The organism is Streptomyces atratus (genome assembly GCF_014648655.1).
GTDB classification, from domain to species: domain Bacteria; phylum Actinomycetota; class Actinomycetes; order Streptomycetales; family Streptomycetaceae; genus Streptomyces; species Streptomyces atratus.
The window spans coordinates 172,071-228,643 of the sequence record NZ_BMRN01000011.1 but is presented as its reverse complement, the minus strand read 5'-3'; the positions used below and the strand labels follow the sequence as shown (position 1 = coordinate 228,643).

The window sequence follows — 56,573 nt, the reverse complement described above, 5'->3', positions numbered from 1 at the left end:
AGCGTCGCCCGGCTCGTCGGCGCCCCGCCCGGCTACGTCGGTTACGAGGAGGGCGGCCAGCTCACGGAGGCGGTCCGCCGCCGCCCGTACAGCGTCGTCCTGCTGGACGAGGTCGAGAAGGCCCACCCCGAGGTCTTCGACATCCTGCTCCAGGTCCTCGACGACGGCCGGCTCACCGACGGACAGGGCCGGACGGTGGACTTCCGCAACACCATCCTGATCCTGACCTCCAACCTCGGCAGCCAGTTCCTGATGGACCCGCTGACCGAGCCCGAGGTGAAGAAGGAACAGGTCCTGGAGGTCGTACGGGCCTCGTTCAAGCCGGAGTTCCTCAACCGGCTCGACGACCTGGTGGTCTTCTCCGCCCTGTCCGGCGACGAGCTCTCGCACATCGCGAAGCTTCAGATCGACCGGCTCGCGGGGCGTCTGGCCGAGCGCAGGCTCACCCTGGACGTCACACCGCAGGCCCTGGCCTGGCTGGCCGAGGAGGGCAACGACCCGGCCTACGGAGCCCGGCCGCTGCGCCGCCTCATCCAGACGGCGATCGGCGACCGGCTGGCGAAGGAGATCCTCGCGGGCGAGGTCAAGGACGGGGACACGGTCCGGGTGGACCGGGTCGGGGACGACCTGCTCGTCGGTCCCGCGTCGTGATCACCCGGCCCGTGTCGTGATCGCCCGGCCCGTGTCGTGATCACCCCGTACGGGGCCCCGGCGGGCCCGGTCCGTACCGGCTGCGTGTCAGCTTGTGGCGGATCGGGCCCGGCGGGGCTTGCCATCCCCCGCCCGGCATGGGAGAGGATGGCGGTAACCGCACGAAGGGAAAAAACACGGTGAGCATCGATCCGTCCTCGATTCCGAATTTCGGGGGCCAGCCCGAACCGCAGGCCGCAGGACCGGAGGGCCCCGTCGTCCCTGACCAGGACCTCGTCAAGCAGCTCCTCGAACAGATGGAGCTGAAGTACGTCGTCGACGACGAGGGTGACCTCGCGGCGCCGTGGGAGGACTTCCGCACGTACTTCATGTTCCGCGGCGAGGACGAGCAGCAGGTCTTCTCGGTCCGTACGTTCTACGACCGCCCGCACGCCGCGGACCAGCGTCCGGTCCTCCTCGACGCGATCGACGACTGGAACCGCCGCACCCTGTGGCCCAAGGTCTACACGCACACCCACGAGCCCGAGGAGGGCTCCGAGGAGACCGAGGTCTCTGTCCGTCTGATCGGTGAGGCGCAGATGCTCATCGGCACGGGCGTCAGCCTGGAGCACTTCGTCTCGTCGACGGTCAGCTGGGTGCGTGCCTCGATCGAGTTCGACAAGTGGCTGCAGGAGCGTCTCGGCCTGACGCCGGCCGAGGAGAAGACGGACGGCACGGAGCAGGCGTCTCCGGACGCCTGAGTCCCGCACGGCAGTGACGGCCCGGCCCCGGGCGGCGGTCTCCACGACCGCCGCCCCGGGCCGGGTTTTTCATGGCGGGACGGCCTGTGGGCTACAGCCGCTTGAGCCGGGACACCGCATCGGCCAGCACGTCGGCACGCTTGCAGAAGGCGAACCGTACGAACGGCGCACCCTGCTCCCGGTGGTCGTAGAAGACCGCGTTCGGGATGGCGACGACCCCGCACCGCTCGGGCAGCGCCCGGCAGAAGGCGAAACCGTCGCTCTCGCCGAGGGGACGGATGTCGGTGGTGACGAAGTACGTTCCGGACGGGCGGTAGACCTCGAAACCGGCCTCGGAGAGCCCGCCGCTCAGCAGGTCCCGCTTGGCCCGCAGATCGGCGCGCAGCCCCTCGTAGTAGCTGTCGGGCAGGCGCAGGGCCTCGGCGACCGCGTACTGGAACGGGCCGGCGGACACATACGTCAGGAACTGCTTCGCCGAGCGCACCGCGGTCACCAGCTCGGGGCTCGCGGTGACCCAGCCGACCTTCCAGCCGGTGAAGGAGTACGTCTTGCCGGCCGATCCGATGGTGACGGTGCGCTCGCGCATGCCGGGGAAGCCGGCGAGCGGGAGGTGCTCGCCCTCGAAGACCAGGTGCTCGTAGACCTCGTCGGTGACGACGAGGAGGTCGCGTTCGCAGGCCAGTGCGGCGATCGCGCCGAGTTCCTCGCGGGTGAGGACGGTGCCGGTGGGGTTGTGCGGGGTGTTGAGCAGGATCAGCCGGGTGCGGGGGGTGACGGCGGCGCGCAGTTCGTCGAGGTCGAGGCGGTAGGTGCCGGTGGCAGCGTCGGGGTGGAGGGTGACGGGGACGCGGCTGCCGCCCGCCATGGCGATGCAGGCGGCGTACGAGTCGTAGTACGGCTCCAGGGCGATGACCTCGTCGCCGGGCTCCAGCAGCGCCAGCAGGGCCGCGGCGATGGCCTCGGTGGCGCCGGCGGTGACCAGGACCTCGGTGTCGGGGTCGAGGGCGAGCCCGTAGCGCCGTTGCTGGTGGTCGGCGATCGCGGTGCGCAGTTCGGGGACGCCGGGGCCCGGCGGGTACTGGTTGCCGTGCCCGGCGCGCAGTGCCCGGACCGCGGCCTCTCTGATCTCTTCGGGGCCGTCGGTGTCGGGGAAGCCCTGGCCGAGGTTGATGGAGCCGGTCCGTACGGCAAGCGCCGACATCTCCGCGAAGATCGTCGTTCCGAACTCGGCGAGGCGGCGGTTGAGCGGCGGTCGTCCCTGTGTCATGGGCGCCATCCTGCGCGGAAGCTCTGGAGTTGCTCAAGTCTGCTTTGGCCGTGAGGGGCCGGGGGCATCCCCCACTCACGCAGGAAGCGGACGGAAGCGGGGGACCTCGCTTCGGGGGAACAGAAGGACGTGAGGTCGGTGGGAACCTTTGTCGCAGTGGTGATCGCGATTGCCGTGATCGGGCTGGTCATCTCGCTGGTGGGGGCCGGCAGCCGGAAGAAGAACCGCGGGCGGGGTGTGCGCCGGGGGGCGAGCGGCGGCAGCGCCGCGGGTGGCAGCTGGTGGGCGGGAGGTGACGGTGGCGGTGGCTCGTCCTGCGGAAGCAGCAGCGGTCACTCCGGCGGTCACTCCGGCGGTCATTCCGGGGGTCATTCGTGCGGCGGCGGTCACTCCTCGTGCGGTGGCGGCTCCTCGTGCGGTGGCGGGGGCGGATGCGGCGGAGGCAGCTGACACGGGGCAGCTGATCCGTGACCGGGCAGGGCCACACGCCCGGTGCCGGGCCCGTGCGGTTCCGGTGCCCCACAGGTGCCCGGCGGATGAACTCCCGCCGGGCACCTTTTTGTTGGGGCTTTTCGCGAGATACCGGTGAACAGATGAACCGAGAGGCCCCCGAGGGGATGGAAACCGCGTCAAGTTGGGCAAAAACGCTGTGGATGCGGCTTACTTCGTGATTCCCTCGGTTGAGAGAACATCCAGCCCTCGGACCCGAGTTGGACCTGATCGGGCGCTTCCCACCTCCCACGTGCATCACGTCGGAGGCGTCCCCTGTCCATGTGTCCACGCTTGTTTGCGGAGCCGACCCATGCTCACGACCCTCCAGACGGCCTATTCCGACACCCGTGCTGCCGACCTGGCCTGGGCACTGGGGCGCGAACCGCTCCCCGCCCTGGCCGTGCTCGACCTCGATCTCGCCGGTGCCCGACTCCAACTGCGCCTGCTCGGCGCCTCCCACCAGGTGCTCCTGGAGGAGAACCGGGGCACCTGTTCCGAAACCGTCGCGTGCATCCCGGGCGGCAGCACACCGCTGCCGCTCGGTGTCTCCAAGCGGCTCGGGGAGTGGGAGTACGAATTCGCGGCGCGCGTCGAGACACTCTCGGCGGGCTCGTTCGCGGGGCGTGCGCAGGAGCTCCTCGCGCTCGTGACCGACCACCCCCACGGTCTCGCCGGGACGTTCCCCGGCAGCCCGCACGCCTTCACCGCCATGCTCGCCCAGCGGACCGAGGGCCAGGTGCGGTGGCGCACCTGGCATGCGTACCCGCAGGAGGGGCAGCTGGTGGTGACGCGCACCCGAGTGGGAGTGCGGATGCCGGCGGCAGCGCTCTGACGCGGCCCAACTCCGTTGCGGGTGCGCCACTTGCACCCTTGCGGGTGACAGGCGGCCACCTCATCGTGACGTAGCGTTCGCATCATGATCGATCAGCAGGTGTCGCTGCGAGGGGGCGCGGCGCGTCTTCCCGTGCGGCCGAGGACCGGCCGGTGTCTCGTGCTGGCCGCTGTCTTCATCTGTGCTGCCTGCGGCCTGGTCTACGAGCTCGAACTGGTGGCGCTCGCCTCCTACTTGATCGGTGATTCCGTCACCCAGGCGTCCGTCGTGCTCTCCGTGATGGTGTTCGCGATGGGCATCGGCTCGCTCCTCGCGAAACGTTTACGCAGCCGTGCAGCAGTCGGCTTCGGGCTGATCGAGGCAGCGCTCGCACTCGTCGGTGGCTCCTCGGCGGTCGTGCTGTACGCGTCGTTCGCCTGGATCGGGGAGTCGCGGTACGCCCTGGTCGGGTTCTCGCTCACGATCGGCGTCCTGATCGGGGCGGAGATCCCGCTGCTGATGACGCTGATCCAGCGCGTCGACCGACAGGACGCGGGCGGGACCGTCGCGGATCTGTTCGCCGCCGACTACGTGGGTGCGCTGGTCGGCGGGCTCGCGTTCCCCTTTCTGCTGCTGCCGGTGCTGGGACAGCTCACCGGGGCGCTGTTCACCGGCGCGGTCAACGCGGCGGCGGGCGGGGCGCTGGTGCTGTGGGTGTTCCGACGGGACCTCACCCCGCGCTCCCGGTGGCTGCTGATTCTCGTCAACGTGGCCGTGATCGCCGCACTCGCCACCGTCACCGCGCTGGTCGGTGACTTCGAGCGGGCGGCGCGGCGTGCGGTGTACGGGGACGGGGTGCGGGTCGCGGTGCAGACCGGGGTCCAGGAGGTGGTGCTGACGGGGGCGGGCCGCAGCTCCCTGGACCTGTATCTGGACGGGCGGCTGCGGGTCAGCGCACGCGATGAGTACCGCTACCACGAGGCGCTGGTGCACCCGGCGATGAACGGGCCACGCACCCGGGTCCTGATTCTGGGCGGTGGTGACGGTCTCGCCGCCCGGGAGGTGCTGCGCTACCCGGACGTACGCAGCGTCACCCTCGTCGAGCTCGATCCCGGCGTCACCCGGTTGGCCCGTACCGACCGTGCGCTCTCGGCGCTGAACGCCCACGCGTACCGCGATCCGCGGCTGACGGCTGTCAACGCCGATGCCTTCAACTGGCTGCGGGCGGCGCACGGCAGCTACGACGTGGTGATCTCCGATCTGCCCGATCCCGGGATCTCCGTCGGCACGAAGCTCTACTCGGCGGAGTTCTACGGCCTGGTCGCCGAGGCCCTCGCCCCGGGCGGCCGGCTGGTGGTGCACGGGGGCCCGCCGGTGACCCGGCCACGTACGTACTGGACGGTGGAGGCGTCGATGAGGGCGGCGGGCCTGCACACCCGCCCGTACCGGATCAGCGGCAGGCTCTCCGATTTCGCGGCGGGCCCTGACAGGGCCACGCACCGGGCGCAGGCCGGGCAGGGCTGGGGCTTCGTCCTCGCCCGGCCGGTCAGGGCGCCGGTGCTCCGCCTCGCCCCGGGGGCGCCGAGGCTGCGGTCGCTGACGCAGGCCTCGCTGATGCGTGCGGGGCGGGAGGCGGAGAGCGGACGGCTGCGCGGGCTGCCGCCGTCGACGCTGGTGCATCCGCGGTACTGGGAGGACCGGTGAGCCGGACGTCGTACGCCGTACGCCCGGCGGCTTTGCGACGCGGAACCGCTGACGTGATGGCCGGGGCTGAGTAGGCTCGGTTTCCATGGAGCATGAGGTGTTCGTTCCGGTTCCGGTCCCGTCCCTTCGGCGGACGCTGGGAGATCCCGCCCGCGTCGCGCGCTGCGTACCGGGGCTCCAGCAGGACGCCGACGCGTCCGCGGGCCCGCTGTCCGGCCGGCTCAAGGTCCGGGTCGACGGCCACACGATCACGTACCGCGGTGCGTTGCGGCTCACCGTTTCCCCGCAGGACGGCGCGGACGGGATCCTGGTGGCGGGCGAGGGCGTCGAGGCCCGGGGGACCGGTTCGGCGAAGCTGGCTCTGACGATCAGCCTGACGCAGAAGGACGGCGGTACGGCGATCGGGTTCGCGGGTACGGCGAGCGGCGACGGCCGCCTCCTGGAGCTGGACCCGGCGGCGGCGCTCGCGACGGCCCACCGACTGCTGGACCGCTTTGTGCAGCAGTTGGTGACGGAGACGCTGGCGGGCGAGGACCTCGGCGAGGCCGAGCGGTCCGTCGGGGAAGCCGTGGAACAGGCCATCGAGGAGGCGGCCGAGGAGGCCGACGCGACCGGCGCGGCCACCACTCGGAGTACTGCTCCGGAAGCCGCCGACGACACCGACGACACCGACGACGGCGCCACCGCGGACGAGGCATCCTCCACCGAGAACCCCCCGGGCACGGGCTCCGTCTTCGACGCCCCTGTGCCCCCGCCATCGCTCGACCCCGTGGCGGAGGTGGAGTTCACCGTCCCCGACGGCCCCCCGGCCGAGGCCGCGCACGCCAGGCGCACCATGATCGGCCGCAGCGCCGAGGAGGTCGACCACGCGCCGCCGCGCGGCAGGTACGCCCCCGTACCGTCACCCGATTCGACCACCGCGGGCGCCACACTCCGCTGGGTCGCTCCCGCCGCCGCACTCGCGCTCGCCTCCGCCGTCGTGGTGAGCAGGGCGCTGAGGCGGCGGAGGTAGCAGCAGCGCCAGTAATGTCGGTCGGGTGAGTAGCAGCGAGAAGGACGTCCGGCTGTCCGTCGGCGATGCAGAGTTGACCGTGAACCCCGCCAACGGCTGTCGCATCAGCAGTCTGCGGATCGGCGGCACCGAGGTGCTGCGGCAGGGGGAGCGGTACGGCTGCTTCCCGATGGTGCCGTGGTGCGGGCGCACCGAGAACGGGCTCTTCCGCAACGGCGACGTCCCGCACCGGTTGCCGCTGAACTCCCCGCCGCACGCCATCCACGGCACCGGCAGGGACACCGCCTGGCGCACCGCCCGGGTGGGCGAGCAGGAGGCCGCCTTCTACTACGACCTTGCCGACCCCTGGCCGTATCCGGGCCGGGTGACCCAGACCTTCGAGTTGTCCGAGGACTCGCTCACGCTTGCGTTCGGCATCGAGACGTACGGGGATTCGTTCCCGGCGCAGGCCGGCTGGCACCCCTGGTTCCTGCGGGATCTCGGCGGCGGCAAGAACGTGGAGATCGCCTTCGACGCGGCCTGGCAGGAGGAACGTGGCGAGAACCATCTGCCGACCGGCCGCCGCATCCCGCCGCTGCCCGGCCCGTGGGACGACTGCTTCGGGATGCCGGACGGCGTCGATGTGACGCTCACCTGGCCGGAGCGGCTGCAACTGACCGTGAAGAGCCGGGCCGAGTGGGTCGTGATCTACGACGAGCAGGCCGAGGCGGTCTGTGTGGAGCCGCAGTCCGGCCCGCCGAACGGGCTGAACACCGCGCCCCGGTATGTCACCCCGATCGAGCCGCTGGAGATCGCCACGACCTGGAGCTGGCGCAGGCTCTGACCGCGTGGGCGCGGGCCGTGAGACGGGCGCCTTAAGCTCGTAGCCATGACTGACGTACGTGCTGAGCTGCTCCAGCAGATCAAGGACAAGGCCGTGGTACACGGCAAGGTGACCCTCTCCTCGGGTCTTGAGGCCGACTGGTACATCGACCTGCGCCGCATCACGCTGGACGGCAAGGCCGCTCCGATGGTCGGGCAGGTCATGCTCGATGCCACTGCCGAGCTGGACTACGACTGCGTGGGCGGGCTGACGCTGGGCGCCGACCCGGTCGCCACCTCGATGCTGCACGCCTCCGCCGCGCGCGGGCAGGAGCTGGACGCGTTCGTCGTCCGCAAGGCGCAGAAGGCGCACGGGATGCAACGCCGCATCGAGGGCACGGACGTGAAGGGCCGCCGCTGCCTGGTCGTCGAGGACACCTCGACGACCGGCGGTTCGCCGCTGACGGCCGTCGAGGCGGTGCGCGAGGCCGGTGGCGAGGTCGTCGCCGTCGCCACGATCGTTGAGCGGGGTGCGGCTGGGGCCATTGCCGAGGCCGGTCTCCCGTACGTCCACGCCTACACGGTGGCGGACCTCGACCTGGCCTGATTGCCTGGCCTGATTGCTTGGTCCGACCTGCGACTTTCTTCGAGGGCGGACGGTTTCACGTGAAACCGTCCGCCCTCGGCGCATGCCGTCCGCCACCCGGTCCGAACGTTGAGGGACCAGGCCGGGTGGAGCCGGAGCGAGAGTCTGGGAAGATGGGGGCGACGATGACGTCGCCCCCAGGTCAGGGAACCAGCAACGCACACCCGCACATCCCAAGGAGCGGACAGATGCCCATCGCAACCCCCGAGGTCTACGCCGAGATGCTCGACCGGGCGAAGGCAGGCAAGTTCGCCTACCCGGCCATCAACGTGACGTCGACCCAGACCCTGCACGCTGCACTGCGCGGCTTCGCGGAGGCGGAGAGCGACGGCATTGTCCAGATCTCCACCGGTGGGGCGGAGTTCCTGGGCGGCCAGCACAACAAGGACATGGTCACGGGCGCGGTCGCCCTCGCCGAGTTCGCGCACATCGTCGCCGCCAAGTACGACGTCACGGTCGCGCTGCACACCGACCACTGCCCCAAGGACAAGCTGGACGGTTACGTACGTCCGCTGCTCGACATCTCCGCCGAGCGTGTCGCCAAGGGCCAGAACCCGCTGTTCCAGTCCCACATGTGGGACGGCTCGGCCGAGACCCTCGCCGACAACCTGGCCATCGGCCAGGAGCTGCTCGCCAAGGCCGCCGCCGCCAAGATCATTCTTGAGGTCGAGATCACCCCGACCGGTGGCGAGGAGGACGGCGTCACGCACGAGATCAACGACGAGCTGTACACGACCGTCGACGACGCGCTGCGTACCGCCGAGGCGCTCGGCCTGGGCGAGAAGGGCCGCTACCTGCTGGCCGCCTCCTTCGGCAACGTCCACGGCGTCTACAAGCCGGGCAACGTCGTGCTCCGTCCCGAGCTGCTGAAGGACCTCCAGGCCGGCGTCGCCGCCAAGTACGGCAAGACAGCTGGTAGCCAGCCCTTCGACTTCGTCTTCCACGGCGGCTCCGGCTCCACCGAGCAGGAGATCGCCACCGCGCTGGAGAACGGCGTCGTGAAGATGAACCTCGACACCGACACCCAGTACGCCTTCACCCGCCCGATCGTGGACCACGTGTTCCGCAACTACGACGGTGTGCTGAAGGTCGACGGCGAGGTCGGCAACAAGAAGGTCTACGACCCGCGCAGCTGGGGCAAGTCCGCCGAGGCGGGCATGGCCAAGCGCGTCACGGAGGCCTGCGCCAACCTGCGTTCCACCGGCACCAAGCTGAAGTAGCAGCCGGTACGAAGTGTGGCCGTGGGCCCGGTACCCCTGGGGTGCCGGGCCCACGGCATGTCCGAGAGAAGACGGGCCCACGGCATGTCCGAGAGAAGAAGTGAGGGATCCCTGTGAGTTCCAGCACCCGCTATGACTTCGACACCGTCGTCGACCGCCGGGGCACCTGGTGCGTCCAGTGGGACGGGGTCGCGGACCGGTTCGGGGTGGACGGACTGCTGCCGTTCACCATCTCCGACATGGACTTCGAGACCGCACCGGAGGTGCTGAGCGCGCTGCGGGCCCGCCTCGACCACGGGGTGTTCGGCTACACGACCTGGCAGCAGGACGACTTCCGCTCGGCGATAGCCCACTGGTACGCGACCCGGTACGGGACACGGATCGACACCGGGCAGTTGGTGTACGGGCCGTCCGTGCTCAGCCAGCTCTCGCAGCTGCTGCAGATGTGGACGGCCGAGGGCGAGGGCGTGGTCGTCCACGCCCCGACGTACGACGGTTTCCGCAAGGCGATCACCGGGCTCGGGCGCGAGCTGCGGGGTGTGCCGGTGGGAGACACGGCCGCGCTGGAACGCGAGCTCGCCCGCCCCGACAGCAAGGTCCTTCTCGTGTGCTCGCCGCACAACCCGACGGGCCGGGTATGGACGGAGGCCGAACTGAGCGAGATGTCGGCGCTCGCCGTGCGGTACGGGGTCGCGGTGATCAGCGACGAGATCCATGCGGACTTCGTGCACGAGGGGCATGCGCATGTGCCGTGGACGCGGGTCGGGGGCGACGGGCGCTGGGCGGTGATCTCCTCCGCGTCGAAGGCGTTCAACTTCCCGGCGCTGACCGGCTCGTACGGGCTGATCGGCGATCCGGCCGACCGGGCGGAGTTCCTGCGCCGGATGGAGACGGCAGAGGGGCTCGCCTCTCCGGCGGTGCTGTCACTGACCGCGCACATCGCCGCGTACCGGGAGGCCGGGGCGTGGCTGGACGAGGCCCGCGCGTATGTCGCCGGGAATCTGGCACTGGTCGCGAAACGGCTGAACGAGGCGTTCCCGGAACTGGGATGGCAGCCGCCACAGGCCGGCTATCTGGCGTGGATCGATCTGCGCCCGGCGGGCGTCGGCGACGACGAGGCGTTGCAGCGGGTGCTGATCGAGCGCGAGAAGGTCGCGGTGATGCCGGGGGCGGTGTACGGGGCGGAGGGCTTCGTGCGGCTGAACGTCGGGTGTCCGCGGTCCAAGGCGGAGGCGGGCGTGGAGGCACTGATCCGGGCGGTGCGGGCGGTAGCGCCCTGATCAGCGGATGCTCCGGTTGGACGACATGCCACTCCCTCTGCCGGGCCGACGAATCGCACGGAGCATAGTGGGCTGATCACCTGCGGGCGACCACCTTGCGGATCTTCGCGGCGGAGCAGCGAGGGACGGCTGTCCCGCGCCGAGGATCCGGACTGGCCTCGCGGGCGCGGAGCGGGGATGCTGCTCGCATGGGCGAGACACCCGCCGGTGAAATTCGTACCGCCTCCGCACTCGGGCGCTGGGTCATCCTCACCACCGTCCTCGGCTCCAGCATGGCCCTGCTCGACTCCACCGTCATCAACGTCGCCCTGCCCCGCATCGGCAAGGACCTCGGCACCGATCTGGCCGCCCTCCAGTGGACCGTCAACGCCTACATGCTGACCCTCGCCGGGCTGATCCTCCTCGGTGGTGCCCTCGGCGACCGGTACGGCCGGCGGCGGGTCTTCGTCGTCGGAGTCGTCTGGTTCGCCGCCGCGTCCGTGATCTGCGGCATCGCGCCGAACGCCGCCGTCCTGATCGCCGCCCGCGCCCTCCAGGGCATCGGTGGCGCGCTCCTCACACCCGGTTCGCTGGCACTGATCCAGGCGAGCTTCCATCCGGACGACCGGGCCCGCGCGGTCGGACTGTGGTCGGGGCTCGGCGGGGTCGGCGCCGCCATCGGGCCGTTCGTAGGCGGCTGGCTCGTCGACGGGCCCGGCTGGCGATGGGTCTTCCTGCTCAACGTGCCGGTCGCCGCGGTCTGCCTGCCGGTGGCGCTGCGCCACGTACCGGAATCGCGTGACCCCGACGCACACGGGCGCTTCGACGTGCTGGGCGCCGTGCTCGGCGCGCTCGCCCTCGCCCTGGTGACCTACGCGCTGATCGAGGCGCCGGGGCAGGGGGCCTCCGCGGTGGTGATCGGGGCGGCCGTCGGCGGGATCGTCCTCGGGGCGGTGTTCGTGCAGGTGGAGCGGCGGCGGGCGGACCCGATGCTGCCGCCTTCGGTGTTCGCGTCCCGGCAGTTCACCGTCGTCAACATCATCACCCTCTGTGTGTACGCGGCGCTCGGCGGCTACTTCTTCCTCTCCGCGATCCAGCTCCAGGTCGTGGCCGGGTACTCGGCCCTCGGTGCCGGCACGGCCCTGCTGCCCACGACCGTGCTGATGCTGCTCTTCTCGGCCTCCTCCGGCGAACTGGGGCAGCGCATCGGGCCCCGCATTCCGCTCACCGTCGGCCCACTGGTCGCCGCCACCGGAATGCTCCTGATGCTGCGGGTCGGGCCGGGGTCGAACTCCATCTCCGCCTACTTCGCCGATGTGCTCCCCGCGGTCGGTGTGCTCGGCGTCGGACTCGTCACCCTGGTGGCACCGCTCACCGCGACCGTCCTGGCCTCCGTGGACACCGCACGGGCCGGCCTCGCCAGCGGGATCAACAACGCGGCCGCCCGCGCCGCCGGGCTGATCGCGGTGGCCGCGCTGCCGCTGCTCGCCGGGATGGGCCCGGAGGCATACCGGAACGCCGACGAGTTCGCCGCGACGTTCCGGCGGGCCATGCCGATGTGTGCCGGGCTGCTCGTGCTGGGCTCGCTGATCGCCTGGACGACCGTACGCAAGCCCTCCGTCACGGCTGACGAGAAGGAGAAAGCGCGCCCCGAGTGCACGGTGCACTGCGGCGTCGTCGCCCCGCCCCTGGAACCCACGCACGAGGAGGCGGGGAAGCCGGGAGCGGACCGGCCCTCCCCGGGGCGCCCGGGTACTCCCGGCGCGAACTGACCCACCGCACGGCGCCCGAGTACCCCCGGCGCGCATCTGCCAGGCACACTTGAACCCATGTCGATCCACGAGAACCTGCTCGGGGGGCCTCCCCCGACCCACCTGCCCGACGACCCGGAGCCGCGCGAGCTGCTCGCGAACGGCACGGCCCCCGCCGATGTCGCCGCGAAGTACCCGACCTCGTCCCTGGCCTGGGCACAGCTCGCCGACGAGGCGTTCGAGGGCGGCCGCGTCATCGAGTCGTACGCCTACGCCCGCACCGGCTACCACCGCGGCCTCGACGCGCTGCGCAGGGCCGGCTGGAAGGGCCACGGCCCCGTACCGTTCGAGCACGAGCCGAACCGCGGCTTCCTGCGCGCCCTGCACGCCCTGGCGCGGGCCGCCCAGGCGATCGGCGAACAGGCGGAGTACGAGCGCTGCTCGACGTTCCTGCGCGACTCCTCGCCGACCGCCGCCGAGACCCTCGGCTAGAGGCGACCGAGCCCCTCGGCCAGACGTACACGACACCTTGTGACGTTTTGGACCCCGCAGCTGCATCGGTATCTGCGGGGTCTGCGCGCCCCTGCGGGCTCCGTTTAGGATGCGGGCAGGGGACCGGAGCTCCACCACCTCACGGAAGGGGCGGACCGCTACCCGGAAGCTCGTGTCGAGGAGACAGCAATGTCGACGATCCACCCCGACCCCGAAGCCACCGGTGCGCAGACCCCGCACCTCGACTTCGCGGGAACGACTCCGTACGAGGACTATGTCCAGGCGGATGTCCTGACCCATCTCCAGCACCTTCGCTCCGACGATCCGGGCGAAATGGTCTTCCTGGTCACCACCCAGGTCATGGAACTGTGGTTCACCGTCATCGTCCACGAGTGGGAGACCGCCGCGCACGCCCTGCGCGAGGACCGGCTGTCCGTCGCACGCGACGCGCTCAAGCGGTCGGTGCGGGAACTGGAGGCGCTCAACGCCTCCTGGACGCCGCTCGCCCAGCTCACCCCCGCCCAGTTCAACTCCTACCGCGCCGCCCTCGGTGAGGGATCCGGCTTCCAGTCGGCGATGTACCGGCGGATGGAGTTCCTGCTCGGCGACAAGTCCGCTTCCATGCTCGTGCCGCACCGGGGCGCGCCCCGCGTCCACGCCGAGCTGGAGAAGGCGCTCGCCGAACCGAGTCTGTACGACGAGACGCTCGCCCTGCTCGCCCGGCGCGGCCACGCCGTACCGCAGGCCGTGCTCGGCCGGGACCTGACGCAGAAGTACGAGCCGTCCCCCGAGGTCGAGGCCGTCTGGGCGGAGATCTACGCCAACCCCGACCAGCACGACGAGCTGGTCCGGCTCGGCGAGGCGCTCACCGACGTCGGTGAACTGGTGTGGCGCTGGCGCAACGACCATCTCGTCGCCACCCGTCGCGCGATGGGCTCGAAGACCGGGACCGGCGGTTCCGCCGGGGTCGCGTGGCTGGAGAAACGGGCCACGAAGAACGTCTTCCCCGAGCTGTGGACGGCGCGCAGCCATGTCTGAGACCTTCGCCGCGCGGGCCGCGGCACTCGACGCCGCCGACCAGCTCGCCGATCTGCGCAAGCTGTTCACCCTCGACGACACCGTCTACCTCGACGGCAACTCGCTCGGTGCGCTGCCCGCTCACGTACCCGCCCGGGTGCAGGAGGTCCTCACCCGCGAGTGGGGCGAGCTGCGCATCCGGTCCTGGGACGAGAGCGGCTGGTGGACCGCGCCCGAGCGGATCGGCGACCGCATCGCCCCGCTCGTCGGGGCCGCCGCCGGGCAGATCGTCGTCGGCGACTCGACCAGTGTGAACGTCTTCAAGGCCGTCGTCGCCGCGAGCCGGCTGGCGCCGGAGGGCCGCGACGAGATCCTCGTCGACGCGACGACATTTCCCACGGACGGATACATCGCCGCATCCGCGGCCCGGATGACCGGCCACCGGCTCGTCCCGGTCGCCCCCGCCAAGGTGCCGGACGCCCTCGGACCTCGTACCGCGGCCGTCCTGCTCAACCATGTCGACTACCGCACCGGCAGGCTCCACGATCTGCCCGGACTCACCGCCGCCGTGCACGCGGCGGGCGGCCTCGCCGTCTGGGACCTGTGCCACAGCGCGGGCGCCCTGCCCGTCGGCCTCGACGCGCACGGCGTGGACCTCGCGGTCGGCTGCACGTACAAGTACCTGAACGGCGGCCCCGGTTCGCCCGCCTACCTGTACGTCGCCGAGCGCCACCAGGCAGCCTTCGACTCGCCCCTGCCGGGGTGGACGTCGCACGCCGACCCGTTCGGCATGACACCCGGGTACGCCCCGGCGGACGGTGCCGTACGGGGCCGGGTCGGCACCCCCGACATCCTCTCCATGCTTGCGCTCGAAGCTTCGTTGGACGTGTGGAACGGGGTGTCGATCGAGGCGGTACGGGCCAAGTCCCTGGCGCTGACGGACTTCTTCCTGGAGTGCGTCGCCGAGCATGTGCCCGAGGGCCGGGTCACCTCCGTCACCCCGGCCGCGCACGCGGAGCGCGGCAGCCAGGTCGCGCTGCGGTGCGAGGACGCGGAACCGGTGATGAGCGCGCTCATCGCGCGGGGTGTCGTCGGGGATCTGCGGCGGCCGGACGTGCTGCGGTTCGGGTTCACGCCGCTGTACGTGGGGTTCGCGGACGTGGAACGGGCGGCGCGCGTACTGGGTGAGGTGCTGAAGCCATAGCAGCGGGGGCCCAGGGGCCCCCGCATGATCTGTCGGCGGGGACGGGAACGTTCCGTACTGGTACCGTCCCCGCAGGTCAGGCCAGTTGGGCTGTTGGGTTGTTGAGCTGTTGGGCTCAGATACAGGACGGTTGGAGCAGCATGTCGGATTCTGCCGCGCGTGATCGTGACGCAGCCGAGACCGAGTCGGCACTCTCGCATCCACCGGTCGCCCCCGATGCATCGGCCGCCTACGGCAACCACCCCGACCAGGTGATCGACTTCTACGCCCCGCGCGACGGCCGGGCCGGTGCGCCCGTCGTGGTCGTCATGCACGGCGGGGCGTGGCGGGCGCCGTACGACCGGCAGCACATGTCGCCGTTCGCGGACTTCCTGGCCCGGCGCGGTTTCGCCGTCGCCAGCGTCGAGTACCGGCGCGGCAGCGAGATCCCGCAGCAGCGGGGTTCCGGTCCGGTCGCGGGCCGTTGGCCGGAGACCTTCGACGACGTCGCCGCGGCGATGGACGCACTGCCGGCGCTGCTGGCCCGGGAACTCCCGCAGGCCGACGCCCGGCGGATCGTCGTCACCGGGCACTCCGCCGGCGGGCAGCTCGCCCTGTGGGCCGCCGCCCGGCACGTACTGCCCGAGGGCTCGCCGTGGCGGCTGCCCGCGCCGCCGCCGCTGCGGGGCGTCGTCGCCCTCGCGCCGATCGCCGACTTCACCACGGCCGTCGAGCTGAATGTGTGCTCGGGGGCGGTCGGTCAGTTCCTCGGTCGCGAGGAGGACTTCGAGGCGCGGGCCCCGCACGCCGACCCGGCCGTGCTGCTGCCCACCGGGATCGCGACCACGGTGGTGCAGGGCACCACCGACGTCGATGTGCCGCAGGCCGTCTCGGAGGCGTTCGTCGATGCGGCGGCGAAGGCGGGGGAGACGGTGGGCCTGACCCTGCTGCCCGACGCCGGTCACTACCCGCTGATCGACCCGGCCAGCGACGCGTGCGCGGTGGTGGCGGAGGAGCTCACCCAGCTCGCCTGGTGAGCGGGCGGTCCGGCGCCGGTGGGGCCCCGTAGTACTTGCGACGGACGACGCAGGATCCGTATCGCTGCTGACGACCCCGGCCGATCCGGCCCCTACCGTGGAAACGTGACCGAGACCAAGAGCAGAAGCCCCGAGTTCCGACTGGCCGCAGGGGCGTTGGGCGGCCTGCGGCAGGACCTTTTCCGCAACGCCTTCGAGTACCGTCCGCTGGAGCGGATGCGGACCGACGGGCCACTGCTGCGACAGCTGCCGGAGCGGATGCGTGAGCGTGCCGCCTGGACACCCCACGCGCTGGTCGGGGTTGCCGCACTGCTCACGTCCTTCATGGGCCTCGTCTCGGCGGACTCCTACGGTCTGCGTTCCGTGGTCGACCTCGTCCTGATCGTGCTGCTCCCTGTGGGCTCCGTACTGATGACGCTGGTCAGGCCGGTCGGCGCGTTCTGGATCTCGCTGGCGCTCACCCCGTTCGTGGCGGTCGCCAGCGGTAGTTCCTGGCCATGGGCGCCGAGCACCTTCGTCTCGCATCTGACGGTGCTGGTCGTGGTCGCGGCCCGGACCCGGCCCCGTACCGCCGCCTGGATGTGGGGTCTCACCGTGGTGTTCGGCGCCGTGCTGGAGAACTTCGGCGGCTGGCGCCCCACCTCGACCACCGCCGTCTTTGCCATGGCCTCCGCGTTCGCGCTGCTGGTGGTGGCCGTGGTGCAGATCCGTCGCGACGCGGAGCGCGAGGTCACCGTGCAGCGCACCGTGACCGCTGTCGAACGCGACCGGCGCACACTGCTGGAGGAGCGCACCACCATCGCCCGTGAGCTGCACGACGTGGTCGCCCACCACATGTCGGTCGTCGCGATCCAGGCCGAGGCCGCCCCGTACCGGGTGGAGAATCCGCCGCCCGAGCTGGAGCAGGCCTTCGTCACGATCCGGGAGAACGCGGTCGCCGCCCTCACCGAACTGCGCCGGGTGCTCGGCGTCGTGCGGGCCGAGGACTACCAGGCGCCGGACGCCCCGCAGCCCACCCTCGCCCAGCTCGACGGGCTCCTGGCCAATGTGCGCGAGGCCGGCCTGGAGACGGAGAAGACGGTCACCGGCGCGATATGTGAACTGCCGCAGGGTGTCGAGCTGTCGGCGTACCGGATCATTCAGGAGGCCCTCAGCAACACACTGCGGCACGCACCGGGCGCCACCGCCAAGGTGGAGATCGGCTATGTGCTGGGCGGACTCGGTCTGCGCGTCGTCAACGGGCCGCCGACCGGTCCGGTCAAGCCCTCGCCGGGGGCCGGTCACGGGATCACGGGGATGCGGGAGCGGGTCGCGATGCTGAACGGCGACATGACGGCCGCGGCGACGGAGGAGGGCGGTTACGAGATCACCGCGTTCATCCCCGTCCAACCCACCTGCGACACGGACGAGCCGAACGGGACGCACAAGTCGAACGAGTCGCACAAGGCGCAGGCGGAACTGGGGGAGAAGGCATGACCATCCCCACCGCCCCGGCCATCCGGGTGCTGATCGTCGACGACCAGATGATGGTCCGCGAGGGCTTCTCGGTGCTGCTCAACGCCATGCCGGGGATCGAGGTCGTCGGCGAGGCCGTCGACGGCCGGCAGGCCATCGCGCAGGTCGCGGCACTACGCCCCGACGTGGTGCTGATGGACATCCGGATGCCGGAACTCAACGGCATCGAGGCCACCCGCGAGATCATCGCCGCCGATGCGGACGCCAAGGTACTGGTACTGACCACCTTCGACCTCGACGAGTACGTGTACCAGGCGCTGCGCGCCGGGGCGTCCGGCTTCCTCCTCAAGGACGCCTCCGCCCGCCAACTCGCCGACGGAGTAAGGGTGGTGGCCGCCGGCGAGGCGTTGCTCGCCCCGACCGTCACCAAGCGGCTGATCAATGAGTTCTCGAAGCTCGCCGAGACCCCGCGCCTGCCCGCCTTCGCCCGGATCGGCGACCTCACGGAGCGCGAGACGGAGGTGCTCGTCCTCATCGCGCAGGGCCGGTCCAACGCCGAGATCGCCTCGCATCTGGTGGTGGCCGAGTCCACCATCAAGACGCATGTGAGCCGCATCCTGGTGAAGCTGGGGCTGCGCGACCGCACGCAGGCGGCGGTCTTCGCGTACGAGGCCCGGCTGGTCACGCCGTCCTGAGGAGTCCGGGGAGTCCGGGTAGTCCGGGCACTGGTCGGCGACGGGGCCCGGGGTGGGGGTCGTCGGGACCCAGGGGTGGGTGGCCGTCGGGACCCAGGGGTGGGCGGCTGTCGGGACCCAGGGGCGGCTGGTCGGCGGCCGTCGGGTCCGGTTAGCGTCCGTATATGCACCCGATGTCCTCACGTTCCGCGGCCGACGCCCCCTTCGCCCTCTTCGACCCCTGGTCCCCGGCGTTCGTCGCCGACCCGTACCCGGCCTACGCCGCGCTGCGTGCAGCCGGCCGGGTGCACTACTTCGAGCCGACCGACCAGTGGCTCGTCCCGCACCACTTTGATGTGTCCGCGCTGCTGCGCGACCGCCGCCTGGGCCGTACGTATCTGCACCGCTTCACCCACGAGGAGTTCGGCCGCACGCCGCCGCCCGCGGAGCACGAGCCCTTCCACACCCTCAACGGCCAGGGGCTCCTCGACCTGGAGGCCCCCGACCACACCCGGATCCGGCGCCTGGTCTCCAAGGCGTTCACTCCGCGTACGGTCGAGCAGCTCGTCCCGACCGTGCGGCGGCTGGCTGCCGGGCTGGTCGACTCGTTCGTCGAGGCGGGCGGCGGCGATCTGCTGACGGCCGTCGCCGAACCGCTGCCCGTGGCCGTCATCGCCGAGATGCTCGGCATCCCGGAGTCCGACCGTGCCCCGCTGCGGCCCTGGTCGGCGGCGATCTGCGGAATGTTTGAACTGAACCCGTCCGACGACACCGCCCGTGCCGCCGTCCGCGCCTCGCTCGACTTCTCCGCGTATCTGCGCGAGCTGATCAAGGAGCGGCGCAAGAACCCCGGTACGGATCTGATCTCCGCGCTCATCGCCGCCCACGACGAGGGGGAGCGGCTGAGCGAGCAGGAGATGATCTCCACCTGTGTGCTGCTGCTCAACGCGGGCCACGAGGCGACCGTCAACACCACGGTGAACGGCTGGTGGACGCTGCTGCGCCACCCCGAGCAGCTGGCCGCCCTGCGCACCGACCACGGGCTGCTGCCGACGGCGATCGAGGAACTGATGCGGTACGACACTCCGCTGCAGATGTTCGAGCGCTGGGTCCTCGACGACATCGAGATCGACGGCACAGTCATTCCGCGCGGCTCCGAGGTGGCCCTGCTCTTCGGCTCCGCCAACCGCGACCCGGCCCGCTTCCCGGCCCCGGACACCCTGGACCTGGCCCGCCGGGAGAACCCCCACATCACCTTCGGCGCCGGCATCCACTTCTGCCTGGGCGCCCCGCTGGCCCGGGTCGAACTGGCCGCTTCCTTCGGTGAGTTGCTGCGTCGCGCCCCGAACCTGCGACTGGTGGCCGAGCCGGAGTGGAACCCGGGCTATGTGATCAGGGGCCTGAAGGAACTGCGCGTCGAGCTGTGACGGGGTGAGCAGGGGGCGGGCCGGGCAAGGTGCGGGCCGGAATTCAGCACCCCGGTCCGCAGCTCAGTGGCGGTCCTTCCAGTACGTCGAACGCCACCCCGAAGCCGGCAATGGCCGCCAGGAGCGCTGCCGCCCCGAGTGCCTGCCGCCACTTCCCCTGCACGAGAGCGAAGAGCGCGAGCCCGGCCGTTATGCCGCCGAGAGTCATGACCGGGAGGCCGAGCAGGAGCACGTTCCACTCCGACTCGCCTTCGAAGCCGCCGAAGATCCCGTGCCGGCCGTAGGGGGCCCAGGCGAGCATCCCGGCGGCCCCGCCGGCGGCGGCGACCATGCATCCGGCGACCCCGCGGATGGCTTCGCGTCGGTTGTCCATGAGGGGAGTGACGACGGTGCGCCACGGGGAGGTTGCACCAAGGGTGTCCCCGCCCTCGCGTCACGTCAGGACATCGCGTCGCCGCAACGCCGCCAGCCCGGCTCCCACCAGCACCACCGCGGTCGCGGTGAGCGCCAGCACCGGGCCCCATTCCATCCCCGTACCCCCCGGCAGCTTCGGCAGATGCGTGAACGGTGATACGTCCATCACCGGCTGCGGCAGATCGATGGCGGGCCCGATCCACCCCAGCGCCAGGCAGATCCCGGCCACGCCCCAGGACGCCACCGCCGCCTTCGGGAGCGCCCCGTACAGCAGGACCGCCACTGCGCCCAGCAGCCAGATCGCCGGCAACTGCGCCAGCGATGCACCCAGTACGGCCGGGAGTTCGTGGCCGTAGCCGACGGCCAGGCCGAGGCCGCCGACCGCCATGATCAGAGCGGCGCCGCCGAAGGCGATGGCCAGATGACCGGCCGCCCACCCGATCCGGCTCACCCCGCCCGCCAGCACCGGTTCGGCGCGCCCGGCGGTCTCCTCGCCGTGCAGCCGCAGCACCGTCGCGACGATGTACAGCGCAGCGACCATCCCGAGCATCGAGACCATCGCCGCGAGGAACGCGTCGGTCAGCCCGGACTGTCCGCCCATCCGCTCGAAGATCTCCTGCGTCTTCGCGTTGTCGCCGACGAGATCCGCCGCCCCACCGGTCAGCCCGCCGAAGACGACACCGACCACGGCGAAGGACAGCGTCCACCCGATCAGTGAACCGCGCTGGAGCCGCAGCGCAAGACCGAACGCCGTGGAGATCCGCCCCTGCGCGGGCCCGGGCCGGGTCGCCAGGAAGCTCATGCCGACATCGCGCCGCCCCGCCAGGGTGTACGCGAGGGCGGCCTGGATCGCGACGGCCGCCGCGATGACGAGCAGCACCCACCAGCGCTCGTCCGCGTACGCGCGCACGTTCTCCGCCCAGCCGATGGGGGAGAGCCAGGTCAGTACGGACGAGCCGTCGTCCGTCGCCGAGTCGCCCGCCGCCTTCAGTACGAACGCGGCACCGATCACCGCCGCCGTGAGTCCCTTCGCGAGCCGTGCGCTCTCGGTGAACTGTGCGGCGATCGCGGCGGTGCAGGCGAACAGCATGCCGATCCCGGCGATCGCCAGCGCGAGCGCCACCGCTCCGGCGCCGCCCCCGCCGGACCCGGCCATACCGGCCGTGATCACCAGCGCCAGCGCGGCGTTGGCGATCATCGCGGCGAGCAGTGCGGCGGTCAGCGGGGCACGGCGGCCCACCATGGCGGAGGAGAGCATCTCCTGACGGCCGGTCTCCTCTTCCTCCCGGGTGTGCCGGATGACGACGATCAGGCTCATCACGGCCGCCAGCGCTCCGCCGAAGCCGACCATCCGCCAGCTGACGAGCCCGCCGACGGAGTCGTTGAAGACCGGTCCGTACAGCGCCCGGAGCGAGCTGTTGGCGTTCATCGACGTGGCGAGCTCGGCGCGCCGGGCGGCCGTGTCGTACAACGAGGCGAAGGACTTCCCGACGGAGGAGAAGGAAGCGCCGAGCACGATCACCCAGATCGGCATCATGATCCGGTCGCGCCGCAGCGCGAGCCTCAGCAGGGGCCGGGTGCCGGCGAGCTGCCCGGTGGCGGACCCGGTCCGGCGTCCCGCGCCGGCCGGTGCGGTCATGGTCACGGCAGTCATCGCGCCGCCACCCCCACACCCTCGCCGCTGTCCGTCGTGCCGGCCGTGCCTGCTGCGTCGGTCGCGTAGTGACGCAGGAAGAGCTCCTCCAGCGTGGGCGGGGTGCTGGTCAGCGTCCGTACCCCCGATGCGGAGAGCGACTTGAGGACCGCGTCCAGCTTGTCCGTGTCGACCTGGAGCGTGACCCGCAGGCCCTGGACGTCGAGATCATGGACGCCGGGCAGATGCGCGAGCCCGTTGGGGGCACCGGCCAGCTCGGCGCTGATGTTCGTACGGGTCAGATGGCGCATGTCCGCCAGCGAACCCGTCTCCACCGTCTGCCCCTGGCGGATGATGCTGACCCGGTCGCAGAGCGATTCGACCTCGCTGAGGATGTGACTGGACAGCAGGATCGTCCGCCCGCGCGCACGTTCCTCGGCGACGCAGTCCTGGAAGACCTCCTCCATCAGCGGATCGAGACCGCTCGTCGGCTCGTCCAGGATCAGCAGATCCACATCGGAGGCGAACGCGGCGACGAGGGCGACCTTCTGCCGGTTCCCCTTGGAGTACGTACGGCCCTTCTTCGTCGGGTCGAGCTCGAACCGTTCGACGAGGTCGGCGCGCCGGGTCCGGTCGAGGCCGCCGCGCAGCCGCCCGTACAGATCGATCACCTCGCCGCCGGAGAGGTTGCGCCACAGCGTGACGTCACCCGGGACGTACGCCACCCGCCGGTGGAGCTCGACCGCGTCGTTCCACGGGTCGCGGCCGAGCAGCTGGGCGGCGCCGGAGTCGGCCCGCAGCAGCCCCAGCAGCACCCGGATGGTGGTGGACTTCCCGGACCCGTTGGGCCCCAGGAAGCCGTGGACCTCACCGGTCTCGACCGTGAGGTCGAGGCCGTCCAGTGCGTGCGTCCGGCCGAACGACTTGTGCAGCCCGGCCACCGTGATTGCCTTCGTCATGTTTTTTGAAGGTACGCTACTTTCATAAATTTGTGAAGTTAAGGAAGCGTATAAAGTTGGGGGCGCGGCGGGGGCCGGGGAATCAGGGGAGACGATCGGGTCATGACCAGCGAAGGCGAACAGAACATGCGCGACGAGCGTGACGCGGAGGCCGTGTCGCGGTTCGTGGAGCGGTTCGCGTCCGACATGACCGAGGCGGGGATGCAGCGGATGGCGTCCCGTGTCTTCGCCGCGCTCCTCGCGGACGACGACGGGTCGATGACGTCCGCCGAGCTCGCCGTGGCGCTGCAGATCAGCCCGGCGGCCGTGTCCGGTGCGGTCAATTACCTCACGCAGGTCAGCATGATCGGCCGCGAGCGCGACCCCGGCTCGCGCCGGGACCGCTATCGCCTGCACAACGAGGTCTGGTACACCACGTTCACCCAGCGTGACCGGGTGATCACCCGCTGGGAGAACACCCTCAAGGACGGCGCCCGCACCCTGGGCGAGCACACCCCGGCCGGCGCCCGGCTCGCCGAGACCGCGGCGTTCTTCGAGTTCGTGCAGTCGGAGCTGAGCGGCATGATGGACCGCTGGCGCGAGCACCGCAAGACGCTCGACCTACCGACGGCCGACGGCCGCAGCGACGCCTGACGGCCCCGCACGGCGGACAGTCCGGGTGATGCGCACAGACCTGGGGCGGACGCGGGGGCGGTTCGGGCGACCCCGGCCGCGCTGGACCTGCCGGGGACGGCGGGGGCGCTGGAGCGGCAGCGGGCATCGGGCCTGGCGCTGGTTCGGTGGCGGCGCCGTGGGGCTGTGCTCGGCGGTGTTCTCCGCAGTGTTTGTCATGGAGGTCCGTGTTCGACATCTCCAGTCCCACCCTTCCGCCCGGCCCGCCCGGCCCGCCCGGAGGCTATCCCTCGCCCACCGGCAGCATCAGCCCCCAGGCCCCCGCCCGTACCGTCCAGGTCCTCGTCCGGACCGGGCCGCCGACCTGTATGTCCGCGTGGTAGCGGAAGTCGGCGCCCGAGACCGTGACGGCCTTCGCCTCCGCCGTGACCGGTTCGGACACCGGAGTGCGGATCACCACCTCCGCGAGGCCCCCGTCGCCGCCCTGCGAGGTCACCGTCACCGACTCGACCGGGCGGTCCAGATCGTTCAGCAGGACGCCGTCCGCCTCGACGCGCAGCCGGTGCGTTCGCGGCGGGGCGGGGGGCGTCGACGGGGTGGGGCGCACCAGGGTGCGGACCAGCGTGCGGCAGGTGTCCCAGACCGCCGTGACCCCCGTATGGGCGGCCACCGCGCCCGGCAGTGCGCTCAGGGCCGGGATGTGCAGGGTGCCCAGGACGACGCCGTCGCTGTCGTCGACCAGCAGGTCGAGCCTGCGCACGGCACCGTCCAGCGCGGTGCGCGCCGCCGCCACCGCGCCCGGAGGCACGCCGAGCGAATGGGCGAGTTCCAGCGCGGCCGCGGCGCCGACCGGGATCAGCGAGAGCGCGGCCTGGGCCGGCTCCCGCTCCCGGTGCAGCTGGGACACGGCCCGCCGCAGCGCCCGGTCGTCGCCGACCACCACCGGCCGCCGACTGCCCCGGCGGGACAAGGCCCGCGCGAACTCCTCGGGCCCGTCGGGCAGACAGATCTTGGCGTGCGAACCGGCGCTGAGCACGTCCTTCGCGATACGGACGGACTCGCCGTCGGTCCGGCGGGCTACCGGGTCGATGACCACCAGCAGCTGGTGCGCACCGTCGCCGGGTGGCTGGGCAGCCGACACCTCGGTCCTTCCTCGGGTAGCATCTTGGTGCAAGAGCCCCTTGCGCTATTGCGCCAGGGGCTTCGTCTATTCCGGGGCACCCGGTTCGACGGTTCAGGCCTTGTCGTACATCGTCGTACGGCATGTACGACGTTTACGTACGCCCCCTGACCTTGGACATGCCCCGCCCGGAAGGGGTGTACGCCTGTGCCCGCACTTGTGCTGCTCGGTGCTCAGTGGGGTGACGAGGGCAAGGGAAAGGCCACCGACCTCCTCGGTGGATCCGTGGACTATGTGGTGCGTTACCAAGGCGGCAACAATGCCGGCCACACGGTGGTCGTCGGTGACCAGAAGTACGCACTTCATCTCCTCCCCTCCGGAATCCTTTCGCCGGGGTGTACCCCGGTCATCGGAAACGGTGTCGTCGTCGACCCGGCCGTCCTGCTCTCCGAGCTGAGTGGGCTGAACGATCGCGGCGTGGACACGTCCAAGCTGCTGATCAGCGGTAATGCCCATTTGATCACCCCGTACAACGTCACGGTCGACAAGGTGACGGAACGGTTCCTCGGCAAGCGCAAGATCGGCACGACCGGCCGGGGTATCGGCCCGACGTACGCCGACAAGATCAACCGTGTGGGCATCCGCGTCCAGGACCTCTACGACGAGTCGATCCTGGAGCAGAAGGTCGAGGCGGCCCTGGAGCAGAAGAACCAGCTCCTCGCCAAGGTCTTCAACCGCCGCGCCATCGAGTCCGGCAAGATCGTCGAGGAGATGCTCCAGTACGCGGAGCAGATCAAGCCGTATGTCGCCGACACGACGCTGGTCCTGAACAACGCCATCGACGCGGGCAAGGTCGTCCTCTTCGAGGGCGGTCAGGGCACGCTGCTCGACGTCGACCACGGCACGTACCCCTTCGTCACCTCGTCGAACCCGACCGCGGGCGGCGCCTGCACCGGTGCCGGCGTGGGCCCGACGAAGATCAGCCGGGTGATCGGCATCCTCAAGGCGTACACCACCCGCGTCGGGGCCGGCCCGTTCCCGACGGAGCTGTTCGACGAGGACGGCGAGGCGCTGCGCCGGATCGGTGGCGAGCGCGGTGTCACCACCGGCCGCGACCGTCGTTGCGGCTGGTTCGACGCGGTCATCGCGCGGTACGCGACCCGGGTCAACGGTCTCACCGACTTCTTCCTCACCAAGCTGGACGTGCTGACCGGCTGGGAGCAGATCCCGGTGTGCGTCGCGTACGAGATCGACGGCCAGCGCGTCGAGGAGCTCCCGTACAGCCAGACCGACTTCCACCACGCGAAGCCGGTCTACGAGATGCTGCCGGGCTGGTCCGAGGACATCACGAAGGCCAAGACCTTCGCTGATCTGCCGAAGAACGCGCAGGCGTACGTGAAGGCGCTGGAGGACATGTCCGGCGCCCCGATCTCCGCGATCGGTGTCGGCCCCGGCCGCACCGAGACCATCGAGATCAACTCCTTCCTGTAGGAGTTTCCGCAGGAGCGGCGAACGCGCCGAGAGGGCCGGGACGGTGAGTCCCGGCCCTCTCGGTGTCCGGTCAGTCCTCGCCGCAGATCCGCGGCCCCTTCGGTGTCGCGCACGGCAGATGTCCGTGGGTACGGATCACGTCCTGGCCGTTACCCCGGCTCAGATGGCCCAGGCAGCTGGAGGCCGGGGAGTCGGCGGGCGGCCGGCCGTAGGCGTACTCGATCTCCCGGTACGGGTACATGCCGGAGCCGATCGTGTCGACGGACGGGACGGTGGAGTCGATGGCGAGCTGGTGCGCTCCCGACAGTTTGGTCCCGGCGCGCAGTTCGCTGTAACCGATCGCGCTGTCGAGCCGGCCGACGGTGGCCATGACCTGTTCACCGTCGAGCCGGCCGACGGTGGCCAGGACCTGTTCGGTGGAGTCGAGTTCGCAGCGCAGGACCCGGGCCTGTGGAGCAGCCCGCGGCGCCGTGGCGTCCGGCCGTCAGCAGTACAGCCGGGAGCCCGGCGCCGTGCCGAGGATGCCGGTGATCCGCTCGTACGTGGCGGATGCGGTCCGGAGTGCTCAGCGGAAGGCCGCGGCATTGCGTTCGGCCCACACGGCGAACGTGCCCGCCGCCCGGCCCAGGACGCGCTCGGCGTCGGGGCTCACCCGCTGCTCCTCCTCGGTGGGTCCGCCCAGGATGGCCAGCGTGCCCTCGACCACGGGAAGCGGCATGAACCGCGCCATCAGCGTGTGGGCCTCTTCTCGGGTCTGCTCGGTGAACCGCACCGGTTCGCCCAGCGCGGCCGCGATCGCCGTCGCCCGCTCGCGCGGGGTGGTCGGCGCGGGACCGGTCAGGGTGTATGTGGCGCCCGCGTGAGCGTCCTCGCGCAGGACGGCGGCGGCGACCGCGGCCACGTCGGCCGGGTCGATGAAGGGCAGACCGACGTCACCGAACGGCGCTGCGGCCTCCCGCCGAGTACGGATCGACTCGGCCCACGCGAGGGCGTTGGTGTCCATCCCGCCCGACCGCAGGACCGTCCAGTCGAGCCCGGACTCCCGCACGGCCGCCTCGAACAGAAGCGGATGCCGGTACGCCTTCGGACGGGTTCCGGCACCCTGCGAGGACAGCAGCACCACCTTGCGCACCCCGGCGGTTTTCGCCACCTCGAGAATGCCGTGCGGGTCGTCGCCCGCCACCAGCAGGAACAGCGCCTCCGCCCCGTCGAACGCGACCCGCAGACCGGCCGGCTCGGCCAGGTCGGCAGCCGTCGCCCGAACCCCCGGCGGCATATCGGCGTCGGTGATGTGCCGGGCCACTGCCGTCACCGGCACCCCGGCATCGGTAAGCATCCGCACCAGCGCCCGCCCGACGTTCCCGGTCGCACCTGTCACCACGATCATGCCGGTCTCCCTCGTTGACAATGAGTCGGTGAGTTAGTTAGTCGACTCACTTAGTTCGTTGACGGGGACGCTAGCACAGCCGGACCGGTCGCTGTCTATAGTTAGTCGGGTGACTGACTCAATGGATTCCCGGCGCCCTCGGGCGAAGGCCGCCGACAAGCGGCAGCGGCTGATGGCGGCCGCCGCCCGGGTCCTGTACGAGCAGGGCGTGGAACGTACGACCATCGCGGACATCGCCCAGGCCGCCGACGTCCCGGCGGGCAACGTGTACTACTACTTCAAGACCAAGGGTGAGCTGGTCGAGGCCGCCCTCTCCGAACACACCAGGCGCCTGGAAGCCCTCACCGGCCGCCTCGATCAACTCACCGATCCGCGCGAACGCCTGAAGGGCCTCGTGGATGCGTGGGTCGGGCAGCGCGACACCGCGGCCCGTTACGGCTGCCCGACCGGCACCCTCGCGGTCGAGCTGGACAAGCGCGCCGAGGGCGGTCTCGACCTGTCGGTCGGTCAGGTCATCCGCCGTCTGCTGGACTGGGTGGAGCAGCAGTTCCGTGAGATTGGGGTGGCCGACCCCGAGGGTCTCTCGCTGACGTTCGTCGGTGCCTACCAGGGCATGTCGCTGCTCTCCAGCGCTCTGCGCGATCCGGAGATCATGACCCGCGAGGGTGCCCGCCTCGTCCACTGGCTCGACACGCTGACCTGACGCGGATGGATGGGCCCAAGTGCCGCCGGTCGCCGACCGGCCGGCCGGTCCGGCGTTCCGCATGCTGGACGGGCCCGAAGGTTTTTTCTTCGGGTCCGTCCGCGTTGCGGCATGTGATCCGGATGAACTCCTTCCGGAATTCCTCCTGTTGAGGGCGGGTCCGGCGGCACAAATGTGCTGTGGGCCTGCCTGTGAACGCTCTTTCGGGAAGGTTTCCCGGTCATGGTCTAGACCTTGACAGGTTCAGACCAGCGGCGCTTGAGTGACCGTCACCCCCCCCATGGCGGCGCACCGTCCAGCTCGGTGCGCCGCACCGAAGGAGTGATCACGTGATCAGACGCATCATGGGCCTGCTGGCCGCGCTGGGCGCGGTCGCCGCGATGGTCGTCGTTCTCCCTGCCACCACCGCGGCGGCGGCCGACTGCGCGGCGCCCTGGAATTCCTCGTCCGTCTACACCGGCGGCGGATCGGCCTCCTACAACGGGCACAACTGGACCGCCAAGTGGTGGACCCAGAACGAGACCCCCGGCAGCTTCGACGTCTGGGCGGACCAGGGCAGTTGCGGCGGTGGAGGCGGAACGGACCCGGGCACCCCGTCCGGCTTCGTCGTCAGCGAGGCGCAGTTCAACCAGATGTTCCCGAACCGGAATCCGTTCTACACGTACAGCGGACTGACCGCGGCCCTGAGCGCCTACCCGGGCTTCGCGAACAGCGGCAGCGACACCGTCAAGCGCCAGGAGGCGGCAGCGTTCCTCGCCAACGTCAGCCACGAGACGGGCGGTCTGGTGTACGTGGTCGAGCAGAACACGGCCAACTACCCGCACTACTGCGACAGCAGTCAGCCCTATGGCTGCCCGGCCGGCCAGTCCGCGTACTACGGCCGCGGCCCGATCCAGCTCAGCTGGAACTTCAACTACAAGGCCGCCGGTGACGCTCTCGGTATCGATCTGCTGGGCAACCCGTACCTGGTCGAGCAGAACGCCTCGGTCGCCTGGAAGACCGGTCTCTGGTACTGGAACACCCAGAACGGCCCCGGCACCATGACCGCCCACAACGCCATGGTGAACGGTGCCGGATTCGGCGAGACCATCCGCTCCATCAACGGTTCCCTGGAGTGCAACGGCGGCAACCCCGCCCAGGTCCAGAGCCGTATCGACCGCTACCGGGCATTCGTATCGATCCTCGGCACCACCCCTGGCTCCAACCTGAGCTGCTGACCCGCAGTCCGTAGATCCGCAGTCCGTACGCAGTCCATGGATACACAGTCCGTAGATCCGCGGTATGCGGATCCGTAGCTGTGGGTCCCCCACCCGACGGGGGCGTGCCCGGCCCCGGCCGGACGCGCCCCCGTTTCGGTTCACCGGGCGGCGTCCGCTCCCGCGACGTCCAGGGCCCGGAAGGCCAGCCACAGGTCGTGACGAGCACTCGGCGTCTGCAGCAACGCGCGCTGAAGAATCGACTCGAGCCGCGCGAGGCGTTTACGGGCCCCCGGCACCGAGATGCCCAACGCGGCGGCCGTCGGGCCCAGTTGGGCCTCGCACTCCAGCCAGGTGCGGAGCGTTGTCCGCGGGTCGGCGGTGGCCCGGGAAGAGCGGGACGCGGTGAGCGGGTGCAGCTGATGGGCCGCCCATTCCTGGACGGCCGGGCCGCGCAGGATGTCGTCCAGCCGGTGGGGCGGCGCAGGCTTTGCCCCGGCCGGGCTGACCGTCCGGGGCAGGGTTGGCGTGGCGCGGATGCGCAGGGCCAGGTCGAGGGCGGCCTGATCGGCGACCCGGTTCAGGTCGACACCGAGCAGCTTGCCGATCAGCCGGAGCCGCGCGGCCAGTGTGTTCCGGTGGATCTTCAGATGCTGGGTCGCGAGCGAGGAGAACGCGAGCCAGGAGGAGAGGGTCGCCGCGAGCTCCTGGCTGCCCGGGTCATGACTGCGCCGCGGCAGATGCGTGAGCAACGGGTTCAGCAGCGCATCCGCCCACTGCGCGCCGGCCGCACCGACGACCAGAGCGGCCTCCTGCGCCGAGCCGAAGCGGGCATGCCGGGTGGGCAGCCCGCGGGCCACGGCCAGGGCATGGAACGCCTGGCGGTATCCGGTCGCCGTGTCGGACAGCGGTACGTCCTCGCTCGCCCCCACGACACACTCGTCCACCACGTCGGCGACCCGGAGGCCGAGCTGCTGTTCGGCCGCGTCCGGGCCCGCCGGTACGACGAGGATCAGATGGCGTGCGTACACCGGACACCGCACGATCCAGGACCGGCCGCCGGAGAGTTCCGCGCAGATCCGTGCCACCTCGTCCCGGCGCCCGCCCGGGCATTCCACGACGCACACCCGGACGGGGTCGGGCAGTGTGGGCTTCAGAGCACCCGCCACCTGATGCGCGATGGACAACTGGCCGGTCATGAGCAGATGCAGCACCGCTTCCCGGTTGCGGGACTCCGCGAGGTCCACGCGGCGGCGCTTGCGTTCCACGGTCTCCGCGGCCCAGCACATGGCCAGCGGCAACGCCACGTCGGAGAGAAGCGTGACGAGTCCGTCCGGCAGCGGGCGCGGGGCGACGACGGCCAGGACCGGGGGCGAGACGTTCGGCGGGCCGTCCAGCGGGAACAGCAAAGCGGTGTGCGGCCCCCTGTCGAACGAGAAGGAGTGTGCGCCGAGTGACGCCAGTTCCCGCACGCCCTCGGTGGCCAGCGCGGCGGCCTCGACGCCCGTACGGTCCGGGGTCCGGGTCACGCCGTGCAGAACGGTGCCGTCACCGTCGAGCAGTCCGGCCCAGCCCTCCGCCCGGCCGGACACCCAGCGCAGGAGCTCCTGCGATCCGCCGGATCGGGCCAGCCGGTACATCCGCAATACGTCGTCGGCCCGTTCCCGCGCGCGCACGCGTCCTCCGCTTCCGTGTTCCTGTGCCTTGTGCTCATGCCAAAAAACCGGAGTGCAGCGTATCGGTCCGGCTGTGCGGACTGTTACCTCTGGCGGCCCACACGGTGCGAACTGAATCTTTCTGTCGCGTACCCGAAGTCCTAGAGTCCGAACCCGGTCGCGGGGCCCTTCGAGGGAGGGGCACGGGGACGGGGACGGCGGCAGCGGCTCACGGGGGTGGCCGCTGTCGTCGGCCGCGACCGTCCTTCTTTCTCCCGTTGTCAGTGGTGGCCCCTAGTGTCGGCTCACGATCACGACCACGATCAGAGACGACCGGGAGAGGCCGCCGCCATGGAGTTCCGCATTGAGCGCAGCGCACTGACCGACGCCGTGGCCTGGGCGGCCCGGGTGCTGCCCACGCGCTCGCCCGTTCCTGTGCTGGGCGGGCTGCTGTTGGAGGCATCCGACGGCCGGCTGGTCATCTCGGGCCTCGACTACGAGGCGTCCGCGTGCATCGAGGTGGAGGCGGAGACCGTACGGGCCGGGAAGGCGCTGGTCATGGGCCGTCGGCTGCTCGATGTCTGCCGAGTGCTTCCCGAGGGGGCGGTGCAGTGCGCGGTCGAGGGCTCACGGTTCTCGCTGACGAGTGACAGTGCCCGGTTCGGACTCTCGGTGCTGCCGTTCGACGACTATCCGGCGCTGCCGTCGCTGCCGGAGGTGCTCGGTGCGGTGGACGCGGAGGAGTTCGCCGCGGCCGTCGCCCATGTCACGGTGGCGGCGGGCCGGGACGACACGCTGCCGATCCTGACCGGTATCCGGCTGGCGCTCGACGGCGACACGATGACGCTCGCCGCCACGGACCGCTACCGGTTCGCGGTACGCACGCTCCTCTGGAAGCCCGGGAAGGACGGCGTCTCGGCCGATGTCGTGGTCTCCGCCCGCAGGCTGACCGAGATCGCCCGCTCCTTCGGCCGGGCCGGAATGGTCCAACTCGCGCTGGACGGTGGTTCGGCCGGTTTCGAACTGGCCGGGATGCGCACCACGGTGCGTCTGTTCGACGGCCGACTGCCGCGCCACGACAAGCTGTTCGCCATGGTGGATCCCGTCTCCGCGGTGACGGACCGGGCACCCCTGGTCGAGGCCGTCAAACGCGTAGCCGTGGTCGCGGAGGGCGGCAGCCCGCTCCAACTGACGTTCTGCGGTGACTCGGTGCTGCTGCAGGCGGGTTACGAGGACGATGTCGCCTTCCAGCGTCTTCCGGCCGTTCTCGACGGCACCGATGAGCTGACGGTCGCCTTCAACCCCTCGTATCTCATGGACGCACTGGCCTCGTTCGACGCGCCCGTGATCCGGTTCGAGCTGTTGGGCCCCGGCCAGCGTGCGATGGTCACCGGGTGGACGTCCCGGGAGGACGCGGCGGAAGAAGCGTCGCACTCCGCTCACCAGCACCTGCTGATGTCGGCGAAGCCGCTGGTCTAGGACGAAGTCGGCTGGTCCGGAGCGATGGGCCCGGGGCGGTCGCTCGGCAGAATCAACTCCCATGAACTCCGTGCAGTGGAGCACCCATACGGTCGAGATCTGCGGTGATGTCGTGACCAAGCGGTACCTGAAGGGGGACGTGCGGGCGCTTCTCGACCGGGAGTGGCGGGCGCTCACCCTGCTGGCCGCCCATGCACCGGGCCTCGCCCCCGCACCGATCGCCGTTGATCGCGAGGCCGTTTTGCCAACGGTGGTGATGTCACGCGTGCCCGGGGTTCCGTTGCGGGGAACTCCGGTGGACGCGGGGCGGATGGTGGCGATGGCCGAGACGCTCGACGCGCTGTACGGGGCGGTCCCGTACGACCGTCTTGCCGGGGTGCCGGTGCGTCCGGACCACCGGGCCGGGCTGATCGCGCGGCTGCGCATCCGGCACGGCCAGGGACCACGACCGGCTGCCGGAACGGCGGTGCGTGCGGCACTGCGCGAAGGCATGGCCTGGCTGGACCGGTCGGGCCATGCCTTCGCGCCGGACGTCCCCGGCACACCGGTCTTCGGCCCCGGTGACGGGAACCTCGCCAACTACATCTGGGACGTGGACGACTCCCGGATCCGGGTGGTCGACTTCGAGGACTCCGGCCGCAGCGACCGCGCCTTCGAACTCGCGGAGATCACCGAGCATGTCTCCGGCTGGATCGACGGCGGCCTTGATGCCACGGCCTTTCTCGCTTGTTCGACCTGACCCCCGAGGAGCACACCCATCTGCGGGAGTGCCGTCGTCTGCTGGCGCTGACCTGGTTGTTCATCCTTTCGTTCGAGGACCCCGCGCACCGCAGGAACCCGCCGGGTACGGCTGAGCGGCAGGCGGGCCGACTGCGTGAGTTGCTGGGCTGACCGGCGGGGGCAGCAGGACGTGTGGCGTGCCGGCTCATGGCGGGGTGGCGGCGCAGGGGCAGTCCGGGGCGGTGCCGAGGCACATGTGCAGTGTGGCGCGGAGCCGGGCGTCGAGTTGCGAGCGTTCGGAGTCCGTGTGGGGTTCCTCCGGCGGTGTGAGGGCGAAGGGGGCCGCGACGGTGAGCAGGACGTCCGGCAGCCGGTACATGTGCGGAATCGTCCGCGCCAACGGTCCCGGAAACAGGCCGCCCAGCCAGTACCTGGCCCGCCCGTGCAACCGTGTGTCCATATCGAGCAGGGCGCTCCGCAGCAGGTCCGGGTCGGTCCGCACGGTCGCCCGGGTCACGGGGTGCTCGCGTGTCATCCGGGCGGCACGAACGATCTGCTCGGCGACCCGGCACAGGCCCTCCTGCTCGGAGCGCAGGTCGCTCGCGACGAACAGGACGCGTTGCAGCTCGCTCTCGGCGGACTCGCGGACGAGCACATTGCGATCGGGCCAGTTGCGATAGAGCAACTGGCGATCGGTGTCGGCGATGCGTGCCGCGAGGGCCATGTTCATTCTGCGGGGCCCGTGTTCGGCCATGCTCTGCAGCACGGCGGAGTAGATCAGGCTCTGTGACGGTGGTGCCTTGTACGAAGAACGTGGACGCATGGGGCGAGCCTGGCGCAGGAACCGGTCCGTGCGGGCGGCTTCACCCCGCTCCCACCCGTAGGGGTTGTTGCACAACGTGACAGGTATGGGGGTGAGTGTCATGTTGTACGGACGGGGTAGCCGGCGCGGGGTCGGTCGGTTGCGGCGGTAGGTGTCGGCGCGAACGTGACAGGTGGAGGGGGAGGTGTCACGTTGCGCGGAAGGGGTGCTGTTGCGGGAGGGCGGGCATGGGTGCGGGGCCGGGCAACCTGCCCGGCCCCGCACGCGTACCGGCCGCTCGTCGGCCTGTCTGCCCGGTTACTTCGTGAAGATGAAGTACTTCCAGGAGCCATTGGTGTTCGAGTTCACGGTGTCGCCCGAGGTGCCGTTCACGTACGAGGCACGGACGCGCATCCGGTAGCCCGTGTCATGGGTGCCGGTGAGCGTCACGATGGACTTGCCGTTGGTGCCGAGCTTGAAGTACTGCGAGCCCGCGTCGTACCACTTGCCCTGGTAGTAGAACTGCAGGGACAGCTTGTGGGACCGGTTCTTGTAGTAGCTCATCGTCGTGGTGAAGAGCGGGTTGGTCTTCTTGTGGAAGTACGCGTACGACGTGGAGCCGATCTTGGCCGTCTTGTACTGCTTGGAGACGGAGGTCGAGACCCTCACCTTGGCGTACGCCGTGGACGTGACCGTCTTGGAGGCGTACCGGCCGTCACCCTTGAAGACGGCGGTGACGGTGGTGTCCCTGGTCATGTCGACCGTGGTGGACAGATTGCCCTTGGAGTTGACCTTGCCGGTCTTCACCAGCTTCTTGGGCTTGTCCGGACCGAACGGGTCCACCCACAGCTCGACGGTGCGGTTCTTGTACGTCGTGCCGAGGTGCGCGGTGAACGAGACGTCGGTGCCGTAGGAGTACAGCGCCTTGTTGCGGTTCAGGGTCAGCGAGGTGGCCGCCCGGGAGACGGCGACCTTGTCGGAACCCGACGCCGCGGAGTGGGCGGCGTCGCCCGCGTACGACACCTTGTAGGTGACCTGGCCGCCCGCGGTCGGGGTGTCGGTGAAGGAGAAGCTGCCGTCCGACTTCAGCGTCACCGCGGGAAGCGTCTTGCCCTTGGGCGACTCGATGTCGGTGCGCGTCACCGTGGCCTTGGCGCCCACCGGGAATACGCCCTCGGACTTCACCCTGCCGGTGACGGTGAGCTTCTTGCCGCGCTCCGACTTCGCCGGGGCGTTGACCGTGACGGTGGTCGCGGACTTGACGGCGTCGGTGAGCACCCGCAGCGAGCGGACGCCGTAGCTGTTCACGGTGACGGCGAACAGCCGGCTGGTGTCCGGCGCCCAGGCCAGGCCCGCATCCTCCAGGGTGTCCGCACCGCTGCTGTTCCCGGTGTTGGGGAAGTCGTACGTCCGGACCGGCTTGGTGGTGACACCGGGCTTGTAGACGTAGACGTCCGGGTCGTACCAGGCGAACGATCCGGCGGCGACCATGCCGTTCGGAGCGATGTCGACCGCATTGGGGTACGAGGTGGACGGATACGCGATCTGCGGCGTGAGGTCCGTCGCGCTGTACGCCTGGTGAAGGTACGGAGCGGCGCTGGCCACCACGACCTGCTTGCCGTCCGGCGTCAGCGCGAGGTCGCGCAGATTGCCCCCGTCCGTGGACCGGAACGCGGTGCGTGTGGCCGTGCCCGAGGACACGTCGTACACGGCCAGATACGTCGGGCTCTGGGTCTCGATACCGGCGGCCAGCGTGTCCGGCGCACCGGGCGTCGATGCCAGGGTCGGGGCCGCGTACCAGGTGCCGTTCGTCTCGTGGTCCAGGGTGACGACCGGCTCGGCGCCGGACAGGTCGAGCGAACCGATGTGGCCCGAGCCGCCCCCGCCGTACCCGAACCAGAGCTTCCCGCCCGCCAGCGCCGGGAACTTCGGGTCGGTGCCGTTGCCGGTCGCGTAGCGCGCGGACTCCTTGAGAGCGGCGGTGTCGATCGTGACGATGGCGTCGGCGCCCGGCACGGCCGCGTACAACGTGCCGGAATCGGCGGAGAGTTCGAGACCGGTCACGCCCGGCAGAGACGAGATCGTGGCGACGACCGAGCCGTTGTAGTCGGCGACGAGGACCTTGCCGCCGGTCGGGTCACTGATGAAGACCCGCTGGTGCACACCGTCCGCGACGATGTCGCCGACCGACGCGGCGGGGAGGATCCTGCTGGAGTCGGCGGCGGCCGGGTTCGCCGCACCGCCGACCAGAACCACGGAACTGAAGAGGACCGCGAGCGAGGTCGCGGCCGAGATTCTGCGCGTACGCAAAATGATGTCTACCCCCACGGTAAAAGAGGGCCACGTGGCACCCGGAGATGAGAGAGGGGCGCGGCCCAGGAACGCAGGGTATGGCATGGCGTCCACATCACGTACACATTTGCGGGCCGGGACGTCCCCGACCCCGTCAACCGTCAGTTCGCCCAGATGAGGAACGTCGACCAGGCGTCGGGAGCGATCGCGAAGGTGGGGCCCTCGGGCACCTTGGAGTCCCGGACGTGGACGGCGTGGGGGCAGGCGGCGACCTCGATGCACTCGCCGCCGCTGCCGCTGCTGTACGAGGACTTGCGCCAGTCGAAGGCCACCTCGATGCATTCGCCGCCGCTGTCGCTGCTGTAGCTGGACTTGAACCACCGCAGGGTGTTGCTCATTCCTCTACTCCTGCCAACCGCTCGATGAGGTCCAGCGATTCACGAGGACCCATGGCCTGTGATCGGATCTTCGCATAGCGCTGGGCGTATGTACTCACCTTTGCCGGGTCGCTGATCAGCAGACTCTCGTCCTGGGGCTCCAGGTACACGAGGTGTTCGTGTTGCGGAGTCTCCACCAGGGTCATTCCGCCGCGATCACCTGCATACTCTCCGAACTTTCCGCAGTCCAGTGCCAGCACGTTGAGCGTGACGTTACGACGGCGGGCACACTCTGCGAGGTGCCGCATTTGCGCTCTCATGATGGCCGCATTGCCGATGACCCGGGTGAGCACCGACTCTTCAAGGATCAGCTCGATCATGGGCAGCGGCTCCCGGTCGAACAGCACCTTGCGGACCATGCGGCCTTCCACCAGCTGTTTCACCCGCTGTTCCGACAGCGGAGGGTAGCTGCCGCTGATCAGCGCCTGTGCGTAGTCCTCCGTCTGGAAGAGGCCGTGCACAATCGGCGTCGAGTACAGATGGAGACTCAGCGCCGCCTGCTCAAGAGGTGCGTGCGGCTTGAACTGCGGCGGATACGCCTCCATCCGCATGTAGATCCTCGCCTGCTCGAACAGGCCCATGCCGTCCCCGAGTGCGCGCTCCAGACCCGCCAGCATCTCGTCACTGGCGGGTTGCGCGCACGTCTCCATCGCGCTCACAGCCGCCGCCGAGAAGCCGATTTCCTTGCCGAGCTGCTCCTGGGTCAACTTCTTCCGGATGCGGGCCTTTTTGGCGACGTCGGCCACCAGCTTTGCCGTCGGACTCGCCATCTCTTTGTTTTCCGCTCGCGCCATTGCGATCCCTTTTCGACTCAACCGGTCTCAACCGGTCACTACCCGGCCCCGCTGAACTCAACTGAGTTTCAGGGGAGTTCGCGCAGGTCAACGGGTGTGCGACGCCCCTCGTCAGTCAAGGGAAACGCTAGCCAACCGGGGACAGACTGGTCCCGTGAATGCGCCGAAAAGTGAACTGAACCTTGAATGGATTCCGGCTTCCGGATTTCAACTCCGCAAAGCCGGCGTGCAATTCGACGCCGTGCGCGTGGACGGTGACGAAGGACGGCAGCTCGCTCTCCTGATGGAGACGATCATCGGCGGCGAGCCGGGGCCCGTCATCACCGAGGCGAACGGGCGGCGGGCGGTGTACTTCCTCGTCCCGGCAGGAAGCACCGTGCGCAAGTCCTGGCCGGCCGGGGTGACCACGCTGAACGCGGCGGTGGGCCGTATCAGTTACGTGCCGATCCCCGCCCTGACCGGTCGTACATGGCCGCTGGCGTGGCACTTTCCGCCGACGGCACCGGACCGGTTCGTCCACACCTTGCTGCTGCTGAACGCGGCGTCCGCCCTGCTGGGCTGATCAGTCGGCCTTGGTGTACGTGAGCTGCTCGCCGGTGTCCGAGTTCTCGCGGCGCAGGGAGCCGTCCGGGAGCAGGGTGAGCGTGGTGGGTTTGCCCGCGGTGCAGGACGACATGGGTTCGCCGACGACGACCGTGGAGGGGCCGACCTCCACGGGGCCGGCCGGGGAGGGCTCCGCGGTCAGGTCCGCCCGGAAGACGCAGTGGTAGGAGCCGCCGCCGTCGAGCGGGCCATCCGCGGTGAGGGTGAGAACGGTCTGGCCGACCGTGCCCTGCTGGACGACGAGTTCCCGGGTGGAGCGGCCCGAGGGGTTGTCGATGGAGCCCGACCAGTTGCCCAGATAGCCGGCGGGTATGGGGCCGTCGCTGTTCTTCTTTTCGTCGGAGGGGGAGGAGTCCGCCTCGGGGGACGACGGATCGTCGGTGACGGGGGAGTCCGTGGAGGAAGGGGACGGGGCGTGCTTCTCGCCGTCGCTGTTCATGAACGCGTAGACCGAGCCGCCCGCACCTATCGCCACGAGTACGGCGACGGCGACGAGCGCGATCGTCGAACCGGTTCTGCGGCGGGCGGGCGGGTTCGGGCTGCGGGACAGGGGTGGGGTAGGTGGGCCCGTACGAGGGCGTGGGACCGGAACCGGGGGGCTGCGGCGCCTGCTGCTGCGGTGCCGCGGGGTACCCGTATCCATACGGCTGCCCCTGGCCGGGATGCGGCTGGGCGGGCATCGACGGGTAGCCGTACGCGGGTGTGGGTGTGGGTGTGGGTGTGGGCGTGGGTGCGGGTGCCTGGCTGGGAGGCGGTGTGGCAGTGGTCACCGCGGGCATGGCCTGGACCCCACCGGGCAGCTGCTGAGCGGGCGGTTTCGTCGCCGGTGGCGCCGCGTCCTGCAGTTCGGTCGGGGCCGCAGGGTCCACCGGGTCCTCGCAGTCCAGCAACTCCACCGCGTGGCGGCCCAGTTGAGCGAGGAGTGCGCCCGGCAGCCACGGTTCGTTCGGTTCGTCCTCCGTCAGCCGCTCCAGGATCGCGTCTGTCGTCGGCCGGGCCTCCGGGGCCTTGTGGAGGCAGTCCCGGACGAGGTCCACCAGGTCCACCGGCACACCGGTCAGGTCGGGTTCCTCCTGCGCGATCCGGAACATCAGCGCATGAGCCTCGCTGTCCGCCCCGCCGAACGGAAGCCGGCCGGTCGACGCGTACGCCAGCACCGAGCCGAGACAGAACACGTCGCACGCCGGGGTCACCCGCTCACCCCGCACCTGCTCGGGCGCCATGAAGCCGGGCGAACCGATCAGCGCCCCGGTGCGGGTGAGGCCGCCGTCGGTGACGGTGTCGAGTGCCCGGGCTATGCCGAAGTCGATGACGCGTGGACCGTCGATCGTCAGCAGGATGTTGGAAGGCTTGAGGTCGCGGTGGATGAGCCCGGCGGAGTGGATGGCCCGGAGCGCGTGGGTCAGCCCGGTGCCCAGGATCTGGACCGAACGCTCGGGCAGGGGGCCGTACACCCCGGGCGCCCGCCCGCCCGACGCGCCCGCGCGGCCGGAGACGGTGGCCTGGAGGGAGGGCCCGGCGACATACCCGGTCGCGACCCAGGGCACGGCGGCCTCGGTGTCGGCGTCCAGCACGGGGGCCGTCCAGGCGGAGCCGACCTGGCGGGCGGCGTGCACTTCCTGGCGGAAGCGGTCGCGGAACTCCTGCTGCTCGGCGAGCTCACCGCGTACCAGCTTGATCGCGACGGTGCGGCCGCGGTCCGACCGGGCCAGATAGACCTGGCCCATGCCGCCGGCGCCGAGCCGGCCCAGCAGCCGGTACGCGCCGATGGAGCGCGGATCCTGTGGCGTCAGGCTCTGCATGGCGCTGACACGTCCTTCCCCCGGGATTGAACTGACCGTGCCTGGCGTGGCTCGCTCGATCATAGGGATCCACGCAGCGCGTGGCCGGGCCGGTTGCGGCTTCGGCCGGAACGCGCGCAAGACCCGCCTTGGGAGGGGCGGGTCTTCGGGGCACGGAGGCGGGGCGAAGGTGTGCCTACGCCTCGGCGACGGCATCCATGGCGGCGGACAGCCGCTCCAACACCCGTACGGTCTCCGCGAATTGCTCCTCGCCCAGCTCGGCGGCGAGCCGGGCGGCGAGCGCGGCGTGGCCGGGATCGATGCGCCGGACCGCGGCGCGCCCCTCGTCGGTGGGGCGCAGCAGCTTGGCGCGGCGGTGGGCGGGGTTGGGCGCGTACTCGGCGAGGCCCTTGCCGACCAGCAGGTCGGCGACGCGCTGCACGCCCTGCCGGGTCATGCCCATGACGCGGGCGATCCCGGAGGCGGGCAGGGGCTCGCGGAGCACGGCCCCGAGGACCTGCCACCAGGAGGCGGTGAGTCCGGCGGGCTTGGCCAATCGCTCCGAGACGGAGAGGAATTGGCCACTGAGCCGGAAGACGCCGAGCGCGGTACGGCTCAGCAGTTCCCCGTTCGCGGGCTCCGGGGCGGTGGGTTGCTGGTTCGCGGGTTCCTGGCTCATGAGTCGGCGTTCAGGATCTCGTAGGCGGCCAGGTCCGAGTCGTGGAACAGCCGGTACCAGGCGTCGAGCTTCTCGCCCTCGTACACCCCGAGCCGTGCGAAGACCTCGCGGGCGAACGCGACCGGTTCGGTCGGCCCGGCCGTGATGAGGTCGCCGTCCGTCACCGCGTCCGCGTCGACGTAACGCTCGCCGCCCTTGTACCCCGTGGCGGCGAGGTAGAAGGAGACCGCGCTCGTGTGCGCGCGGTCGTCGAGCAGACCCTCGCGGGCCAGGCCCGCCGTCGCACCGCAGATCGCGGCGACCGGCACCCCGGCGTCCAGGAAGCCGCGCGCCGCCCGGGCGAAGGGGGCGAGCGTGTCACCGGTGTCCCAGAGCCCGGCGCCGGGGAGCACCAGGAGCGCGCTGTCCTCGGGGCGCAGGTCCGCGAGCGCGAGGTCGGGCAGGATGCGCAGCCCGCCCATGGTGGTGACGGGGCCGGTGGTGGGGCCGACCGTCCGTACGGTGAAGCCGGCCTGCGCGAGATGGGCGGTGGTGTGCCCCGTCTCCCAGTCGGCGAGGGTGTCGTACACGGCCAGGTGCACGGTCCTGCGGATGTCGGTCATGACGCCTCCTCGGCGGAACTGTCCCGTCGGCCTCGCTCTCCGACGACGGCCACGAGTGACCGTCGAGAGCACGCCAACATGCTGTCATTATGACAGCTTGCTGTCAATTCATTCCGGCGGTCCGGCCGTGTGCCGACCCCGTGTGCCGACAACCCGACACCCTGCCCACCAAAGCGCCCCACGCCATACAAGGTGGCCATGTCGGGCCGCTCCCGGCGCGACCTACGCTCTCCGCATGACCCCTCATGCCCCGCATGCCCCGCATGTCGACCCCGCTGCCGGCGCGGCCGTGAAGGCCGCCGACCGCGCGCACGTGTTCCACTCCTGGTCCGCCCAGGGTCTGATCGACCCGCTCGCCGTCGCCGGCGCCGAGGGGGCGTACTTCTGGGACTACGACGGCAACCGCTACCTGGACTTCACCAGTGGCCTCGTCTACACCAACATCGGCTACCAGCACCCCACCGTCGTCGCCGCGATCCAGGAGCAGGCGGGCAAGCTCGCCACCTTCGCCCCCGCGTTCGCGATCGAGGCGCGTTCCGAGGCCGCACGCCTCATCGCCGAGCGCACCCCCGGTGACCTGGACAAGATCTTCTTCACCAACGGCGGCGCGGAGGCCGTCGAGAACGCCGTCCGGATGGCCCGGCTGCACACCGGCCGTACGAAGGTGCTCTCCGCCTACCGCTCGTACCACGGCGCCACCTCCACCGCGATCAACCTGACCGGTGACCCGCGCCGCTGGCCGTCCGACAACGGTTCGGCGGGCGTCGTCCGCTTCTGGGCCCCGTTCCTCTACCGCTCGCCGTTCTACGCCGAGACCGAGGCCGAGGAGTGCGCCCGCGCGCTCCAGCACCTGGAGGACACCCTCGCCTTCGAGGGCCCCGCCACCATCGCCGCGATCATTCTGGAGACGATCCCCGGCACGGCGGGCATCATGACGCCGCCGCCCGGCTATCTCGCGGGCGTACGCGAGATCTGCGACCGGTACGGAATCGTCTTCGTCCTCGACGAGGTGATGGCCGGCTTCGGGCGCACCGGCAAGTGGTTCGCCGCCGACCATTTCGACGTGGTGCCGGACCTGATGACGTTCGCCAAGGGCGTCAACTCCGGTTACGTGCCGCTCGGCGGCGTCGCCATCTCCGCCGAGATCGCCGCCACCTTCGAGACCCGCCCCTACCCGGGCGGACTGACCTACTCCGGTCACCCGCTGGCCTGCGCCGCCGCTGTCGCCACCATTCACGTGATGGAGGACGAGAAGGTCATCGAGAACGCCGCCCACATCGGCGAGAAGGTCCTCGGCCCCGGCCTGCGCGAGCTCGCCGAACGCCACCCGTCGGTCGGCGAGGTCCGCGGCCTCGGCGCGTTCTGGGCGCTGGACCTGGTCCGCAACAGGGAGACCCGCGAGCCGCTGGTCCCGTACAACGCGGCGGGCGAGGCCAACGCGGCCATGGCGGCCTTCGGCGCGGCGGTGAAGAAGAACGGCCTGTGGCCCTTCATCAACATGAACCGCACCCACGCCGTTCCGGCCTGCAACGTCACCGAGGCCGAGGCCAAGGAGGGCCTCGCCGCTCTCGACGTGGCGCTGTCGGTCGCGGACGAGTACACCGTGTAGCGCGGGCCCGCGCAGCCCAGCAGTGCGGCGCCCCTCCCCTGCCCGGATCCGGGCACGACCCTGGCTTAAGGTGACCCAAGCCGGAAAAGGGGAGGGGGCGCCATGCGCGAGAGCGGAGCTGTGACCCGCAGTACGCTGCGGCAGCAGATCGCGGACGCGCTGCGTGACGAAGTGCTTGCCGGGCGTTTGCAACCGGGACGGGAGTTCACCGTCAAGCAGATCGCCGAGCAGTACGGTGTCTCGGCGACGCCGGTACGCGAGGCGCTCTTCGATCTCTCCGCGCAGGGCCTGCTCGAATCGGATCAGCACCGCGGCTTCCGGGTGCGTGAGTTCACCGTCGCCGACTACCGGTCGATGGTCGAGGCCCGCACCCTGGTCATGGACGGAGTCATCCGCGGCATCTACCACGGGCCCTCGCTGTCGCCCGCGTACCCGGACTGCCTGGTCTCCGTACGCCGCAGGGCCCAGGAGGCCGCACGGGCGGCGCAGGGTGGCGACCTCGACATCCTCATCGGCTACGACCTGCGTTTCTGGCGCGAGTTGGGCGCGCTCGTGGGCAACACGTACATCAACGATTTCCTGCACCGGCTGCGCGTCCAGGCCTGGGTGTTCGCGGTGCCGTACCTGCGCCATGACGCGGGCGCCCGGGACTGGCTCTGGCACGGCCATCCGGAACTGGTCGCGGCGGTCACGCTCGGCAGCCACGACGCGGTGCGCGCGGTGATTGACGACTTCAACGCACACGCGCTGAGCTGGGCGGACCGGCTCGCGGCCGGAAACCCCTCGCACCTGGGCCACGGCCCGCAGCCGACCGGGCAGACATCGCCCTCCGGGTCGCCGGAGCCGGGGCCCCCGACGCGCTGACCGCACGTCAGGAGCCGGAGCCCCCGACCGCACTGACCGCAGGTCAGGAGCCACAGCACCCAGGGGCCGACCGCGTCGGCCGGGGCCGCGGGCCACGACCGGCCCCTACCCGTAACCACCGGCCACTGTGCGCGATGAGCCCGCCGCATTACGCTGTCCCGACCGTTGTGAATATTTTGATGCGCACCCGTGGGAGAGCGAGACTTCGTGGCCTGTGACCTGTGGCTGGTCCCCCTCGTCGATGTGCTGTGCCACAGCCCCGACAACCCGTTCGCCGAAGAGATAGCCGTCTACGACAAGGCACTGGGTGAGGCCGGACTGCCGCCCGTCCCCGTGTACGCCTACATGCCGGGCCTGACCGGCGAAGTCGCCCCGGTCGCGGGCTTCGACTACGACGCACTGCACTTCCTGCGCCGCGCCTATCTGCTCCAGCTCAGCGGCCTCGCGGTCACGCCCGTCGACGAACTGGGCGGGGACTACGAGCAGTTGCTGGAGATGTTCGAGGCGACGGCCCAGCAGTCCCACCTGGTCTGGCACTACGACCATGCGGGGGCGTACGTCCCGCTGGACTTCGCCGTCCCGCTCTCCAACGACGACCTGCTGGCGGGCGGCGGCCCGCTCGGCTCCGCGCACGGGCTGCTGCGGGAGCTGGAGTTCGTCGCCTGGTCCATCGGCATCGACCCGGCGAACCCGCCGGCCGCCCCGCTGCCGCCCGCCGCACCGACCTCCCTGGAGGAGCCGGCGGCCCCGATTCCGTACGACGACAGTCCGTTCGCCCGTGAGCGGCACGTCTGGCTGGGCCTGCACGCGGCGGCCACCCGCAGCCTCGCCCAAGGCTCCATGATCATTTTCAGCTGAGCAGATGCCGGTGCCGGTACAGGTACCAGCACCGGCATCACGGAAGCCACGCGCCTTTGGTGTCACCGCGGTGGGATCACCGGGGGGACTCCGGGGGCCGCTGCCGCGGCATGTTCGGCCGGGCCATCGTCTGCATCGGGAACCGTCCCTGCGGCGCCCCCTGGTCCGTACGGCCGCCGCCCCCGCTGCCCGACGACAGTGCCTGCATCCCCATCGGCGCGGGCCCGGCCCGGAACTCCACCATCCAGTCCGCGGTCTCGGTCCGTACGAGCTCCGTGATGTCCTCCGAGAACCGCCGCAGCACCCCCAGACACCGCTCGGCGGCCTCGCTGGCCGTGCCCTCGGTCGGCCCGAGCACCTCCCGCACGCACTCCGACGCCCAGTCGAACTGCAGCACCTGAAGGCGCCGCTGCACGGCCTGGGCGGTGGCGAGGTTTCTTATCCAGCCCGAGGTCAGGCCGAAGTACCGGTCGCACGCCATGCACGCGGCGCCCAGCAGCAGCGACAGATAACCCCAGCCCGCCGCCCCGTCCAGCGTCCCGGTGAGATCGAGCAACGGCAGCGCGGCGCCCGCCACCGCCCCGGCCGCCGTACCGATCCGCAGCGCCCTGGCCCCGCGCCGCTTCCACACCCGGTCGCGCAGATACCAGCCGGCGGTGTGCAGCGCATCGGCCTCGACCCAGCGGTACAGCTCGTCGAGGCGTTCGGCGGGTTCGCCCCAGTCGCCGAGCGGGAACGGCGTGCCGGTCAGATCCCGGCCCCGGCCGCCCCGGCCGCGTGCGCCGGAGCCCGAGCCGGTCGAACCGGGCTCGTTGCGGGGCGGCCCTTCGGGCTGCATCTCCGGCTGACTCACCGGGGTACTCCTCTGCATTCTGCGTAGCGACGCCTGATGGTGGCGGTGTGTTCGACGGTGGGCTGATGACTGCTCTCCGGCGTGGCCGACTGTCCCGCGTACGTAACCTTGCGTGACGAGCGGTGCGCCTGTGTGTCCTGAGCGCATGCCCTTCCTACCGCCGAATGGTGGGCCGTGGGGTCGAAATCGCGGTATCCCCGGGTGTGCAGGGCCTGTGATCAGGTATAGGAGTCTCGCCGACACTGCTTGAAACTCACTCGAAAGAGTTGCTCGCCAGTGGGTGGGGCGCGCTGCGCGGCGACCACGTAGGCTCGGCGTACCGAAACATTTTGTCGTCGAATTGCCAGGAGTGACCGTGATTCCCGGTGGTGGTCAGCCCAATATGCAGCAGTTGCTGCAGCAGGCCCAGAAGATGCAGCAGGATCTCGCCGCGGCCCAGGAGGAATTGGCCAGGACCGAGGTCGGGGGTCAGGCGGGAGGCGGTCTGGTGAAGGCGACCGTGACCGGCTCCGGCGAGCTCCGTGCCCTGGTGATCGACCCCGAGGCCGTCGACCCGGAGGACACCGAGACGCTCGCGGACCTCGTCGTAGCCGCAGTCCAGGCAGCGAACGAGAACGCGCAGCAGCTCCAGCAGCAGAAGCTGGGCCCGCTGGCCCAGGGCCTGGGCGGCATGCCCGGCCTTCCCTTCTGACGCTTCCGACGCTTCTGATCCCGCAGATCTCTTCTGACCTGCGATCCGAACTCGTAAGTTGTATTCATAGCTCAATCCAGGAAGGCGTTCCGTTGTACGAAGGCGTGGTTCAGGACCTCATCGACGAGTTGGGCAGACTGCCCGGCGTCGGTCCCAAGAGCGCGCAGCGGATCGCTTTCCACATCCTGCAGGCCGAGCCGACCGATGTGCGCCGCCTTGCCCATGCCCTCCTGGAGGTCAAGGACAAGGTCCGGTTCTGCTCGGTCTGCGGCAATGTCGCCCAGCAGGAACAGTGCAACATCTGCCGCGACGCGCGCCGCGACCAGACGGTCATCTGTGTGGTCGAGGAGCCGAAGGATGTCGTCGCGATCGAGCGGACCCGTGAGTTCCGGGGCCGGTACCACGTGCTCGGCGGCGCGATCAGCCCGATCGAGGGCGTTGGTCCCGACGATCTGCGCATCCGCGAGCTGCTGGCCCGTCTCGCCGACGGCTCGATCACGGAGCTGATCCTGGCGACCGACCCCAACCTGGAGGGCGAGGCCACCGCGACGTACCTGGCGCGGATGGTCAAGCCGATGGGCCTGCGGGTCACCAGGCTGGCCAGCGGCCTGCCGGTGGGCGGCGACCTGGAGTACGCGGACGAGGTCACCCTGGGCCGCGCCTTCGAGGGGAGGCGCCTGCTCGATGTCTGATGTCTTCACGATGGCGACGTCCGATGTTCTTGCATCGGCTCACGACGGCTTTACGTTCAGCGACGCTATGTTCTACTCACCGTTCGTGACCGTGCCCACGGGAGGTCCCCTCGATGTCTGACGCCACGCTGAACTCCGTCACGCAGGACCCGGACGACTTCGCCGTCCAGATCGCCGACCAGATCAAGACGTTCATCGTCGCGGTCACCGAGGTGTCCAAGGTCGAGGAGCCCGAGGAGGCCGTCCCCGTCCTGCTGCTCCAGATCTCCCAGCTGCTGCTGGCGGGCGGCAGGCTCGGTGCGTACGAGGACATCGTCCCCGACGAGCGCTACGAGCCGGATCTGGGCGCCGAGCCGGACGCCGACGGCCTGCGCGAGCGGTTCGCCGCCCTGCTGGAGCCGATCGACGTCTACTCCGAGGTCTTCGACCCGTACGAGCCCCGCAAGGCACCGGTGCCGGCCCGTATCTCCGACGACCTGGCCGACCTGGTCACCGATCTGCGCCACGGTCTGGCCCACTACGAAGAGGACCGCACGACCGAGGCCCTGTGGTGGTGGCAGTTCTCCTACTTCTCCAACTGGGGCTCCACCGCGTCCGCCACTCTGCGCGCCCTCCAGTCCCTCATCGCCCACATCCGCCTGAATCAGCCCCTCCAGGAGCTGGACGGCCTGGACACGGACTCGGAGACCGTCGACGACGAGCTGGCCGAGGAGGCCGGCCGGGTGATGGCCGAGGAGATCGCGGGCCCGCTGGGGCTGCGACCGGTGCAGTAACGCCCGGCGCCCATCCACCCTTCACGGCAACGTGACACTCGACGTCCGAGTGTCACGTTGTCCTGTCTGTGGCAGTGTCACCGCGCGCTCGGGCGCGATCCGGACGACCACCCGCACAACCTCCGACGGGAGCAGCTGGAACTCCTTTCGTCGGCTTCGCCGTCGCTCGCGGCTCAATCCCCGCAGGTCGCTCGTCCGCGCCGTGGCGGGTGCCGTTCACCGGGGTGCCCGGGTCCAGGCAGTCGACGCTGCCGGTCCAGGGGCTTGCGCCCGCGGAGATCGGGGCGGCGGCGCGGGCGGCGAAGCAGGTGCCGCCCGCGTGGGCAGGGGCGGCGGCCAGGGGGACGGCGGACAGGGCCAGGAGTACGGGGAGCATGCGGAGCGGCTTACGCATGGCGGGGGCCTCCGAAGGGCGGACCGTAAGGTTCCGGTCCACGCTGGAGGTGGGTGGCTCATGAATCGCGGACCCGGCTTGCCGCGCGTGTGGGCCGGGCCACATACGGGAGTAAGGGCCCGATCGGCGGGCAGCAGCCCCTTACGAGCAGTTCGGGGCGACACGCCGATGATCACGTGCTGAGCGGGACATCTCACCATGTGGTATCGGCGGGGCGTTTCCGGACTGCTCGTTAAACTGAGTCGACCGCAGTAATGGACTGAGCGAGGAGCGCACGTGGGCCTTGTCGTGCAGAAGTACGGAGGCTCCTCCGTAGCCGATGCCGAAGGCATCAAGCGCGTCGCCAAGCGAATCGTCGATGCCAAGAAGAACGGCAACCAGGTGGTTGTCGTGGTGTCAGCGATGGGCGACACGACGGACGAGTTGATCGATCTCGCCGAGCAGGTATCCCCGATCCCTGCCGGGCGTGAGTTCGACATGCTGCTGACCGCCGGAGAGCGGATCTCCATGGCCCTGCTGGCGATGGCGATCAAAAACCTGGGCCACGAGGCCCAGTCGTTCACAGGTAGCCAGGCAGGCGTCATCACCGACTCGGTCCACAACAAAGCGCGCATCATCGATGTGACGCCGGGCCGTATCCGTACGGCGCTGGACGAGGGGAACATCGCGATCGTCGCGGGGTTCCAGGGTGTGTCCCAGGACAAGAAGGACATCACCACCCTCGGCCGCGGCGGGTCCGACACCACCGCGGTCGCGCTCGCGGCCGCGCTGGATGCCGAGGTCTGTGAGATCTACACCGATGTGGACGGTGTCTTCACCGCCGACCCGCGGGTCGTGAAGAAGGCCCGGAAGATCGACTGGATCTCCTTCGAGGACATGCTGGAGCTGGCCGCGTCCGGCTCCAAGGTGCTGCTGCACCGGTGCGTGGAATACGCACGCCGCTACAACATCCCGATCCATGTCCGCTCGTCCTTCTCCGGACTGCGCGGAACCTGGGTCAGCAACGAGCCGCAAGGGGACCAGAAGGTGGAGCACGCGATCATCTCCGGAGTCGCCCATGACGTCTCCGAGGCCAAGATCACCGTCGTCGGCGTGCCCGACAAGCCGGGCGAGGCCGCCGCGATCTTCCGCGCCATCGCGAATGCGGAAGTCAACATCGACATGGTGGTGCAGAACGTCTCCGCCGCGGCGACCGGTCTGACCGACATCTCGTTCACGCTGCCGAAGGCCGAGGGCCGCAAGGCCATCGACGCCCTGGAGCGCAACCGCGGCACCATCGGCTTCGAGTCGCTGCGCTACGACGACCAGATCGCGAAGATCTCCCTGGTCGGCGCCGGCATGAAGACCAACCCGGGTGTCACGGCGGGCTTCTTCGAGGCGCTGTCGGACGCCGGTGTGAACATCGAGCTCATCTCGACGTCCGAGATCCGCATCTCGGTGGTCACCCGCGCCGACGACGTCAACGAGGCCGTGCGCGCCGTGCACACCGCCTTCGGTCTCGACAGCGATTCCGACGAGGCCGTCGTCTACGGCGGTACCGGCCGATGACCGCCCGCCGTCCTTCGCTCGCGGTCGTCGGAGCGACCGGGGCGATCGGCGGCGTCATGCTCCAGATCCTTTCGCAGCACGCGGATGTCTGGGGCGAGGTGAAACTGATCGCCTCGCCGCGTTCGGCCGGCCGCAAGCTGGTGGTGCGCGGCGAGGAGAGCGAAGTCCTCGAACTCACCGAGGACGCCTTCGACGACGTCGACGTGGCGCTGTTCCTGGTGCCCGACGCAGTCTCCGCGCAGTGGGCGCCGATCGCCGCCGCCAAGGGCACGGTTGTCATCGACGACTCCGCCGCGTTCCGGCTGGACCCGGACGTTCCGCTGGTCGTGCCCGAGATCAATCCGCATGCCGCGCGGATCAGGCCGCGCGGCATCGTCGCGAGCCCGAACTGCACGACGCTCTCGCTGATCGTCGCGGTCGGCGCGCTGCACGCCGAATTCGGGGTCCGGGAACTGGTCGTCTCCTCGTACCAGGCGGTGAGTGGGGCGGGCCGGGACGGTGTCGCGGCGCTGCGCGAACAGCTGTCGATGGTGGCCGGTACGGAACTGGGTACGCAGCCCGGGGACGTACGCCGGGCCCTGGGGGACACGGACGGCAGCCCCTTTGCCGCGCCGGTGGCCCTCAATGTGGTGCCCTGGGCCGGGACCGAGGCCGGGGAAGGCTGGTCGTCGGAGGAACTGGCGATCCGTGAGGAGTGCCGCAAGGTCCTGGACCTGCCCAGCCTGCGGGTGGCGGCGACCTGTGTCTACGTACCCGTCGTCGCGACGCACTCGATGTCCGTGCACGCGCGGTTCGAGAACGAGATCGCGGTCGACCGGGCCCACGAGATCCTGGCGACGGCGCCGGGCGTGGTGCTCTACGACAGCCCGGGAGCGGGGGACTTCCCGACACCGTCCGACGTCGTCGGCACCGATCCGACCTGGGTCGGGCGGGTGCGCAGGTCACTGGACGATCCCAGGGGCCTGGAGCTGTTCGTCTGCGGCGACAACCTCCGCAAGGGAGCGGCGTTGAACGTGGCGCAGATCGCCGAATCGGTGGCTGCCGAATTTCCCCGGGTCTGATTCGAACCTGTTTTGTACTCTCTGTGAATGCCCTGTGAGCAAGTTGAAGGTCTGAACCTCTTGAGCTGGGGTGTCGGGGTATCCGACGATGACCTTTCGGCCTGGTGCAACCGTCGGCCGGGGAGCGCGCGTCTACGCGGTCACTTCTTGCACGGCGGGGCGCATATTCGGGGCATTTGTGGAAGAGCAGGTACGTATGAGGGCATCTCGCACTGCGACGAACGTGGTGCCGCGCGCGTACAACCCTGACGGGGGGAAACGTGTCCAACTGGCGTGGCAGAGGTTCTCGATATCACAGTGGTGGGCCCCTTGCGCGGCGCTTCGGTGCGTCCGCTCAGACGGCCCCGCGCACCCGGCGGTATGCCGGTGATTGCGCCCATGCCCGCTGCACGTCCCGCAAGGCTGCCGTCGCAGCGCGAGGGTGCTGAGGAGAGCGTGGCTGCCGGAACCACGGTCGACCATCTCACCGAGACCTATCGGGCCCACTACCGTTCGCTGCTGGGCCTCGCGGCTCTGCTCCTGGACGACACCGCCTCATGTGAGGACGTCGTGCAGGAGGCGTTCATCCGTGTGCACTCGGCGCGCAGCCGGGTACGGGACCCCGAGAAGACACTCGCGTATCTGCGCCAGACCGTCGTCAACCTGTCGCGCTCCGCGCTGCGCCGCCGCATCCTCGGGCTGAAGCTGCTGTCCAAGCCCATGCCGGACATGGCGAGCGCGGAAGAGGGCGCGTACGACCAGTTGGAGCGGGACGCGCTGATCAAAGCGATGCGGGGGCTGCAACGGCGCCAGCGGGAGGTGCTGGTGCTGCGTTACTTCGCGGACATGACGGAGGCCCAGGTGGCCGAGACGCTGGGCATCTCTCTGGGGTCGGTCAAGGCGTACGGCTCCCGTGGGATCGCGGCGCTGCGCGTCGTGATGGAGGCGCAGGGATGAGTCGGCGCTACCGCAGGAACGAGAACAGCCACGAGCGTGAGCATCGGATTGACCGGACTGGAAACGGAATTGTGAACGACGGGCCGGAGAGCGCCTCGCATGTGAACCCGGGCGCGAAGTCGGACGCGAAGTCGGACGCGAAGTCGGACGCGAACTCGGATACGGACACGGATACGGATCAGGCGGACCGGGACCCCGCGGATCGGGACCTCGCGTCCGTGGGAGGCGCGGGTGACCTCTGTGAGGGCGACGCAGCCGCTGAGACGGCCGAACTCGGGGGGCTGAGCAGCCTCTTCGGCGAGGGCCCGGGCGCGGGTTCCGGCCCGGGGGGCGGTGGCGGCCCGGACATGGACGAGGCCGCGCTGGGCCGCATGCTGCGCGGGGCCGTCCAGCACATCGAACCCCGCGACGGCACCCTCGACCATCTGTACCGCGCGGTGCCCGCGCGGCGCGCCAGGCGGCGGCAGGCCGTCGTCGGTATGGCGGCAGCGGCGCTGCTCATCGGCACCGCGGTCCCCGCCTTCGTCCATGTTGCGAACTCCGACGGTTCGAGCACCGCCAACCCCGCGATAGCCGGACACGGCGAGCAGGCGCAGGGCGGCAACGGCACCGACAACGGCTCGGGAGCCGGCGGGAAGAGCAGCGGCGGCAGCACCGACGGGCAGGCCGACGGCGGCCGGAACCAGCCGACGAGCACGAGCAGTCCGTCCGACAGCCGTGGCCAGGGCGCCGGCGGCAACCTGGTCGGCGGGGTCGCCGACCCGGACAACCCCGCAGCGTCCTCCATGCCGACCTGCGATCCGGGTCAGCTCGGTGTCGTCTCGGCCGAGACGGGCGCGGCGGGTGCCGACGGCACGGTGTACGGCACGTTCCGGATCGCCAATGTCTCCGGCAAGAACTGTTCGGTGAGCGGCAGCGGCAGCGTGGGCTTCCAGGCGATGGGCGCGGCCGACCCGGCCAGGATCACGGTCGTCCAGCACACCGCGGGTGACGCGGCGGCCGGACTGCCCGACCCCTCGCAGGAGCAGGGGACGATGCTGCTGAAACCGGCCATGGCGTACGAGGTGAAGTTCGCCTGGGTGCCGAAGGACACCTGTCCGACCTCCGGAGGTTCACCTAGCCCGACACCCACGGGCGGCACGGACAGCGCGGGCGGCGCCGCTGCCGCCGGTGCCGGTACGGGTACCACTGACGGGACTTCGGATACGGCTGCGCAGTTCGGCAGCGAGGACGGCGGCGGGGTGCTGGACGGCAGCGTTGCCGTGACGCACACGCCGGAGGCGGGGGCGCCGGTCGCGGAGACGAAGATCTCCAACGCATGCGCGGGCACGATCTACCGGACCGGGGTGCTGGCCCCCGCGACGTGACGCAGGGGCGGCGGCGTACGACGCATGCGTGAGGGGCCCGCCGGTCGATTCGGCGGGCCCCTCACGTATGCCTGTCTCAGGTGTCTGTCTCAGGCCGTGCCGGCGCTCACGTCGGAGTCGGCGGGATCGGTGGGGCCGGTGTTCGTGCCCGCACCCTTGCCCGCATCCGCATCCGCATCCGCATCCGCATCCGCATCCGCATCTGCATACGCATCCGCGCCGTCCATGAGGCCGAGCTTGAGATCCCGCGCCGCTTCGGCCTCGCGGCGGACCAGCCGGAACCACATGAAGAGCACGAACCCGGCGAAGACGAACCACTCGCCGGTGTAGCCGAGGTTCTGGAAGGCCTTCAGATCGAGCCCGGTGCCCTGCGGCACGGCGGCCGGTACGGGACGCAGCGCGCCGCTGGAGCCGGTGTCCTGGAGCGTCACCCATGCGTCGTAGACGTCGTACGGGACGAGGTTGACCAGGGAAGCGGCGCTGATCATGCCGAGCTGACCGTCCGGGAGCCCACCCGCCGTGTCGACGCCCGCGGTGCCGGCGTTCTCGGACGCCTGGAGGTCACCGGTCACCGTGACCTCGCCGGTCGGTGCGGCGGGCACGGCGGTGTGGCCGGGCTCGCCGGGCAGCCAGCCGCGCACCACCGGCAGGGCCTTGCCGCTGTCCGTGCGGAGCATGTTCAGGACATAGAAGCCGCTCTTGTCGTCCAACTCCCGGCCGGGTACCAGGAACTGGTCGGCGTACCGGCCGGTGGCGGTGGCGGGGCGGCCCGAGGTCACCGTGTCGACGGGCAGGAGGTCGTCGATCGGCTCGGCGGCCCTCGTGCCCGGGGCGGGCTGCTTCTCGGCGGCGTCGTGCGTCTGCACGCGATCCTCGAAGCGGCCGAGCTGCCAGGTGCCCATGAAGATGCAGAACGGGATGGCCAGCACGACGAAAAGGTTGATCCCCCACCATCGCGGGGTCAGCAGGAACCGGTACACCCCTCCACGGTACGGTCCCCGCTCCGGTCGCCCGGAGCGGGGTGCCGGGTGGGGCGCGGCCGCGGTGCCGACGGGGCCGGTGGCCATCGGCGTCCGGCTCGGCACCCCGACCGCGCGGCGTTGCTCGCCGGTCACCGATTTGTCCTCGATCACCGGCGTGCTCGAATCGGCCCGCCCGGGCGCGTCGGACGCCCGGTGGCGGGACCGGCGGGGTCGTCCTCGACAGCCGGACAGGCTCCCGACGGCCTGTGGCGGTGGTGTCGTGCGGGCTTCGTGCAGCAGGGACAGACGCCCCTATCCGCCGGACAGGCTCGAAGAGGCGGGGGCGCTCACCGTGGCCAGGTGGCGCTGGGCGAAGTCGAGTTCCAGCCGGAACTGCTTGATCCGCTCCTCCACGACGAGCGAACCGTGTCCCGCGTCGTACCGGTAGACCTCGTGCACCGCGTCACGGCCCTTCAGCCGGTCCACGTAATTCTCGACCTGGCGGATCGGGCAGCGCGGGTCGTTGACGCCCGCAGAGATGTAGACCGGCGACCGTACGGCGTCGACGTACGTCAGCGGGGACGAGGCCTCGAAACGCTCGGGAACCTCCTCCGGCGTGCCGCCCAGCAGTGTGCGGTCCATCGCCTTCAGGTCCTCCATCTCGTCGTGATACGCCGTGACGTAGTCGGCGACCGGGACCGCCGCCAGGCCCAGGGCCCAGTCGTCCGGCTGCGTACCGAGGCCGAGCAGGGTCAGATAGCCGCCCCAGGAGCCACCGGCCAGGACCAGCTTCGCCGGGTCCGCGAGCCCGGACTTCACCGCCCACTCCCGTACCGCGGCGATGTCCTCCAGCTCGATCAGACCGACCCGGTGCTTGAGCGCGTCCGTCCAGGCGCGGCCGTATCCGGTGGAGCCGCGGTAGTTGACCCGGACGACCGCGTAGCCGTGGTCCACCCAGGCGGCTGGGCCGGAGGCGAAGGCGTCGCTGTCGTGCCAGGTCGGTCCGCCGTGGATCTCGAAGACGGTGGGAAACGGGCCCTCCGCCGGGGCGGCGGGCCGCTGCACGAGAGCGTGGACGCGGCCCCCGGGCCCGTCCACCCACACGTCCTCCAGCGGCACGGAGGCCGGAGCCTTCAAGCCGGGCGGATCGAGCACCACCGCACCCGAGGTGGACCGGATGACGGGCGGCTGCGCGGCCGACGACCACAGGTACTCCACCGTGCCGTCGGGCCGGGCCGTGGCTCCCGACACCGAACCCGCGGGGGTATCCACCCGGACGGGAGCGCTGCCCGCCCCCGGCTCGTACCGCCACAGGTCGCTGCGGGCCTCGAAGCCGTGCACGATCAGCAGCGCGGAGGCGTCCGGATACCACTCGGCGCCCACATCACCGGGCAGGTCGATCGCGAGGTCCGTCTCCGTGCCCGTCATCGGATCCCAGATCATCGGCTCCCAGCGGCCCCGCCGCTGATGCCCGACCAGCAGCCTCGTGTCCCCGGCGACGGGGGCGAAGCCCAGCACGGACAGGCCCAGCTCCTTCGTACCGCCCTCGGTGTCGTCCAGTTCGGCGACCGTCGACCCGTCGGGCCGCACCACGCGCAGCGCGGAGTGCATCGCATCGCCGTGCTCGGTGTGCTCGAGGGCGATCAGCGTCCCGTCGTACGACAGGTCGCCGACGCCCGCCGACTCGCGGTGGCGGTAGATCTCCACGGGCGCGGCCCCGGGCCGTACGACATGGACCGTCGTCCCGTCCTCGTCGGTCGAACGGCCGACCACCGCCGTACCGTCACGCCCGATCGCGAGCCCGGCCGGGTACGAGGCACTGAGACCGGGTGCCGCCGGCTCGTCCACCGCCTCCTCGCCCTCGCCGCCGTGGAACGGCTGGCGCATCCACACCCCGAACTCGTCCCCGTCGGTGTCGCTGAACCACCAGATCGACTCGCCGTCCGGTGTCAGCACGCCGTCAGTCGTCCCGTTCGGCCGGTCGGTCACCTGACGCTGCTTGCCGGTCGCGCGGTCCCATGCGTACAGCTCGTAAGTCCCCGTGGCATTGGAGACGAACAGCGCGCGGTCCGGCGCGTCCTCCGCCCAGTCGGGCAACGACACCCGCGGCGCCCGGAAACGCTGCTCCCACTCCGGTGCGGAAGCGGTCGCCGGTGCGGAAGCGGTCGCCGGTGCGGTGGGGGCCGTCGAGCCAGTGATCTCAGTCATGCCCCCCATTCTGCGCCGGAACGCCGACAATTCGTTCGCGTCGCCCGCAGCCTGTGGATAACCTCCAGGGCATGAATGCACCGACCCCTGCCGACTGGCACGAGGCCAACCGTGCGCACTGGGACGAGCGGGTCCCCATCCACGCCGGGAGCGACTTCTACGACCTGGATTCCTTCCGCGCCGGCAAGGAGGCCCTGCGCGACTTCGAACTCGCCGAGGTCGGGGACGTCACGGGCAAGTCGCTGCTTCATCTGCAGTGCCACATCGGGGTCGACACCCTGTCCTGGGCCCGGCACGGCGCCGCACACGTCGTCGGTCTGGACTTCTCCGAACCGGCTGTGGAGACCGCGCGCGGCCTGGCCCGCGAGCTGGGGTTCACCCAGGACCGGGCATCGTTCGTCGCCGCCGATGTCCATGACGCCGCGCAGGCCGTCCCGGACTCGTCGTACGACATCGTCTACACCGGCGTCGGTGCGCTGAACTGGCTGCCCGACACCCGGCGCTGGGCCGAGACCGCCGCATCGCTCGTGGCGCCCGGCGGCTTCCTCTACCTCGCGGAGTTCCACCCGCTCACGGACTGCCTCGACGACTCGACCGGCGCGAAGGTCGTCCACGACTACTTCAGCCGTGACGCATGGGTGGACGAGACGCCGGGCACGTACGCGGACTTCGACGCACCGACCGTCCACAACCGCAGCGTCGAATGGCAGCACCCGATCGGCGACGTGGTGTCGGCGCTGGTCGCCGCCGGGCTGCGGA

The 56,573-nt window shown here is 70.5% G+C and carries 52 protein-coding genes and 2 pseudogenes (2 of these 54 cut by a window edge); 36 read left to right on the top strand and 18 right to left on the bottom strand.

What is annotated here, in order from left to right; all coding sequences use genetic code 11:
* Both clpB and IEZ15_RS20800 read left to right on the top strand, forming a co-directional pair.
* Positions 1-651, top strand: the 3' portion of a protein-coding gene (gene clpB, locus IEZ15_RS20805) for an ATP-dependent chaperone ClpB (RefSeq protein ID WP_189278797.1). Its footprint begins 1,935 nt before the window's first position; the window shows 651 of its 2,586 coding nt (coding positions 1,936-2,586); the start codon falls outside the window, past its left edge; its stop codon occupies positions 649-651.
* Between the two features lie 179 nt (positions 652-830).
* Positions 831-1,391, top strand: coding sequence for a type III secretion system chaperone family protein (locus tag IEZ15_RS20800; protein ID WP_114245333.1), 561 nt, complete (start codon positions 831-833; stop codon positions 1,389-1,391).
* Between the two features lie 91 nt (positions 1,392-1,482).
* Here IEZ15_RS20800 and IEZ15_RS20795 read toward each other — a convergent pair whose 3' ends face one another.
* Complete coding sequence (locus IEZ15_RS20795) at positions 1,483-2,658, bottom strand: pyridoxal phosphate-dependent aminotransferase (protein ID WP_189278795.1); 1,176 nt, start codon at positions 2,656-2,658, stop codon at positions 1,483-1,485.
* An 802-nt stretch (positions 2,659-3,460) separates the two neighbouring features.
* Here IEZ15_RS20795 and IEZ15_RS20790 point away from each other — a divergent pair.
* The 15 genes from IEZ15_RS20790 (at position 3,461) to IEZ15_RS20720 (ending at position 19,639) form a co-directional block, all read left to right on the top strand.
* The gene (locus IEZ15_RS20790) at positions 3,461-3,982 is read left to right on the top strand and encodes a DUF2617 family protein (protein ID WP_189278793.1); all 522 of its coding nucleotides are present in this window, start codon (positions 3,461-3,463) and stop codon (positions 3,980-3,982) included.
* Positions 3,983-4,066: 84 nt separating this feature from the next.
* Positions 4,067-5,665 carry a polyamine aminopropyltransferase gene (locus tag IEZ15_RS20785; RefSeq protein WP_189278791.1) on the top strand — a complete coding sequence of 533 codons (1,599 nt, stop codon included), beginning with the start codon at positions 4,067-4,069 and terminating at the stop codon, positions 5,663-5,665.
* Positions 5,666-5,750: 85 nt separating this feature from the next.
* Positions 5,751-6,677, top strand: coding sequence for an SRPBCC domain-containing protein (locus IEZ15_RS20780; protein WP_189278789.1), 927 nt, complete (start codon positions 5,751-5,753; stop codon positions 6,675-6,677).
* A 25-nt stretch (positions 6,678-6,702) separates the two neighbouring features.
* On the top strand, positions 6,703-7,500 hold the full coding sequence (locus tag IEZ15_RS20775; RefSeq protein ID WP_114245328.1) for an aldose epimerase family protein: 798 nt from the start codon (positions 6,703-6,705) through the stop codon (positions 7,498-7,500).
* 45 nt (positions 7,501-7,545) lie between these two features.
* On the top strand, positions 7,546-8,085 hold the full coding sequence (gene pyrE, locus IEZ15_RS20770; protein ID WP_114245327.1) for an orotate phosphoribosyltransferase: 540 nt from the start codon (positions 7,546-7,548) through the stop codon (positions 8,083-8,085).
* A gap of 227 nt (positions 8,086-8,312) precedes the next feature.
* The gene (gene fbaA / locus IEZ15_RS20765) at positions 8,313-9,344 is read left to right on the top strand and encodes a class II fructose-bisphosphate aldolase (protein WP_189278787.1); all 1,032 of its coding nucleotides are present in this window, start codon (positions 8,313-8,315) and stop codon (positions 9,342-9,344) included.
* 113 nt (positions 9,345-9,457) lie between these two features.
* Complete coding sequence (locus IEZ15_RS20760) at positions 9,458-10,624, top strand: MalY/PatB family protein (protein WP_189278785.1); 1,167 nt, start codon at positions 9,458-9,460, stop codon at positions 10,622-10,624.
* 188 nt (positions 10,625-10,812) lie between these two features.
* Positions 10,813-12,375 carry an MFS transporter gene (locus IEZ15_RS20755; RefSeq protein ID WP_189278783.1) on the top strand — a complete coding sequence of 521 codons (1,563 nt, stop codon included), beginning with the start codon at positions 10,813-10,815 and terminating at the stop codon, positions 12,373-12,375.
* A gap of 57 nt (positions 12,376-12,432) precedes the next feature.
* The gene (locus IEZ15_RS20750) at positions 12,433-12,846 is read left to right on the top strand and encodes a DUF3151 domain-containing protein (RefSeq protein WP_114245323.1); all 414 of its coding nucleotides are present in this window, start codon (positions 12,433-12,435) and stop codon (positions 12,844-12,846) included.
* A 189-nt stretch (positions 12,847-13,035) separates the two neighbouring features.
* Positions 13,036-13,884 (top strand): tryptophan 2,3-dioxygenase family protein, encoded by an 849-nt coding sequence (locus tag IEZ15_RS20745; RefSeq protein WP_114245322.1) that lies wholly within the window; start codon positions 13,036-13,038, stop codon positions 13,882-13,884.
* On the top strand, positions 13,877-15,067 hold the full coding sequence (gene kynU, locus IEZ15_RS20740; RefSeq protein ID WP_189278781.1) for a kynureninase: 1,191 nt from the start codon (positions 13,877-13,879) through the stop codon (positions 15,065-15,067). Before IEZ15_RS20745 ends, kynU begins: the two co-directional genes overlap by 8 nt.
* Before the next feature lie 140 nt (positions 15,068-15,207).
* Complete coding sequence (locus IEZ15_RS20735; RefSeq protein WP_189278779.1) at positions 15,208-16,083, top strand: alpha/beta hydrolase family protein; 876 nt, start codon at positions 15,208-15,210, stop codon at positions 16,081-16,083.
* Positions 16,084-16,188: 105 nt separating this feature from the next.
* Positions 16,189-17,559 carry a sensor histidine kinase gene (locus tag IEZ15_RS20730; protein ID WP_114245319.1) on the top strand — a complete coding sequence of 457 codons (1,371 nt, stop codon included), beginning with the start codon at positions 16,189-16,191 and terminating at the stop codon, positions 17,557-17,559.
* Entirely contained in the window at positions 17,556-18,233 is a 678-nt protein-coding gene (locus IEZ15_RS20725; protein ID WP_093899364.1) for a response regulator, read from the top strand. Before IEZ15_RS20730 ends, IEZ15_RS20725 begins: the two co-directional genes overlap by 4 nt.
* A 173-nt stretch (positions 18,234-18,406) precedes the next feature.
* Entirely contained in the window at positions 18,407-19,639 is a 1,233-nt protein-coding gene (locus IEZ15_RS20720) for a cytochrome P450 (protein WP_189278777.1), read from the top strand.
* Positions 19,640-19,682: 43 nt separating this feature from the next.
* Here IEZ15_RS20720 and IEZ15_RS20715 read toward each other — a convergent pair whose 3' ends face one another.
* From IEZ15_RS20715 to IEZ15_RS20705, 3 genes are read right to left on the bottom strand one after another with little or no spacing between them, the layout of a single operon-like run.
* On the bottom strand, positions 19,683-20,012 hold the full coding sequence (locus IEZ15_RS20715; RefSeq protein ID WP_189278775.1) for a hypothetical protein: 330 nt from the start codon (positions 20,010-20,012) through the stop codon (positions 19,683-19,685).
* A gap of 60 nt (positions 20,013-20,072) precedes the next feature.
* Complete coding sequence (locus IEZ15_RS20710; RefSeq protein ID WP_373302595.1) at positions 20,073-21,707, bottom strand: ABC transporter permease; 1,635 nt, start codon at positions 21,705-21,707, stop codon at positions 20,073-20,075.
* Positions 21,704-22,645: an ABC transporter ATP-binding protein gene (locus tag IEZ15_RS20705; protein WP_189278773.1), complete on the bottom strand. Its 942-nt coding sequence runs from the start codon at positions 22,643-22,645 to the stop codon at positions 21,704-21,706. The genes IEZ15_RS20710 and IEZ15_RS20705 overlap by 4 nt, the downstream gene beginning before the upstream one ends.
* Positions 22,646-22,747: 102 nt before the next feature.
* On the opposite strand from IEZ15_RS20705, the gene IEZ15_RS20700 reads away from it, so the two are divergent.
* A complete protein-coding gene (locus IEZ15_RS20700; RefSeq protein ID WP_229846007.1) occupies positions 22,748-23,278 on the top strand; it encodes a GbsR/MarR family transcriptional regulator in 531 nt (176 codons plus the stop codon).
* Between the two features lie 262 nt (positions 23,279-23,540).
* On the opposite strand, the gene IEZ15_RS20695 is transcribed toward IEZ15_RS20700, so the two are convergent.
* Complete coding sequence (locus IEZ15_RS20695) at positions 23,541-24,398, bottom strand: diacylglycerol kinase family protein (protein WP_189278771.1); 858 nt, start codon at positions 24,396-24,398, stop codon at positions 23,541-23,543.
* A 186-nt stretch (positions 24,399-24,584) separates the two neighbouring features.
* Here IEZ15_RS20695 and IEZ15_RS20690 point away from each other — a divergent pair, with 186 nt between their 5' ends.
* Complete coding sequence (locus tag IEZ15_RS20690; RefSeq protein WP_189278769.1) at positions 24,585-25,868, top strand: adenylosuccinate synthase; 1,284 nt, start codon at positions 24,585-24,587, stop codon at positions 25,866-25,868.
* Between the two features lie 70 nt (positions 25,869-25,938).
* Here the strand turns inward: IEZ15_RS20690 and IEZ15_RS20685 are convergent.
* Both IEZ15_RS20685 and IEZ15_RS20680 read right to left on the bottom strand, forming a co-directional pair.
* Positions 25,939-26,322: pseudogene (locus IEZ15_RS20685) on the bottom strand (phosphate ABC transporter substrate-binding protein); the annotation flags it as partial.
* Between the two features lie 111 nt (positions 26,323-26,433).
* Positions 26,434-27,255 carry an SDR family oxidoreductase gene (locus IEZ15_RS20680; RefSeq protein WP_189278767.1) on the bottom strand — a complete coding sequence of 274 codons (822 nt, stop codon included), beginning with the start codon at positions 27,253-27,255 and terminating at the stop codon, positions 26,434-26,436.
* A 109-nt stretch (positions 27,256-27,364) separates the two neighbouring features.
* Here IEZ15_RS20680 and IEZ15_RS20675 point away from each other — a divergent pair, with 109 nt between their 5' ends.
* Positions 27,365-27,958, top strand: a complete 594-nt coding sequence (locus IEZ15_RS20675) for a TetR/AcrR family transcriptional regulator (RefSeq protein WP_229846006.1) — start codon at positions 27,365-27,367, stop codon at positions 27,956-27,958.
* Positions 27,959-28,287: 329 nt separating this feature from the next.
* The gene (locus IEZ15_RS20670) at positions 28,288-29,175 is read left to right on the top strand and encodes a glycoside hydrolase family 19 protein (protein WP_189278765.1); all 888 of its coding nucleotides are present in this window, start codon (positions 28,288-28,290) and stop codon (positions 29,173-29,175) included.
* Between the two features lie 140 nt (positions 29,176-29,315).
* Here the strand turns inward: IEZ15_RS20670 and IEZ15_RS20665 are convergent, their stop codons facing one another.
* Positions 29,316-30,794 (bottom strand): helix-turn-helix domain-containing protein, encoded by a 1,479-nt coding sequence (locus tag IEZ15_RS20665; RefSeq protein ID WP_189278838.1) that lies wholly within the window; start codon positions 30,792-30,794, stop codon positions 29,316-29,318.
* A gap of 366 nt (positions 30,795-31,160) precedes the next feature.
* Here IEZ15_RS20665 and dnaN point away from each other — a divergent pair, with 366 nt between their 5' ends.
* The 3 genes from dnaN (at position 31,161) to IEZ15_RS44870 (ending at position 33,179) form a co-directional block, all read left to right on the top strand.
* On the top strand, positions 31,161-32,288 hold the full coding sequence (dnaN, locus tag IEZ15_RS20660; protein WP_189278763.1) for a DNA polymerase III subunit beta: 1,128 nt from the start codon (positions 31,161-31,163) through the stop codon (positions 32,286-32,288).
* Between the two features lie 61 nt (positions 32,289-32,349).
* Entirely contained in the window at positions 32,350-33,027 is a 678-nt protein-coding gene (locus IEZ15_RS20655) for a phosphotransferase family protein (protein ID WP_229846005.1), read from the top strand.
* Positions 33,015-33,179: a hypothetical protein gene (locus tag IEZ15_RS44870; protein WP_229846004.1), complete on the top strand. Its 165-nt coding sequence runs from the start codon at positions 33,015-33,017 to the stop codon at positions 33,177-33,179. The genes IEZ15_RS20655 and IEZ15_RS44870 overlap by 13 nt, the downstream gene beginning before the upstream one ends.
* Before the next feature lie 34 nt (positions 33,180-33,213).
* Here IEZ15_RS44870 and IEZ15_RS20650 read toward each other — a convergent pair whose 3' ends face one another.
* From IEZ15_RS20650 to IEZ15_RS20635, 4 genes are all read right to left on the bottom strand, one after another.
* Positions 33,214-33,831, bottom strand: coding sequence for a TetR/AcrR family transcriptional regulator (locus IEZ15_RS20650; protein WP_114245306.1), 618 nt, complete (start codon positions 33,829-33,831; stop codon positions 33,214-33,216).
* A gap of 297 nt (positions 33,832-34,128) precedes the next feature.
* Positions 34,129-36,120 carry an Ig-like domain repeat protein gene (locus IEZ15_RS20645; RefSeq protein WP_189278761.1) on the bottom strand — a complete coding sequence of 664 codons (1,992 nt, stop codon included), beginning with the start codon at positions 36,118-36,120 and terminating at the stop codon, positions 34,129-34,131.
* A gap of 143 nt (positions 36,121-36,263) precedes the next feature.
* Positions 36,264-36,500 (bottom strand): DUF397 domain-containing protein, encoded by a 237-nt coding sequence (locus IEZ15_RS20640; RefSeq protein WP_189278759.1) that lies wholly within the window; start codon positions 36,498-36,500, stop codon positions 36,264-36,266.
* Entirely contained in the window at positions 36,497-37,333 is an 837-nt protein-coding gene (locus IEZ15_RS20635; protein WP_189278757.1) for a helix-turn-helix domain-containing protein, read from the bottom strand. Before IEZ15_RS20635 ends, IEZ15_RS20640 begins: the two co-directional genes overlap by 4 nt.
* A gap of 226 nt (positions 37,334-37,559) precedes the next feature.
* On the opposite strand from IEZ15_RS20635, the gene IEZ15_RS20630 reads away from it, so the two are divergent.
* A complete protein-coding gene (locus IEZ15_RS20630; RefSeq protein ID WP_229846003.1) occupies positions 37,560-37,895 on the top strand; it encodes a hypothetical protein in 336 nt (111 codons plus the stop codon).
* On the opposite strand, the pseudogene IEZ15_RS20625 reads toward IEZ15_RS20630, so the two are convergent.
* From IEZ15_RS20625 to IEZ15_RS20615, 3 genes and pseudogenes are all read right to left on the bottom strand, one after another.
* A pseudogene (locus tag IEZ15_RS20625) lies at positions 37,896-39,738 on the bottom strand (serine/threonine-protein kinase). It lies immediately after the preceding gene.
* A 175-nt stretch (positions 39,739-39,913) separates the two neighbouring features.
* A complete protein-coding gene (locus tag IEZ15_RS20620) occupies positions 39,914-40,396 on the bottom strand; it encodes a MarR family winged helix-turn-helix transcriptional regulator (protein WP_189278755.1) in 483 nt (160 codons plus the stop codon).
* Positions 40,393-40,998 (bottom strand): type 1 glutamine amidotransferase family protein, encoded by a 606-nt coding sequence (locus IEZ15_RS20615; protein ID WP_189278753.1) that lies wholly within the window; start codon positions 40,996-40,998, stop codon positions 40,393-40,395. Before IEZ15_RS20615 ends, IEZ15_RS20620 begins: the two co-directional genes overlap by 4 nt.
* A gap of 235 nt (positions 40,999-41,233) precedes the next feature.
* Between IEZ15_RS20615 and IEZ15_RS20610 the strand changes: the two genes are divergently transcribed.
* From IEZ15_RS20610 to IEZ15_RS20600, 3 genes are all read left to right on the top strand, one after another.
* A complete protein-coding gene (locus tag IEZ15_RS20610; protein ID WP_189278751.1) occupies positions 41,234-42,607 on the top strand; it encodes an aspartate aminotransferase family protein in 1,374 nt (457 codons plus the stop codon).
* Between the two features lie 102 nt (positions 42,608-42,709).
* Positions 42,710-43,471, top strand: coding sequence for a GntR family transcriptional regulator (locus tag IEZ15_RS20605; RefSeq protein WP_114245298.1), 762 nt, complete (start codon positions 42,710-42,712; stop codon positions 43,469-43,471).
* 207 nt (positions 43,472-43,678) lie between these two features.
* On the top strand, positions 43,679-44,329 hold the full coding sequence (locus IEZ15_RS20600) for a putative DNA-mimic protein (RefSeq protein ID WP_114245297.1): 651 nt from the start codon (positions 43,679-43,681) through the stop codon (positions 44,327-44,329).
* A 76-nt stretch (positions 44,330-44,405) separates the two neighbouring features.
* On the opposite strand, the gene IEZ15_RS20595 is transcribed toward IEZ15_RS20600, so the two are convergent.
* Entirely contained in the window at positions 44,406-45,182 is a 777-nt protein-coding gene (locus IEZ15_RS20595; RefSeq protein ID WP_189278749.1) for an SLATT domain-containing protein, read from the bottom strand.
* Positions 45,183-45,537: 355 nt separating this feature from the next.
* Between IEZ15_RS20595 and IEZ15_RS20590 the strand changes: the two genes are divergently transcribed.
* The 7 genes from IEZ15_RS20590 to IEZ15_RS20560 all read left to right on the top strand — a co-directional run bounded on the left by IEZ15_RS20590 (position 45,538) and on the right by IEZ15_RS20560 (position 52,644).
* Positions 45,538-45,873 (top strand): YbaB/EbfC family nucleoid-associated protein, encoded by a 336-nt coding sequence (locus IEZ15_RS20590; protein ID WP_114245296.1) that lies wholly within the window; start codon positions 45,538-45,540, stop codon positions 45,871-45,873.
* A 92-nt stretch (positions 45,874-45,965) separates the two neighbouring features.
* The gene (recR, locus tag IEZ15_RS20585) at positions 45,966-46,565 is read left to right on the top strand and encodes a recombination mediator RecR (protein ID WP_093899342.1); all 600 of its coding nucleotides are present in this window, start codon (positions 45,966-45,968) and stop codon (positions 46,563-46,565) included.
* A 113-nt stretch (positions 46,566-46,678) separates the two neighbouring features.
* Complete coding sequence (locus IEZ15_RS20580) at positions 46,679-47,338, top strand: DUF5063 domain-containing protein (RefSeq protein ID WP_114245295.1); 660 nt, start codon at positions 46,679-46,681, stop codon at positions 47,336-47,338.
* 670 nt (positions 47,339-48,008) lie between these two features.
* The gene (locus IEZ15_RS20575) at positions 48,009-49,280 is read left to right on the top strand and encodes an aspartate kinase (RefSeq protein WP_189278747.1); all 1,272 of its coding nucleotides are present in this window, start codon (positions 48,009-48,011) and stop codon (positions 49,278-49,280) included.
* On the top strand, positions 49,277-50,341 hold the full coding sequence (locus tag IEZ15_RS20570) for an aspartate-semialdehyde dehydrogenase (protein WP_189278745.1): 1,065 nt from the start codon (positions 49,277-49,279) through the stop codon (positions 50,339-50,341). The genes IEZ15_RS20575 and IEZ15_RS20570 overlap by 4 nt, the downstream gene beginning before the upstream one ends.
* A 360-nt stretch (positions 50,342-50,701) precedes the next feature.
* Positions 50,702-51,277 carry a SigE family RNA polymerase sigma factor gene (locus tag IEZ15_RS20565; protein ID WP_114245292.1) on the top strand — a complete coding sequence of 192 codons (576 nt, stop codon included), beginning with the start codon at positions 50,702-50,704 and terminating at the stop codon, positions 51,275-51,277.
* Positions 51,278-51,348: 71 nt separating this feature from the next.
* On the top strand, positions 51,349-52,644 hold the full coding sequence (locus tag IEZ15_RS20560) for a hypothetical protein (RefSeq protein ID WP_229846001.1): 1,296 nt from the start codon (positions 51,349-51,351) through the stop codon (positions 52,642-52,644).
* Positions 52,645-52,733: 89 nt separating this feature from the next.
* Here IEZ15_RS20560 and IEZ15_RS20555 read toward each other — a convergent pair whose 3' ends face one another.
* Together IEZ15_RS20555 and IEZ15_RS20550 are read right to left on the bottom strand one after the other, a co-directional pair.
* Entirely contained in the window at positions 52,734-53,624 is an 891-nt protein-coding gene (locus tag IEZ15_RS20555; protein WP_189278834.1) for an SURF1 family protein, read from the bottom strand.
* Between the two features lie 294 nt (positions 53,625-53,918).
* A complete protein-coding gene (locus IEZ15_RS20550; protein ID WP_373302594.1) occupies positions 53,919-55,814 on the bottom strand; it encodes a S9 family peptidase in 1,896 nt (631 codons plus the stop codon).
* Positions 55,815-55,885: 71 nt separating this feature from the next.
* Between IEZ15_RS20550 and IEZ15_RS20545 the strand changes: the two genes are divergently transcribed.
* A protein-coding gene (locus IEZ15_RS20545) for a class I SAM-dependent methyltransferase (RefSeq protein ID WP_189278741.1) crosses the window boundary here: on the top strand, positions 55,886-56,573 show its 5' portion. 149 nt of this gene lie beyond the right edge of the window; only the first 688 of its 837 coding nucleotides appear in the window; its start codon is at positions 55,886-55,888; its stop codon lies off the right edge, out of view.

Bases quoted from the DNA above. Each gene is read 5' to 3' on its own strand.
- IEZ15_RS20795 (WP_189278795.1), bottom strand. From the start codon at position 2,658: ATGACACAGGGACGACCGCCGCTCAACCGCCGCCTCGCCGAGTTCGGA.
- IEZ15_RS20790 (WP_189278793.1), top strand. From the start codon at position 3,461: ATGCTCACGACCCTCCAGACGGCCTATTCCGACACCCGTGCTGCCGAC.
- IEZ15_RS20785 (WP_189278791.1), top strand. From the start codon at position 4,067: ATGATCGATCAGCAGGTGTCGCTGCGAGGGGGCGCGGCGCGTCTTCCC.
- IEZ15_RS20780 (WP_189278789.1), top strand. From the start codon at position 5,751: ATGGAGCATGAGGTGTTCGTTCCGGTTCCGGTCCCGTCCCTTCGGCGG.
- pyrE (WP_114245327.1), top strand. From the start codon at position 7,546: ATGACTGACGTACGTGCTGAGCTGCTCCAGCAGATCAAGGACAAGGCC.
- fbaA (WP_189278787.1), top strand. From the start codon at position 8,313: ATGCCCATCGCAACCCCCGAGGTCTACGCCGAGATGCTCGACCGGGCG.
- IEZ15_RS20755 (WP_189278783.1), top strand. From the start codon at position 10,813: ATGGGCGAGACACCCGCCGGTGAAATTCGTACCGCCTCCGCACTCGGG.
- IEZ15_RS20750 (WP_114245323.1), top strand. From the start codon at position 12,433: ATGTCGATCCACGAGAACCTGCTCGGGGGGCCTCCCCCGACCCACCTG.
- IEZ15_RS20745 (WP_114245322.1), top strand. From the start codon at position 13,036: ATGTCGACGATCCACCCCGACCCCGAAGCCACCGGTGCGCAGACCCCG.
- kynU (WP_189278781.1), top strand. From the start codon at position 13,877: ATGTCTGAGACCTTCGCCGCGCGGGCCGCGGCACTCGACGCCGCCGAC.
- IEZ15_RS20735 (WP_189278779.1), top strand. From the start codon at position 15,208: ATGTCGGATTCTGCCGCGCGTGATCGTGACGCAGCCGAGACCGAGTCG.
- IEZ15_RS20725 (WP_093899364.1), top strand. From the start codon at position 17,556: ATGACCATCCCCACCGCCCCGGCCATCCGGGTGCTGATCGTCGACGAC.
- IEZ15_RS20720 (WP_189278777.1), top strand. From the start codon at position 18,407: ATGTCCTCACGTTCCGCGGCCGACGCCCCCTTCGCCCTCTTCGACCCC.
- IEZ15_RS20715 (WP_189278775.1), bottom strand. From the start codon at position 20,012: ATGGACAACCGACGCGAAGCCATCCGCGGGGTCGCCGGATGCATGGTC.
- IEZ15_RS20710 (WP_373302595.1), bottom strand. From the start codon at position 21,707: ATGACTGCCGTGACCATGACCGCACCGGCCGGCGCGGGACGCCGGACC.
- IEZ15_RS20705 (WP_189278773.1), bottom strand. From the start codon at position 22,645: ATGACGAAGGCAATCACGGTGGCCGGGCTGCACAAGTCGTTCGGCCGG.
- IEZ15_RS20700 (WP_229846007.1), top strand. From the start codon at position 22,748: ATGACCAGCGAAGGCGAACAGAACATGCGCGACGAGCGTGACGCGGAG.
- IEZ15_RS20680 (WP_189278767.1), bottom strand. From the start codon at position 27,255: ATGATCGTGGTGACAGGTGCGACCGGGAACGTCGGGCGGGCGCTGGTG.
- IEZ15_RS20665 (WP_189278838.1), bottom strand. From the start codon at position 30,794: ATGTACCGGCTGGCCCGATCCGGCGGATCGCAGGAGCTCCTGCGCTGG.
- dnaN (WP_189278763.1), top strand. From the start codon at position 31,161: ATGGAGTTCCGCATTGAGCGCAGCGCACTGACCGACGCCGTGGCCTGG.
- IEZ15_RS20655 (WP_229846005.1), top strand. From the start codon at position 32,350: ATGAACTCCGTGCAGTGGAGCACCCATACGGTCGAGATCTGCGGTGAT.
- IEZ15_RS20650 (WP_114245306.1), bottom strand. From the start codon at position 33,831: ATGCGTCCACGTTCTTCGTACAAGGCACCACCGTCACAGAGCCTGATC.
- IEZ15_RS20640 (WP_189278759.1), bottom strand. From the start codon at position 36,500: ATGAGCAACACCCTGCGGTGGTTCAAGTCCAGCTACAGCAGCGACAGC.
- IEZ15_RS20635 (WP_189278757.1), bottom strand. From the start codon at position 37,333: ATGGCGCGAGCGGAAAACAAAGAGATGGCGAGTCCGACGGCAAAGCTG.
- IEZ15_RS20620 (WP_189278755.1), bottom strand. From the start codon at position 40,396: ATGAGCCAGGAACCCGCGAACCAGCAACCCACCGCCCCGGAGCCCGCG.
- IEZ15_RS20615 (WP_189278753.1), bottom strand. From the start codon at position 40,998: ATGACCGACATCCGCAGGACCGTGCACCTGGCCGTGTACGACACCCTC.
- IEZ15_RS20610 (WP_189278751.1), top strand. From the start codon at position 41,234: ATGACCCCTCATGCCCCGCATGCCCCGCATGTCGACCCCGCTGCCGGC.
- IEZ15_RS20605 (WP_114245298.1), top strand. From the start codon at position 42,710: ATGCGCGAGAGCGGAGCTGTGACCCGCAGTACGCTGCGGCAGCAGATC.
- IEZ15_RS20580 (WP_114245295.1), top strand. From the start codon at position 46,679: ATGTCTGACGCCACGCTGAACTCCGTCACGCAGGACCCGGACGACTTC.
- IEZ15_RS20570 (WP_189278745.1), top strand. From the start codon at position 49,277: ATGACCGCCCGCCGTCCTTCGCTCGCGGTCGTCGGAGCGACCGGGGCG.
- IEZ15_RS20565 (WP_114245292.1), top strand. From the start codon at position 50,702: ATGCCGGTGATTGCGCCCATGCCCGCTGCACGTCCCGCAAGGCTGCCG.
- IEZ15_RS20550 (WP_373302594.1), bottom strand. From the start codon at position 55,814: ATGACTGAGATCACTGGCTCGACGGCCCCCACCGCACCGGCGACCGCT.